48 protein-coding genes and 1 pseudogene (2 of these 49 cut by a window edge) are annotated in these 57,671 nt (G+C 36.7%); 29 read left to right on the forward strand and 20 right to left on the reverse strand.

Annotated elements, in window-relative coordinates:
* Positions 1-381: the beginning of a hypothetical protein gene (locus tag IPH52_25540; GenBank protein ID MBK7058350.1), read on the reverse strand. 942 nt of this gene lie to the left of the window's left edge; 381 of the gene's 1,323 nt are visible here — the first part of the coding sequence; its start codon is at positions 379-381; its stop codon lies off the left edge, out of view.
* Between the two features lie 295 nt (positions 382-676).
* Positions 677-2,215, reverse strand: a complete 1,539-nt coding sequence (locus IPH52_25545) for an ATP-binding protein (GenBank protein MBK7058351.1) — start codon at positions 2,213-2,215, stop codon at positions 677-679.
* A gap of 285 nt (positions 2,216-2,500) precedes the next feature.
* Here IPH52_25545 and IPH52_25550 point away from each other — a divergent pair, with 285 nt between their 5' ends.
* The 7 genes and pseudogenes from IPH52_25550 (at position 2,501) to IPH52_25580 (ending at position 10,335) form a co-directional block, all read left to right on the forward strand.
* Positions 2,501-3,637, forward strand: coding sequence for a trypsin-like peptidase domain-containing protein (locus tag IPH52_25550; GenBank protein MBK7058352.1), 1,137 nt, complete (start codon positions 2,501-2,503; stop codon positions 3,635-3,637).
* A gap of 15 nt (positions 3,638-3,652) precedes the next feature.
* On the forward strand, positions 3,653-5,572 hold the full coding sequence (gene ruvB, locus IPH52_25555; GenBank protein ID MBK7058353.1) for a Holliday junction branch migration DNA helicase RuvB: 1,920 nt from the start codon (positions 3,653-3,655) through the stop codon (positions 5,570-5,572).
* Positions 5,573-6,095: 523 nt separating this feature from the next.
* On the forward strand, positions 6,096-6,653 hold the full coding sequence (locus IPH52_25560; GenBank protein ID MBK7058354.1) for a transposase zinc-binding domain-containing protein: 558 nt from the start codon (positions 6,096-6,098) through the stop codon (positions 6,651-6,653).
* Positions 6,654-6,787: 134 nt separating this feature from the next.
* Positions 6,788-7,489 carry a transposase gene (locus IPH52_25565; GenBank protein MBK7058355.1) on the forward strand — a complete coding sequence of 234 codons (702 nt, stop codon included), beginning with the start codon at positions 6,788-6,790 and terminating at the stop codon, positions 7,487-7,489.
* A gap of 279 nt (positions 7,490-7,768) precedes the next feature.
* Positions 7,769-7,978, forward strand: a complete 210-nt coding sequence (locus IPH52_25570) for a diguanylate cyclase (protein MBK7058356.1) — start codon at positions 7,769-7,771, stop codon at positions 7,976-7,978.
* A 214-nt stretch (positions 7,979-8,192) separates the two neighbouring features.
* A pseudogene (locus IPH52_25575) lies at positions 8,193-9,549 on the forward strand (potassium/proton antiporter).
* A gap of 363 nt (positions 9,550-9,912) precedes the next feature.
* Entirely contained in the window at positions 9,913-10,335 is a 423-nt protein-coding gene (locus tag IPH52_25580) for a DUF5618 family protein (protein MBK7058357.1), read from the forward strand.
* 179 nt (positions 10,336-10,514) lie between these two features.
* On the opposite strand, the gene IPH52_25585 is transcribed toward IPH52_25580, so the two are convergent.
* The 3 genes from IPH52_25585 to IPH52_25595 form a co-directional block, all read right to left on the reverse strand.
* Complete coding sequence (locus IPH52_25585) at positions 10,515-10,676, reverse strand: EAL domain-containing protein (protein MBK7058358.1); 162 nt, start codon at positions 10,674-10,676, stop codon at positions 10,515-10,517.
* A 72-nt stretch (positions 10,677-10,748) separates the two neighbouring features.
* On the reverse strand, positions 10,749-12,320 hold the full coding sequence (locus IPH52_25590) for a chemotaxis protein (GenBank protein MBK7058359.1): 1,572 nt from the start codon (positions 12,318-12,320) through the stop codon (positions 10,749-10,751).
* 412 nt (positions 12,321-12,732) lie between these two features.
* Complete coding sequence (locus IPH52_25595) at positions 12,733-12,936, reverse strand: FG-GAP repeat protein (GenBank protein ID MBK7058360.1); 204 nt, start codon at positions 12,934-12,936, stop codon at positions 12,733-12,735.
* Between IPH52_25595 and IPH52_25600 the strand changes: the two genes are divergently transcribed.
* From IPH52_25600 to IPH52_25615, 4 genes are all read left to right on the forward strand, one after another.
* Positions 12,908-13,507, forward strand: coding sequence for a Uma2 family endonuclease (locus tag IPH52_25600; GenBank protein MBK7058361.1), 600 nt, complete (start codon positions 12,908-12,910; stop codon positions 13,505-13,507). The two genes, IPH52_25595 and IPH52_25600, sit on opposite strands and share 29 nt — an antisense overlap.
* A gap of 154 nt (positions 13,508-13,661) precedes the next feature.
* On the forward strand, positions 13,662-14,552 hold the full coding sequence (locus tag IPH52_25605; GenBank protein MBK7058362.1) for a PD-(D/E)XK nuclease family transposase: 891 nt from the start codon (positions 13,662-13,664) through the stop codon (positions 14,550-14,552).
* Positions 14,553-14,825: 273 nt separating this feature from the next.
* Entirely contained in the window at positions 14,826-15,020 is a 195-nt protein-coding gene (locus tag IPH52_25610; GenBank protein ID MBK7058363.1) for a CopG family transcriptional regulator, read from the forward strand.
* Positions 15,007-15,510, forward strand: a complete 504-nt coding sequence (locus IPH52_25615; GenBank protein MBK7058364.1) for a DNA-binding protein — start codon at positions 15,007-15,009, stop codon at positions 15,508-15,510. The genes IPH52_25610 and IPH52_25615 overlap by 14 nt, the downstream gene beginning before the upstream one ends.
* A 362-nt stretch (positions 15,511-15,872) precedes the next feature.
* On the opposite strand, the gene IPH52_25620 is transcribed toward IPH52_25615, so the two are convergent.
* Complete coding sequence (locus IPH52_25620) at positions 15,873-16,730, reverse strand: LamG domain-containing protein (GenBank protein ID MBK7058365.1); 858 nt, start codon at positions 16,728-16,730, stop codon at positions 15,873-15,875.
* Positions 16,727-17,011, reverse strand: a complete 285-nt coding sequence (locus IPH52_25625; protein MBK7058366.1) for a hypothetical protein — start codon at positions 17,009-17,011, stop codon at positions 16,727-16,729. The genes IPH52_25620 and IPH52_25625 overlap by 4 nt, the downstream gene beginning before the upstream one ends.
* Before the next feature lie 286 nt (positions 17,012-17,297).
* On the opposite strand from IPH52_25625, the gene IPH52_25630 reads away from it, so the two are divergent.
* The gene (locus IPH52_25630; protein ID MBK7058367.1) at positions 17,298-19,064 is read left to right on the forward strand and encodes an AAA family ATPase; all 1,767 of its coding nucleotides are present in this window, start codon (positions 17,298-17,300) and stop codon (positions 19,062-19,064) included.
* 23 nt (positions 19,065-19,087) lie between these two features.
* Entirely contained in the window at positions 19,088-21,145 is a 2,058-nt protein-coding gene (locus tag IPH52_25635; GenBank protein ID MBK7058368.1) for a sensor histidine kinase, read from the forward strand.
* Here IPH52_25635 and IPH52_25640 read toward each other — a convergent pair.
* Positions 21,129-21,749 (reverse strand): response regulator transcription factor, encoded by a 621-nt coding sequence (locus tag IPH52_25640; GenBank protein ID MBK7058369.1) that lies wholly within the window; start codon positions 21,747-21,749, stop codon positions 21,129-21,131. The two genes, IPH52_25635 and IPH52_25640, sit on opposite strands and share 17 nt — an antisense overlap.
* Positions 21,750-22,046: 297 nt before the next feature.
* Between IPH52_25640 and IPH52_25645 the strand changes: the two genes are divergently transcribed.
* A complete protein-coding gene (locus IPH52_25645) occupies positions 22,047-24,458 on the forward strand; it encodes a DUF1566 domain-containing protein (protein MBK7058370.1) in 2,412 nt (803 codons plus the stop codon).
* Positions 24,459-24,473: 15 nt separating this feature from the next.
* Here IPH52_25645 and IPH52_25650 read toward each other — a convergent pair whose 3' ends face one another.
* From IPH52_25650 to IPH52_25675, 6 genes are all read right to left on the reverse strand, one after another.
* The gene (locus IPH52_25650; GenBank protein ID MBK7058371.1) at positions 24,474-25,244 is read right to left on the reverse strand and encodes an AMP nucleosidase; all 771 of its coding nucleotides are present in this window, start codon (positions 25,242-25,244) and stop codon (positions 24,474-24,476) included.
* Between the two features lie 352 nt (positions 25,245-25,596).
* A complete protein-coding gene (locus tag IPH52_25655; protein MBK7058372.1) occupies positions 25,597-26,316 on the reverse strand; it encodes a 1-acyl-sn-glycerol-3-phosphate acyltransferase in 720 nt (239 codons plus the stop codon).
* Positions 26,317-26,476: 160 nt separating this feature from the next.
* The gene (locus IPH52_25660; protein ID MBK7058373.1) at positions 26,477-26,872 is read right to left on the reverse strand and encodes an acyl-CoA thioesterase; all 396 of its coding nucleotides are present in this window, start codon (positions 26,870-26,872) and stop codon (positions 26,477-26,479) included.
* Positions 26,869-27,906: a diguanylate cyclase gene (locus IPH52_25665; protein ID MBK7058374.1), complete on the reverse strand. Its 1,038-nt coding sequence runs from the start codon at positions 27,904-27,906 to the stop codon at positions 26,869-26,871. Before IPH52_25665 ends, IPH52_25660 begins: the two co-directional genes overlap by 4 nt.
* Positions 27,907-27,941: 35 nt before the next feature.
* Positions 27,942-28,751 (reverse strand): hypothetical protein, encoded by an 810-nt coding sequence (locus IPH52_25670; protein MBK7058375.1) that lies wholly within the window; start codon positions 28,749-28,751, stop codon positions 27,942-27,944.
* Positions 28,744-29,973, reverse strand: coding sequence for an NAD(P)/FAD-dependent oxidoreductase (locus IPH52_25675; GenBank protein MBK7058376.1), 1,230 nt, complete (start codon positions 29,971-29,973; stop codon positions 28,744-28,746). Before IPH52_25675 ends, IPH52_25670 begins: the two co-directional genes overlap by 8 nt.
* Before the next feature lie 378 nt (positions 29,974-30,351).
* On the opposite strand from IPH52_25675, the gene IPH52_25680 reads away from it, so the two are divergent.
* Positions 30,352-31,443: a hemerythrin family protein gene (locus IPH52_25680; protein MBK7058377.1), complete on the forward strand. Its 1,092-nt coding sequence runs from the start codon at positions 30,352-30,354 to the stop codon at positions 31,441-31,443.
* Between the two features lie 234 nt (positions 31,444-31,677).
* Here IPH52_25680 and IPH52_25685 read toward each other — a convergent pair whose 3' ends face one another.
* A complete protein-coding gene (locus IPH52_25685; protein MBK7058378.1) occupies positions 31,678-32,427 on the reverse strand; it encodes a menaquinone biosynthesis protein in 750 nt (249 codons plus the stop codon).
* Between the two features lie 802 nt (positions 32,428-33,229).
* Here IPH52_25685 and IPH52_25690 point away from each other — a divergent pair.
* The 6 genes from IPH52_25690 to IPH52_25715 all read left to right on the forward strand — a co-directional run bounded on the left by IPH52_25690 (position 33,230) and on the right by IPH52_25715 (position 38,960).
* Positions 33,230-33,478, forward strand: a complete 249-nt coding sequence (locus IPH52_25690; GenBank protein ID MBK7058379.1) for a hypothetical protein — start codon at positions 33,230-33,232, stop codon at positions 33,476-33,478.
* A 126-nt stretch (positions 33,479-33,604) separates the two neighbouring features.
* Positions 33,605-33,814, forward strand: a complete 210-nt coding sequence (locus IPH52_25695) for a 30S ribosomal protein S21 (GenBank protein MBK7058380.1) — start codon at positions 33,605-33,607, stop codon at positions 33,812-33,814.
* 87 nt (positions 33,815-33,901) lie between these two features.
* A complete protein-coding gene (locus tag IPH52_25700) occupies positions 33,902-34,360 on the forward strand; it encodes a GatB/YqeY domain-containing protein (protein MBK7058381.1) in 459 nt (152 codons plus the stop codon).
* 8 nt (positions 34,361-34,368) lie between these two features.
* Positions 34,369-36,189, forward strand: a complete 1,821-nt coding sequence (locus IPH52_25705) for a DNA primase (protein MBK7058382.1) — start codon at positions 34,369-34,371, stop codon at positions 36,187-36,189.
* Positions 36,190-36,192: 3 nt separating this feature from the next.
* Positions 36,193-37,944 (forward strand): RNA polymerase sigma factor RpoD, encoded by a 1,752-nt coding sequence (gene rpoD, locus IPH52_25710; protein ID MBK7058383.1) that lies wholly within the window; start codon positions 36,193-36,195, stop codon positions 37,942-37,944.
* Between the two features lie 350 nt (positions 37,945-38,294).
* Positions 38,295-38,960: a hypothetical protein gene (locus tag IPH52_25715; protein MBK7058384.1), complete on the forward strand. Its 666-nt coding sequence runs from the start codon at positions 38,295-38,297 to the stop codon at positions 38,958-38,960.
* Positions 38,961-39,238: 278 nt separating this feature from the next.
* Here IPH52_25715 and IPH52_25720 read toward each other — a convergent pair whose 3' ends face one another.
* Positions 39,239-39,442: a hypothetical protein gene (locus IPH52_25720; GenBank protein MBK7058385.1), complete on the reverse strand. Its 204-nt coding sequence runs from the start codon at positions 39,440-39,442 to the stop codon at positions 39,239-39,241.
* 221 nt (positions 39,443-39,663) lie between these two features.
* Here IPH52_25720 and IPH52_25725 point away from each other — a divergent pair, with 221 nt between their 5' ends.
* The 6 genes from IPH52_25725 to IPH52_25750 all read left to right on the forward strand — a co-directional run bounded on the left by IPH52_25725 (position 39,664) and on the right by IPH52_25750 (position 51,199).
* Positions 39,664-41,157, forward strand: coding sequence for a succinate CoA transferase (locus IPH52_25725; GenBank protein ID MBK7058386.1), 1,494 nt, complete (start codon positions 39,664-39,666; stop codon positions 41,155-41,157).
* Positions 41,158-41,419: 262 nt separating this feature from the next.
* Positions 41,420-43,975 carry an Ig-like domain-containing protein gene (locus tag IPH52_25730; protein ID MBK7058387.1) on the forward strand — a complete coding sequence of 852 codons (2,556 nt, stop codon included), beginning with the start codon at positions 41,420-41,422 and terminating at the stop codon, positions 43,973-43,975.
* A gap of 160 nt (positions 43,976-44,135) precedes the next feature.
* Positions 44,136-44,705 (forward strand): LemA family protein, encoded by a 570-nt coding sequence (locus tag IPH52_25735; protein ID MBK7058388.1) that lies wholly within the window; start codon positions 44,136-44,138, stop codon positions 44,703-44,705.
* Positions 44,706-45,018: 313 nt separating this feature from the next.
* Positions 45,019-47,145, forward strand: coding sequence for an adenylate/guanylate cyclase domain-containing protein (locus IPH52_25740; protein MBK7058389.1), 2,127 nt, complete (start codon positions 45,019-45,021; stop codon positions 47,143-47,145).
* Positions 47,146-47,411: 266 nt separating this feature from the next.
* Positions 47,412-49,694 carry a glycosyltransferase family 4 protein gene (locus IPH52_25745; GenBank protein ID MBK7058390.1) on the forward strand — a complete coding sequence of 761 codons (2,283 nt, stop codon included), beginning with the start codon at positions 47,412-47,414 and terminating at the stop codon, positions 49,692-49,694.
* A gap of 2 nt (positions 49,695-49,696) precedes the next feature.
* Positions 49,697-51,199, forward strand: coding sequence for a glycoside hydrolase family 130 protein (locus IPH52_25750; GenBank protein MBK7058391.1), 1,503 nt, complete (start codon positions 49,697-49,699; stop codon positions 51,197-51,199).
* On the opposite strand, the gene IPH52_25755 is transcribed toward IPH52_25750, so the two are convergent.
* The 4 genes from IPH52_25755 to IPH52_25770 form a co-directional block, all read right to left on the reverse strand.
* The gene (locus IPH52_25755) at positions 51,200-51,427 is read right to left on the reverse strand and encodes a hypothetical protein (GenBank protein ID MBK7058392.1); all 228 of its coding nucleotides are present in this window, start codon (positions 51,425-51,427) and stop codon (positions 51,200-51,202) included.
* A gap of 32 nt (positions 51,428-51,459) precedes the next feature.
* Positions 51,460-52,362, reverse strand: coding sequence for a J domain-containing protein (locus IPH52_25760; GenBank protein ID MBK7058393.1), 903 nt, complete (start codon positions 52,360-52,362; stop codon positions 51,460-51,462).
* Between the two features lie 109 nt (positions 52,363-52,471).
* Complete coding sequence (locus IPH52_25765) at positions 52,472-55,324, reverse strand: TonB-dependent receptor (protein MBK7058394.1); 2,853 nt, start codon at positions 55,322-55,324, stop codon at positions 52,472-52,474.
* A 150-nt stretch (positions 55,325-55,474) separates the two neighbouring features.
* A complete protein-coding gene (locus IPH52_25770) occupies positions 55,475-56,638 on the reverse strand; it encodes an alpha/beta hydrolase (GenBank protein MBK7058395.1) in 1,164 nt (387 codons plus the stop codon).
* 50 nt (positions 56,639-56,688) lie between these two features.
* On the opposite strand from IPH52_25770, the gene IPH52_25775 reads away from it, so the two are divergent.
* Positions 56,689-57,132 carry a DUF3805 domain-containing protein gene (locus IPH52_25775; protein ID MBK7058396.1) on the forward strand — a complete coding sequence of 148 codons (444 nt, stop codon included), beginning with the start codon at positions 56,689-56,691 and terminating at the stop codon, positions 57,130-57,132.
* Positions 57,133-57,270: 138 nt separating this feature from the next.
* Positions 57,271-57,671, forward strand: partial view of a response regulator transcription factor gene (locus IPH52_25780; GenBank protein ID MBK7058397.1) — the 5' portion only. 244 nt of this gene lie beyond the right edge of the window; 401 of the gene's 645 nt are visible here — the first part of the coding sequence; the start codon lies at positions 57,271-57,273; its stop codon lies beyond the right edge, outside the window.

Below are 57,671 nucleotides of genomic sequence, written 5' to 3' on the forward strand. Positions count from 1 at the left end.
TAATTCGGAAAGTAGAATTGCAATCGAGTAGGGCTCTTCTCCCGTAGAGCAGCCTGCACTCCAGATACGAATTCTTTTCGAAGCTCTCTTTTGTTCTATGATATGAGGGAGAATGTTCTTTTCTAAAATTTCAATCTGACCGGCGTCGCGCAAAAAGTAAGTCTCGGAAATATTGAGAGACTTGATTAGTATCTTCCATTCTTCATTCGAACTAACAGAGTTTTCTCGTAAAATATCTAAATACATTTCCTCTGATAATTTTTTAAAGAGAGATGATTTTTTTTTGAGAGTATCCAGGTAGAAGTCTACTTTGTCTTCTCCAATATGAATTCCTAGCTTTGCTAAGATCGCTTTAGAAATTTCAAGAGAGAAATGATTCATATATGCTTGTAATCAATGCAATTTTCGGGCTAACCTCTTTCGAAAATTTATAACTACTCCTAGTGGATTAACGTTACTCATAAAAATTATCAACTGATTGCCACCGATGAAAAAACGATAAAAAAAATGAATGCAACGTTACAGCGGATGTTTAAAAGCCTTCGTATCTTTTATCGGTGCCCTCGGTGGTAATCTTTTATAATTACATGTGGCTGGCTAGATGTATATAGATGAATCCATTTTTTGACAATGATTTTGCACATTTTGACTAAAAAAAGAACAAGTATGGATCTACTTACAAAATTTCATATTCGTAATTTACTATATTACGACTGTCTCTTGAGAACTCTATTCCTATTAGGTAAATATCTTTGGAATCAACCGCTAAAAACTTTTCGTAGTATTTTTTTTCTTTGATCTGTGCAAGGGCGGAGCCAGTTTCGGTGAGTTCAATTACTTTGAATTCTAATACATATACTTTTTTTTCGAAGAACACGGTCATATCTACTTGACCATGGTTCGTTACATCCTCTGTGCGAACATCTAAACCAAGGGCTGCAAAATAACAGTAGAAGATAGATGCATAATAACCTTCATAATTCGCAATAGTATTTTTCCGATACCAGTCATGTGGAATAGAGGCAAAGAACGAATAGAAGATATCTTTTATTTTATTTAGGTTGGAATCTTTTAGAAGTAAGTATAACTCTGATGTGTTTTTATTGACTCTATTATTTTTGGATAGAGAGGAAAGAATAACGCTTGTTAGACTCATCTTAACTTCTTGATTTGGGTATTTTAAAATATAATAGATCTTTGCTCCGAAATTTATTTTTTCCGAAATAGTCAAATATCCCGTTTGGAACAATAACACTTCTAGTTCAATACTATCCACATCAAACGCTCCCATCTCTTCGTGGGTAACTTGGATATGCTCTATGTTTATTGTGTTGTAGTTGTTCTCGTGAATTAAATCTAATAGAAAAGAGGGATTTCCCGTTTCAAACCAGAAATTTTTAAATTCTTTGCAATCCAGATAAAGCAGAATATCGAACGGATTATATACTTTATCCCCTAAGAAATTATATCCATTGTACCAAAGTTTTAAATCTTCCCGATTCACATTTACAAGTTTGTCTTCGAAAACAGATAAATCATTTTCGGTATAACCGCAGATTGTCGCATAACGTTCGTCAATTGTAATATCTTGTAAATTATTCAGTCCGCTAAAAAGATTGATCTTAGAAAATTTGGATACGCCTGTAATAAAAACAAACTTTATATGCGCATCAGCACTCTTCATTACAGAATAAAGATTTCGTAAACCATCCCGCATCTCTCTTGCAATGTCTTTGTTTGTGATATTATCTAAAATGGGTTTGTCGTATTCATCTATTAGGATCACAACTTTTTCGGAATACTTTTGATTTAACGCTTGAATGAGTTCCTCAAAAATCCCTGAAATGGAAAGATTTTCCCCTTTGTCAATACTATGTTTTTTGTAATTTGCATAGATAAGTTCCCGAATTTTCTGTTCTAACTCCTGTGAGTTTTTTAAGACTCCACCCCCAAAGTCAATTCGTATCACTGGATGTTTTTTTTCCCAAATCCAGTTATTTTCAAGGTAGAGTCCTTTGAAGAGTTTTTCATTTCCTTCAAATGCTTCTTTTAATGTATCTAGAAATAGGCTCTTTCCAAAACGCCTAGGGCGGGAAAGAAAATAGTATTTTCCATTGTCTACCAATTCATGTAATACTTTCGTCTTATCAACATAGTAGTAGTTATTCGAAATAATCTCTGAAAAAGTCTGAATGCCAATGGGAAGTTTCTTCACAACTCAAGATTCTCCTTAAATAGGTCGTATGTCAAGTTAGAAAAACTTCTTAGGGATCGTCTCAGAAAGAAGCATCGCTTTTGCTCGCATTTAAAGAGTCAATCCGCTTGAAGTGATTTCCTAAAGTTACACCTTTAGCAATGATTAAACCTCTAATTCTCTTGACATGCCTTCCACTCTCTAAAGAATAAATCCTTGAGGCTCTGAGAGCCTATTTTATTTTAGAAATACTATTTATTTTAAGGAGAAACAATAGTGCAAAGCAAAACTAAACTCTACGTATTGATGGCAGTCTGTATCTTAATTGGCACTGTTATATCACCTATCGTTTTTTTTGGTAAAAAAGATACGGGTCCAATGTTTTTAGAAGCCGAAACTGGAACGCCAGTGAAGGATACTCCTGCGAAGGCGCAGGCGATTGCATTGGAAAATGCGTTTCAAGATGTATTCGATACAGTATCGCAGAGTGTCGTTTCCATTTCGACAGAAAAGACAGTAAAAATAAAAAATCATCCGCAGGCAAACGATCCATTCTTCGATCATTTCTTTGGGGGCAATGCTCCAAGACAAGGCGGACAAGAACTCAAACAAAAACAGAGAGGACTTGGCTCTGGAATTATCCTCAATGAAGAAGGATACATTCTTACAAATGAACATGTTGTAGGCGACATGGACAGACTGACTGTTAAACTCAAAAATAAAAAAACCTACGAAGCCAAACTTATTGGCTCTGACAAAACTATCGACTTAGCACTTCTAAAAATCAAAGCATCACCTGGAGATTTAAAACCGGTTGCGCTTGGCGATTCTTCTAAAGTGAGAGTAGGCAATTGGGCAATTGCGATTGGTGCTCCTCATGGACTAGAGCATTCTTTTACAGTTGGTGTGGTGAGTGCGATTGCGAGAGGTGGAATTGATGCTTCCGGTCTTGGTTATATTCAAACAGATGCGGCAATCAATCATGGAAATAGTGGGGGACCTCTTCTTAATATTCATGGTGAGGTAATTGGGATTAACCGCATGATTGTTTCTCCGAGTGGTGGCTCTATTGGAATTGGATTAACGATTCCTATCAATGATGCAAAGCGAGTCTTCGAAGAATTAAAGACAAACGGAAAAGTAAAACATGCCTGGTTAGGAGTTGGTCTTGAAACTCTTTCAGAAGAAGATATAAAAGAATTAAAACTAACTGAATCGAAAGGAGCAATCGTTCGTGAGGTTAAGAAGGATTCACCGGCAGACCAAGCAGGGATTAAGATCCAAGATGTAATTGTTCGCGTCGGAGAAAAAGATGTAGAAACAAGAGAAGATGTAATTGAAGCAGTGCTTGGAACTAGAGTTGGTAGAAAAGTAGATGTGAAGTTGATTCGAAAAGGATCTCCTTTGAAGCTAACTATCACAACTGCAGAGAGACCTTTCTAATAGAGCGGCTAATTCTTGGTAAACGATAGAATACTCAATCCAGAAGATAAAAGCAGTGATGATTTATCTTTACGTCCTGATAATCTAACAGATTTCATTGGTCAAAAGGATATTCTCGAAAACTTGCGCGTATTCATCGAAGCCGCCAAGAAAAGAGAAGCTTCTTTAGATCATGTATTGTTATCGGGACCTCCCGGACTCGGCAAAACAACATTAGCCGGTATCGTAGCAAAAGAAATTGGCTCTAATCTAACTGTAACATCAGCGCAAGTCATTTCCAAAGGAGCTGACCTAGCTCGGTTTCTTACAATGCTAAACGAAAAAGACATTCTATTCATTGATGAAATTCACAGTCTCAATCGAAATCTAGAAGAAATTCTTTATCCTGCAATGGAAGACTACAAAATTGATCTAGTAGTAGGAGAAGGAATTACAGCGCAAACTGTGCAGATACCTCTAAAAAAATTTACACTTGTAGGAGCGACTACAAGAAGTGGAATGATTAGTGAGCCACTCAAGAATCGTTTTGGAATTCAATTTCGTTTAGAGTATTATTCGGATGAAGAGATGGCGCGTATCGTTTCTCGCTCAGCCAAGATTTTAAATATCCAGATTGATTCAAATGCTGCACTTGAGATTGGTAAGCGCAGTAGGAAAACTCCTCGGATTGCAAATCATTTACTCAAAAGAATTCGTGATTTCGCAGAAGTGCAGAATAACGGGCGTATTACGCTAGAAGTCTGTAAAAGCTCTCTACAAAAATTAGGAATTGATCATCTAGGTCTGGACAATATGGATAGACAAATTCTAACTTGTATGATAGAAAGATACAAAGGCGGACCTGTTGGATTAAAAGCGATAGCCGTCATAGTAGGAGAAGAAGAAAGAACGATTGAAGATTCCTATGAATCTTATCTCGTTCGTATTGGGCTAATACTGCGAACCCCCGCAGGTAGAATGGCAAGTGAGTTAGCCTATCAACATATGGGCTTGGAAGGAAAGAAAAAGATGAACAAAGAAATCTTTTCTTTTGATTTAAACTCACTCGATGAGGATGAACGGCGTTTGCTGCTATCAGCAAGCCTTGTATTTTTCATGCTCTCTTTTTCTATTGCCCATTTATTTACAAAGAATATGCTCTGGCGTCTTCTCGGAACAGATAGTAATATTGTGGATATGAAGAAAGGCGGAGAGAATCAAAAAGTCTACGAAGTTCTACTCGAACAAGAATTTACAAACAAAACTAAAAAAGATGAAATCAAAGCTCTCTCGAATGAAGACTCCGCTGGATCAGGTGGGCTTACCGAAAAAGAAGGATTTCACACAAACTCTCCATTCTACGAATTTATCTATGGAGGAATGCCTAGCTCATCTCCTCAAATGACGCAAAAGGATTCTGAATCTAAAAAGACAGAAGACGAAATCTATGAAGTGGGAATCTTTCAAAACGATCCGATGATGAAAGTAACTCCACAAAAAACATCTGTATCCAATCCGAACACAGGACAGGAAACCAAAATCCCTTTCAACTATCGTTTCCAAAAAGACTTTGAGTTTAGATGGGACGGTTCGAGTCAACTCTCTATTCCCCGCAAGAAAATGGCTGGTTATGAATACTTCAAGCATATGATAAAACAAATAGAAGAAGGATTTGCAGCACCGGGCGGAGGCAATATCGCCTATCGTGACCAGGCTGGATTTTTTATTCGAGAAGGAATTAGTCCGGGGGAAACAAAGGTTAGCTTCATGCTAAATGATGCAGGACAAGTAATCGATGTAAAGCAAGTCACTTCGCAGGGACAAGAAATTGTAGACCGCGCTTGCATGGATTCCCTCCGCGGACAAAACTTCGGTCCTGTTCCAGCAGAGGTAAAAGAACAGGGAATGATCTTTGGGATTAACTTCGTTTTCCCCGGTCATATCAGATACCGGTAAACACCTATTTTGCGCTACAATATATAGTTTGATTTAAAGATTATCACCGATGATCACGGATGGAAGAATGTCCGGTCACTGAGTGCGTGTTTACTACGAAGATTAAGTTCGCAATAAAGTCGCGTATCGAACGTGACTTTTTACTAAAAAGCTATTACCCCTGCCACCCTGATCTTTTAGTTACTTATCCCCTTTGTTTTACCACGCTTATCCCCTCGTTGCAGTTCATGTTGCGGTTCAAGTTGCAGTTTATCTTTAGTCATGGAATTTTGAGAGTATAGTTGAACTGATACATGAACTGCAAGATGGACTGCAACATGGTGTTACCTAACCCCAGATTCTGCTGTTCTTGTGGAATATTCAGAAGTATCCCCTTCCCTAATTCGCTTCGCAGGGCAGGGGGCTTTTTATATGCATGGGTTGAACTGACGCCCATGTGAAGAGTATTGCGCCCCGTTGGGGCTTCGTTAATTTGCACATCTTTTTAGTTTTCTGACCTATATAGAGTAGGAGCCAAACTACTTTGTATATTTGTTCAACCAATAAAAGTAAACCCGCTTATATTCCAGCCTTCGAAAGATGGAGTCTATACAAATCTATTTGGATGAATCACTGGGAAGAGTTTCGGAGAATTTATAACACAAGATTCTTGTCGAAGTATGGAGAACTTTCGGACGGGAAAATAGAAGAGGTGGAAAAGCTTTTAGGTTGCGGGAATTTTCAGAATGGGTTTCAGAGATATTCTTGTGAAGAATGCGATGTAAACTTAATCGTTCCATTTAGTTGTAAATCAAGACTTTGTTTGTCTTGCTATCGCAAGAAACTTTTTGGTTGGTCGGTTAATCTTTCTCATATACTAAACGTAGACTTGCGGCATATTCATGTTACCTTTACAATTCCTGGAACTGTATCTAATATTCTTCTTCAAAGAAGAGGCGAAGTCGAAGATATGATTTCCGTAGCAGCAGAAGTTTACAAGAAAGAATTAATCAAATTCGCAAAACTGAAATTTAAGAAGGAAGAATTTACGATTAGCGACAAAGATTGGTTACCCCTGTCACCTCGAACGGCTTCATCGTGAGAGGTCTATCTTGCTTAATACAACCGTTCTTTTGTCAGATAGATTTCTCACGCTCGAAGTTCCACCCGCTGTCGCCGCTACCGCCAAGCGAGGTTCGAAATGACAGTTTAAATTTTAATCCTCATGTTCATCTCGTGGGGACTACGGCAATTATCCACAAAGAAACGAAAGAAGTTTTGCATCTCTCGTTTTTAAGATACAAGAAATTTGCGTTCTCATGGATGAAAGCTTTTTGTAAACATTACGAAAAAGAAAAAGTCCTTACGAAAGCGGAATGTCTTGTTATCCAAAACAAATACAAAAATGGTTTTCATGTATATTTTCAGCCGATTGCAGGCGATGAGAAAGAACCATTATTTAGAACAGCGGAGTATATTGCATCAGGATTTTTTCACAATTCGCAAATTCAAAAAGTAGATGATGGTTCGGCAAGCTTGCCGAGGCAACCAACCGGATTAGCAACTGTTACCTTTCGATACAAGAGTTGGGTAGAGAAAGATACAAGAGAGAAAAGTTTTCAAGAACAAACAATTGATGTTTATGAATTCATGGCGCGGATGTTATTTTTTCTACCTGAACCAAACCGAAAAATGATTCGTTATTATGGAATCTATGCAAACCGAATAAAAGAAAAGCTTGAGTTCATCGAACAACGAACTTGGGCTAAGGCTATTGAGAATAGTTTTGACGCAAAACCGCAAAACTGCCCAGACTGTTTTAAAAAGATGCAGCTAACCGTTGTTTATTCATATTCAGCTAGAAAAACGATTGAAGGATTAAAAAAGACGCATACTTATTTGAACGGTTACTTTCGACCAAAGGCGCGAGCACCATGATTAATGAGGAACTTTGAATACTAAATTTTGAATGAGATTGACATTTTTTACAGCCAAGTTTTTCTTGGATACCAGAGGTATATCTTCACAATAGTCGGGCTTTTAAATTGAGGCAAAATTTTACCCCGTTTAGTTCATAACACCTTATTATGAATGAAACACAATCCACTTTTGCTTTAAGCTTTTAACTTTGTAGGATAGAAGGAGATAGAATCATGGGAGAAGTTGGATGCAGATTACTAGAAAGAGATAATAGTTTTTCCTGATATCTCTGAGTCAATGTTGAGAGAAAGAGCAGAAATTGTAAGAAAGTCTATTGAAACTTTATCACTAACACATCAAGGAGAATCACTAGGAAAAATAACATTATCCGCAGGAGTTGCGATGTTTCCGATACATGGAGTAGACAATAATTCTATTATAGCCGCGGCAGATACAGCTTTATATAAAGCCAAACAAAATGGAAGAAATAGAGTCGAATTTGTATAGAATATCTTTATGTTAGGTACACTCAAAGTGAAAGAGATTACAGTAAGAAAAAATATAACAAACAAAAAAGAGGAGTTTAAATTTGCAGTTTATTGTAGATAATTTTGAATTAGTTACCTTTACTCTTTCTATCCTGGTAATTATTAGTATATTTGCCAGTAAGTTTTCAATTCGCTTTGGTCTCCCTTCCTTACTTATTTTTTTAGTAATTGGAATGCTAGCTGGTTCTGATGGAATTGGAAGAATTTTTTTTGAAGATCATAAAATTTCTCAGATCATAGGAATTATCGCACTAGTGTATATATTATTTGCTGGAGGTCTCGAAACTAATTTACAAGAAACTACTCCTATAATTAAAGATGGGCTAATACTTGCCAACCTTGGAGTTTTGTTAACTGCACTTCTAATGGCTTTTCTGGCGTATTATTATTTACATTTTAGTTTTTTAGAAGCATTTCTTTTAGGTTCGATTGTTTCTTCTACCGATGCGGCTTCTGTATTTGGTTTGCTTCGGACAACAGGGATAGGACTCAAGGGAAAATTAAAACCACTTTTAGAATTTGAATCTGGAAGTAATGATACAGCCGCAGTAATTCTCACAACTACTTCCATTCAATTACTTTTGAATCCACAAATTAATTATTGGGGAGTTGCTCTTTCTGTAGTTTTACAAATTTCTATTGGAAGTCTCATGGGTTATTTCAGTGGGAGGCTAATCGCTATTTTACTCAATAGAATTGGACTAGAGCATGAAGGATTGTATACAGTTCTTACGATCGCGTATATATACGCAGTTTATTCAGTCACAAATTTTTTACAGGGAAATGGGTTTCTTGCAGTGTATGTTTGCGGAATCATATTAGGAAATTCTAAATTTATCCACAAAAGAACTATCATCATGTTTGTAGATGGTCTTTCCTGGCTTATGCAGATTTTAATGTTTTTAACTCTTGGATTATTAGTTTATCCTTCTAGGCTTATTCCGATTATTATTCATGGAATGGTCTTTGCCTTTTTTTTTCTAACTTTTTGTTGCGAGACCCATTGCAGTATTTCTTTGTTCAATAGGTTCCAAGTATACATTCAAAGATAAATTATTTCTTTCTTGGGTAGGACTTAGAGGGGCAACTCCCATTATCCTCGCTACGTTTCCTTTTACTAGTGGAATAGCACAATCTGAAACTATTTTTAACATTATTTTTTTTATTGTTCTTACTTCATTGCTTCTCCAAGGAAGTACGATTGTTAAGTCGGCTAACTTACTAGGACTTGCTTTAAAACAAAAAAAGGGCTCTCTCTATCCTTTTGAATTTGAAAACAGAGAAAATAGTCCAACTAAACTAGTAGAATTTATCGTACCCTATAATTCTGATGTAGCCAATAAACCTCTTGTAGGACTCAAAATTCCAGAAGGTTGTTTGATTACTCTTATTTGCCGAGGCGAGGAGTATATAATTCCCAATGGTAAAGCAATTTTACAAGGAGGAGATGTAATCTTAGTCCTTATGACAAATGATTCCGAGACCGAATTTGGAAAAATTTTATCTTCTCACAATCCGATTCTAGATTAAGATATTACTATTTCTCTGATTGAATCTGGTAACTTTGTAAATTTTACCCCGTTTAGTTCATTACACCTTATTATGAAAGAAACGAAAGTCCGATTTTGCTTTATGCTTTAGTTTTGTGGGATAGAAGGAAATAGAATTATCGAGAAGTTGGATGCAGATTACTAGAAAGAAAGACTCATATAGCCTACACCCAATTAGCCGCTTGGTTAATGGTTAATGAAATTTTATATAGCAAAGATTAATCAATGAGATGCAAATATCGCAAATTTTTCACTGTGCGCAAGTGCGTAATAACAGGAAAAAAATAATTGAGAGCAAATAGAATTTCTTGACATTGCCTGAATTCTAAACCAGAATAATTTTATGAAGAAGAAATATAAACTCAGTGCGATAAATACGAAAGAGGAAGCTATCGAAGAAGCCTATCGTTATTTGGAAAATGCAAAAGAGACACTGTCTAAAATTCCTATCGAAGACGGGATTTATATGGATTCTAAATTTGTGCGCGAAGCATCGGGTATTGCGTATTTGGCGCCACTTCTTGCGATTGATGGCTATCTAATCGGGAAAGGAATTCCTAAAAATAAACTTCCAAAATCCACCGAGCATTACTGGGATGTCATTCCTAAAATTCCTTACAATGCAAAGCTTAGAAATAAATTTACTTCCGTCTATGAGAACCTGCATCTCTTTGGTTATTACCGTGGTGGTGTAAATGTTGAAATGATTAAAGATGGAATGAAACACGCAAAAGAAATCGTTGATATGTTTAAAGATGCCGCTTGAGTAATCTCTTTGGGTTAAACTAGACCTATAAAATTTTACCCCGTTTCGTTCAAAGCAACTCTTTATGAATAAGGAGCAATCCGATTTTGCGTTAAGCTTTTAATTTGTGGGATAGAATTATAGGAGAAGTTGGATGCAAATTGCTAGAACAAGAAGTTTACAGACCATTAGCCGCTTTACTATTTGTAATTTTCAATGAAAATAATTGATTCTGCTGCGATAATTGGTTTCGACCAAAAATAGCCTTGTCCATAATCGCAATTTAATTCTTTAAGTTTTATTCTAATATGTTCTTCTTCTATTCCTTCTGCAACTGTTCGAATTCCCATACTAGATGCCATTTGAATGATTGCATTTACCAATGATTTCGTCTAGGCGCTGTCCCTCAAGAGTGAAGAATATAGAAATACAAATTAGGATTGAGTAAGATTTTGTGAATTTTTCTTCAATACATCTATCTGATCATGGAGAGCGGTAACTGAAAGAGAAAGATTTTCCGTAGAATGATTGATAGTCTCCATGGCTTTGTGAATTTCTTTGTTTCCATTTTTCTGCTCGGAAGCAATTTGACCTATTTGCTCCGAAAGAGTATACAAATGATCGAAAGTTTCTTTCAGTTTAAGATTTACTTTTTTCTCAATGTCCACTTGCTCTTCCAATTCTCTGACATCTTTTTCAATTCGTCCAAGATCTGAATTTTGTTTTTCAACTTTGCTCCTGACTTCAACAGATAATAAATTGCCTTTTTCCATTTGAGCGGAAGATTCTTTTACGATTAAGTCAATTTCTCTGGCATTTGTGGATGATTTTTCTGCCAATTTCCCTACTTCCTGAGCGACCACGGCAAATCCTTTTCCATTTTCACCGGCTCTTGCTGCTTCAATGGAAGCGTTGAGAGAAAGAAGACTGGTCTGGCGAGCAATTTCAGACATCATCTGGTTGATTTTAGTTACTCTCATAAATGATTCTTTTAATTCTACTAGTAATGAATTGAGTCTATCAGTAGAAATTTTTACTTCCATGCTGTATTTAGAACTGGTTTTAACATCTTTCGCAATCTGATCTGTTTTGCTTTTGACTGTGTTACTGATTTCACTCAATTCATCAAAGTCCTGATCTACAATTTTAACTCTTTTGATTTGCTCCTCTACTAATTGAGCAGAGCTTTCAGAAGAGGCGGAGAGTTCTTCTATAGATGCTGAAATTTCTTCTACCGAGGCAGCTTGATTTTGGGATTGATTGCTCAATGTTCCAGACATTGTTTGAAGATTTGATATTGTATGGACAAGCTGATTTGCAGATTCGGACATTCGTTTGGATTGTATTTGAATCATCTGCTGAGCCGAGACGGATAAGTCTAATTCATTTTTCAACTCTCTTTGCATTGAATTCATAAGCGAGACTATAATGCTCAAGCAAAAAAGAATTGCCATTAAGAATAGAACTTTTTGGATTTCATTGGATATAACGATACTATTTGCCCATAGCATACCGGGATAAGAAGCCATTGTTGTCTTCGAGCCAAGAGATATGCTAAAAAAAAGGGAACCAACATATAGGATAATAACACCAAATCCGATGAACAGAAGGGATTTAGGTTTGAACAGGAATGAGGAATATATAATTATAAAAATAAATACAACATAATAGCTACTAGCATTAATTGCAATGCTCGCATCTCTCGAACTATAATTGTATATATCTATATAATAAACAAGACCAAGTAACAACAAATCTATAATCAGAATATTGTTCATCCACGAATCCGATATTTCTTTGCCTTGCTTTCGATATACGGAAGGAATAAATCCATTTAGAAAATAAATCAGAGTTCCCGCTAGATTGAAGAAAAAACTGACAGTTCCCCACTCGATCAAAGAGGAAATAAGCAAAATGATACTCAAACCGTATTTTGTTTTTATCAGTAAAGAAACTCCTCGGTTAAGTTTTTGAGTATCTAAATTAGTCGATTGGTTAGCTTGCATGCAGATTTTCCTCCACCCGGTTTGCCAAATACAGCGATGCGATTCAAACAATTACCCTCTTTAAAAAATTTAAATTCTAATACTTCAAGATAAATTAATAAGAACTATTGTGAGTCATTCATTTTTACAAATGAAAATTTTTACTCCGTTTAGTTTAAAACATCTCTCTTTAGCAACGAAAAAGCCTGTTGGCATCTCTGTCAATTATGAAGGCAGGGAAGAGCCAGGGGAGCAGTTATTCACGAATCCATTTAGGAGTCCCGCGGTCAGTAACGTCTGCCATTTCTCATTTCCATCATTAGGATGTTGCCAACCAACTATTTTGCAATTGCAAAGGGCGGCAATGAGTAAAATACCTTTCAAAAACCAAGTCATCGCTATCTTCTTCGAAATTCTCATCTAAATTATACATCTACACCACAAAAAAACTGCGAGGTGTTATATCCCCAATGGCACCGACTGTGATGGTATCAGAGGAAATAGATACAGATGTTCCAAAATTATCATTTGCCTTTGCTTTGGCTCGTGTAAAAACAAAAAAAGTATTTCCTCTTGACAAAGAGCCAATTTCAAACAAAGTAAGGAGCATGGACAACTTAGCGCGTAAACTTTTCACCGAAGAAGAATACTTAGAAATAGAAAGACAGGCAACCGATAAAAGTGAATATTACAAGGGAGAAATCTTCGCTATGGCAGGAGCGAAGCGAAAGCACAATCTCTTAGTCACAAATCTATGCAGGGAGATCAGTTCCATCCTCAAGAACAATCCCTGCGAAGTCTATCCTTCTAATATGAGAGTAAAAAACAAGACAGATAGATTTTATACCTATCCCGATGTAACCATCGTTTGTGGAAAGCCGGAATTCTTGGATGACGACGAAGATGTCCTTACAAATCCAACTGTTATTATAGAAGTTTTATCTACTTCTACCGAGAAATACGACAGGGGAGGAAAATTTGCTCTCTATCGAAATATACCTTCCGTTCAAGAATACATTTTGGTAGGCTCCGAAGAAAAGAAAATAGAGTCCTTCTTTCGCAAAGGAGATGAATGGATTTTTCGGGAATCTAAAAACGAATCTTCATATCACTTCCGCTTACAATCTTTGGATATAGAACTTTCCTTAGATGACATTTATGAAAAAGTAGAACTACCTCCCAAAAGATTGCGAGAGAATTTTTTATAGTCAGGAACGCACATTGAAGAAGCTATCCTTTGCTCTCCGCCAATTTCGCGCATAATTCAAATACCCCACAAAAAAACTACGAAGCTTTTTAAGCTGTCTCTACCCTCTTTTTTCTCTTTACAATTTAGAATAAGTGGAATGAGATAGAGAAACGATGATTGCGAACTTAGACAACGAAGTATTTTTCAAGAAAGCATTTACGGATACGTTTGTATTGAAGCATTTTGTAAAAGATGTTTTGGAAATGGACTTGGACTTTGACAAAGTAGAAACCGAAAAATCTTTCGATCCAAGGATTGGGAATATTGATTTTAAATATGATATTTTTGCAGAGTCTACGGACAAGCGGGTAATCATCGAAATCCAGAAAGTGGATTACGATTACAACTTCGATCGGTTTCTGCATTATTTTTTAATGGCAATCGCTGAGCTTCAACGCAGTTCCAAAGACTATGGCATTGAAAAAACTGTATACGCAGTTATATTTATCACAGCTCCCTACAAGATAAATCAAAAGACTGGAATCCCCATCAAAGATGAACTTTTGATTTCTAACTTGAATCCGAAGAACATCAAGGGCGATGAATTAAATATCTATGGTCATAGTCTGTTATTTTTAAATCCGAATTACAAAAATGCTGAAATCCCAGCGCGTATCCGAGATTGGTTGGATTTAGTTTACGAGTCCATGCACAATCCCGAAAAACCGAGCATCAACCAAAACAACGACGGAATCAAACGAGCTTCTGAAATTCTAGACTTTGAACATATATCTCCTTCTGAATGGGAACAAAGCAAAATCCGTGAAGGCAGAAAGAAAGTGCAGCTAATAGCAAAAGAAGAAGGCGTTGAAGAAGGGAAAATTATCGGTAGAGAAGAAGGAATTAACATTGGTGTTGAGAAAGAAAGAGAGCGTTCTGAAAAAGAAAAAGAGGATGCAATCAGAAAAGCAATTTCTAAACAAAAGCTTTCCTTAGAAGAAATAGCAGAGGTCTTTGGCGTATCAGTGGAATTTGTGCAGCATTTGCCCAAGGGCGTGGATTAACCCACGCCCTTGGGCAAATACGAATAATTGGGCACGCCTAACACCAATACACCACAAAAAAACTGCGAGGTGTGATACTCGCAGTTTAGAAAGTGATTGGTTATAGTGTGAAAGTTTATTGAATCTTTCGGATTTTGAGGTTGCAGTTATCAGAGAAATAGAGGCGCTGATGCCTTGCAAGTAAAGCGAACAAAGTGACAGTTGAAATTTTTAGAGACAAAAATCAGTTGATCTTTTCTAGATAGTCAATATTATACTTTGATAGGAGAATGTATGACAGAAATTACAGTCAAAGTTCCGAATAACTTATTGAGCATTGCACAGAAACTTGTTGCAGACGGCTGGTTCTTGGATGAAAATGAAATTTTTCTATTGGCATTTAGAAATTATTTAAGGACTCATTCAGATGAAATTATCACATCTTTCATTAAGGAGGATATTGAATGGGGTCTGAATGGTAAAGAATGAATGGATTGTCGTTTGTGATGCAGGTCCAATTATTCATTTAGATGAATTAAACTGTTTAGATATACTGGATTTCCAAAAGATCTTGGTTCCTATAACTGTTTGGGAAGAAATATTACAATACAGGCGCATTCCTTTGGAAAAAATCAAAGGGCTTGAAATCATCGAAAGAACTGATTTTACTACAGAGTTTTTAGAAATATGTAAATTATATGACCTGCATAAAGGAGAGGCTGCCGCTATTTTCTTATCGCTAGAATTGAAGAACTCTATATTGTTTACGGATGATGGGGCTGCGCGGTTATATGCCAAAAGTAAAAATATTGCTGTTCACGGAACAATCGGGATTCTGCTTCGAGCAGTCAGAAAAAATATCCGAAGCCCAGACAATATTATAGAAATTCTAAAAAATATAAAAACAAATTCTACACTTCATATTTCAGGAACGCTCATTGAAGAAGCTATCCTTGCTATCCGACAAATTCGCGCATAACACCATTACCCCACGCCCTTGGGAAAATCAGAATAAGTGGGCACGCCTAACATCAATACATACAGATTGACTTTTAATAGATAATTCCTTTAGCGAATGAAATCTAGGACAGGAGATTCCCCCCTATAAAACTCTACAAGCACACAAACAGCCCTCCCCCATTTTGGGATAATCTACAAAACCTATCAATATAGGACAAATATGAATTTGTTGTTTACGAATTTTAGTAGGATGAATTTCTTCTGAAGCACTGGAATGTGTTCACGGGAATAAGAGTTTTTGTCGTAGGTGAGATTATAAAATCTTTATCCATAAAAACGACCTATTTTTATGGATAAAGATTGTAAGGTGTATAGAATTTCTTAGTTTGAATTGGCTCCAGAAGAAATCCAATTGGCATCAGTCATGTTTTGAAGTGTGCCATTGAAACTACCTTTTTCATCAATTAGGGTTGTTCCACTAGTTGAATCAAATTTATAATAAGCAATTAAATTTGATTCTCCGGTTGGATTGCTTAAAGGAGTGTTTCTATTATTTTGGATTTCTGCTTGTGTTCTTGCCACTTTCCAGATGCGTAGATCATCCATTTTTCCTTTATAGAAAAAACCGGAAGAGGTTGGTGGATTACTACCAGGTTGTGCACCTAAAGTAACAGGACCTAAAGTGGCACTAGTTGTAGTGTCTACAGTACCAGTAATCGCACCTGCAATAAGAGTTCCATTTTTATATACTTTGAGTCTATCTGCAGCGGCTAGCGTACCATCAAAAACTACAGCTATATGCGTCCACGTGGAAAGTGTAATACTAGCTGCTCCAGTACCCCTGTAACCAGGCTGTGTATTATTTTGAAAAACGTTCAGCCCCGTACCCGAAAGTTCAATGTCGATTTTTGGAATGTCGCTAGTTACTTTGGTACCCAAAATAGTTACTCCAGACTCAATCAATACCCACATTTCAATTGTATAAGCAGATGCACCTCTAAGATCTGGAATCGTTCCAATAGTAACATGTTGTTTTAAAGCAACAGCACCAAACTCAAGGGCATTTCCAAACCCAAGTGTTACACATGCAATAGATATGTTAGTCACATTCGCAGTTGCCGTCCCTGTTCCACTTGAAACCGTGCAGGTTAATCCAGTTGGTTGCGTTTTCACTGTCACAGCATAAGCCGCTGTTTTCGTTGCAAACGTGAACGTTGTCGCACCACTGGCTACAGTCAAATCGTCTCCTGCATTGTTCTGAAGCACAAGCCCAGTTGCAGTAAGTCCTGTGATTGTTCCACCGATTGCATAAGTTGCTGCCGCTCCAGTTCCAGTTCTGTAGCTGTAGCCGTCGCCACTGTTCCACTTCCTCTAGAAGCGAGTGCCGCCGCTGCGAATAGAGGTGTTTTATCATCCTCTTTTTTATTACAATTTATAAACGTCAAAGTAGTTGCTAGGGCAATTACTGTGAGGCATTCTATCCATAGACTAAGTTCTTTTTTATTGGTTTTATTTTCCATTTAGTTCTCCTAAATTTGTTTGAATCTTCTTAGTTTTCAGCCTACTCGCGACTCAGTCTCTAAAGGCAACCGGTTTGAACTTGGAAATTTGGTAGAAGAGCAGTTTTTTTGTTAAAAATCTGTAGAAATTTAGGACTAGTCCTAAATTTTAGCATATTGCAATGTTTGATATTTTGGAAATAAATTTCATTTTTGTGAAAAAGGAAGATTTTGCCACCAATTAAGCCGATGAACACCGATTTTCTTTTAGCTTTACAAAAGGATAAAATCTTTCAAATCTGTAATTATGCTCAAAATAGCTTACGGAGAAGCCAGCTTCGATAATTTAAAAAGTCAGGGTGCTACTTACATAGATAAAACTATGTTTATTCCCTTGATGGAAATCCATACAAAGTTCTTTTTCATCCGCCCTCGTAGGTTTGGAAAAAGTCTTTGGATAAGCGTATTACAAGCATACTACGATGTTGCAAAATCGGATAAATTCGATACTCTGTTTGATGGTTTGTATATTAAGGACAATCCTACAGATTATAAAAATTCTTATCTCATTCTTAAATTTGATTTTTCTGGTATTAATACAGAGAATGAAGAGAGTTTGAAAAGCGATTTTACTTTTCGAATCAGAAGACAGGTGATTAGCTTTTTTAAATATTATAAAAGTTTTTTTAATGATGTATTTTTGGGAAGTATAGAAGAAAATTTTAAGAATCTTTCCTCGAGCCAATTGATAGCAAGAATAAAGGATGAAGTAAAATTAATAGATAAAAAACTCTATGTTCTAATTGACGAATACGATCACTTTGCCAACAAACTCGCCTCTGAGGGAAGAGAATCTTTTATTAAAAATATAATGTCCAGTGCAGGTTTTGTCAGAGAGTTTTATGAGCAGTTGAAAATTGCAAGCGGCGAAGGTGTGATAGAGCGATTTTTTATCACAGGTGTTTCGCCAATCATGTTGGATGAGTTATCGAGTGGATTTAATATTACAAGCGATATGACAACCGATATTGATTTTAACGAAATGCTGGGATTTACTAGTGATGAGGTCAAGGGCTTACTCAATAAAGTTGGTGATGAAAGATATTTAGATAAATCCAAAGACGAAGTTTTTCAAGATATGGTTCATTATTATAATGGATATCGTTTTTGTGATGAAGCAGAAAAAACTCTATTTAATTCGGATATGGTTTTGTATTTTTTAGAATATTTTAATCGGAGAGGTTATCCAAAAGAATTACTCGATGAAAATGTGAAAACCGATTACAATAAACTTCGCGGACTCATCATCGGCACTAGCGGCAAAGAAAAATTACAATCTATCATCGAAGAAATAAATTTGAACAGTTCTCTGAGTCTAACACTCGTTAAACGCTTCAACTTCTCCCAAAGGTTCAGCGATAACGAACTTAAATCATTACTTTTTTATCTTGGGCTTCTTACTTTTTCCAATAAACCAAATCAATTTGCAATTCCCAATTACGTAATTCGCACACTCTATTGGGAATATTTACGGAAATTTCTGGAAGAAAGTCTCACAATTGAGTTTGATATGCGATTGTTGAATAATGCAATTTACGGTATGGCTGAGACCGGAGACCCTTCTGGATTAAAAGAACTCGCTGTAGATTTCTTTCAGAAGAAACTATCTAGTTATGACTACACCAATTTTTCAGAGAAGCATGTTAAATTTCTTTTTGTCTGCTATTTTACTTTGAGTAAGTTATATAACATTATCTCCGAGCGAGAAATCTCCGAAAGGAAGCGAATTGATTTATTATTCGAAGCTCATCCGGCTTATTATGAGTATGTGCAGTTTAACTTTATCCTCGAGTTCAAATACATTCGTAAAGAAGATAGTGAGTCAGTCGCCTTAAAAAAGAAAGAAGATGCAATCAAACAAGCTGCTGAATACTACGAAATCTACAAACGAGATTTTAAACAATTTGGTCGCGGACTTCGCTCTGTGGCAATGCTTGTTAGTCACACTAGAGACGTGGAAGTAATTGAAGTCGGTGGATTTGGGGAGAATTTTTACAAAGAATCATTTTTCTAATAAATGGAATCCCAAGTATTAAAATGAAACAAATCAAAAATAAAGAATATCGTAAAAAAAAGAATGTTATGGAAATCACGATTAGCCGCATTCTACAAACGGCAACGCTACTATTCTTTATTCTAGCCAGTATTGTATTTCAAGCCTGCACTAGCGAAAAAAAGATTTTTCCAAAAGCAGAGAAAGGTATTCTTGATTTGCGATCTGCATCCATTGATTCCGAAATAAGTTTAGATGGAGAATGGGAATTTTATCTCTTTACGTTTATTGATCCAACAAATCCAAACTTAAACCCAGAAAAACAATTCATCCAAGTCCCTGGAATTTGGAATCAGGCAATGAAACAGGGAAAGGGTTATGCAAGTTATAGACTCCAAGTCTTGTTACCCGATACAAATTCTATTCCTCTCGCTTTTAAGGTTATGGAGAACGGGACTGCCTATAAAATGTTTGTCAACGGAATAGAAGTAGCGGCTAACGGGCAAATAGGAAAGACAAAGGAAGAAAATATCGCAGAGCATTTGCCACTTGTTGTCCCACTAAAAAACTATTCCCCAAAAATAGAAATTGTATTTCATGTGTCAAATTTTCATTATACGGATGGAGGACTTTGGTATTCAATTCAGTTGGGAGAGGATTCCAAAATCAGAAAAGCAAAAGAAAACAAAATGCTTCTCACATTGTTTTTATGTGGAAGCATTTCAATCATGGCAATTTATCATATTGCCGTTTATCTTTTTAGAAGAAAGGATAAGTCTGCTTTAGCTTTTAGTCTTTTTTGTATCGCGATAGATTTTAGGCTTCTTGGATTCAATGAAAAGTTTTTGAATCAAATTTTTGTGGGAGATTATTTTCTAATTCTAAATCGGATTGAATACCTGGCTTATTATTTGGCGATTCCGTTCTTTGCTAGCTTTCAGCAAATTATTTTTCCAAATGAATTTAGAAAAATATTCTTACATTTTTTTTTGATTATCTCTTCTTTATTTTCTTTAGTGGTTCTTTTGTTTGATAGTTTTATTTATACACATACAGCCTTTTACTATCATATCTATGTTCTTTTTTTTATGGGCTATTCAACGTTTGTAATGATAAAAGCAGTAACCAATAATAGAGATGGATCTAAAATTTTTACCTTTGGAATGTTTCTTCTTTTTGCTGTAACAATAAATGATATTCTTCATTCTAAGACAATTATTCAAACAGAATTTATGGCTCCCTATGGAATGTTTGGATTTATTTTTATTCAATCCATAATGCTTTCGATGAGATTCTCAAAGGGATTTAACATGGCAGAAAAATTAAGTCACGAACTTATACTACTCAATGCAAGTCTTGAAGATAAAATTTTAGAGCGAACAAAAGAATTAACCAAAAAAAAAGAAATAGCAGAAGAAGCAAGTCTCATCAAAGATAAATTTGTTTCGATTGTATCGCATGACTTGCGATCTCCGCTCTTAGGTGTATCGAATATACTTGAAATCATTGACAAAAAAGAAATCGTTACAACCGAAGAAGAAAGAAAACAATTTTTAGAAATGTCTCGCGAGAGTATTAAATTTTCTTTGAAAATGATAAATGAATTATTAAACTTAAGTCGTATTGAAACCGGCAAAATCAAAGTTAAAAAACAGAATATTTCCGTGCAAGAAATGACTAAATTATTTCTAAAAGAATTGGAACCGCAAGCTAAATTAAAAAATATTACAATCAAAACCGAAATTCCATCTCTCCTTTCTATCTATATTGATTTGGAGTTATTTCCTCAAGTCTTAAAAAATTTGATTACCAATGCAATTAAGTTTACTGAGCCGGAAGGAAATATTTTGATCCGAGGAATCGCGAGCGAAAAAGAATCAATCATTGAAATTCATGATAACGGCGTTGGGATGAGCGCCGATGAACTCAATCAAATCTTTGAGCCCGGTGCCAAAAAGACAAGGCTTGGAACTTCTGGTGAAATTGGAAGTGGAATGGGATTATTTATTTGTAAATACATTGTAGATGCACACGGTGGAAAAATCCAATTCATAAGCGAAGAAGGGGTTGGAACAATTTGTAAAATTATTTTACCGATATAGAGATTTCTTCTTTTAATTTGTGTAGCAGCTCCGTGTTGTTATTCGCATTGTATTTTTTACGAAGCTTGTAGATATAGTATTCAACTGTCTTTTCTGACTTACAAATCTTTTTTGCAATTTCGGAATATTCTAATCCTATTGCTAAGAATCCTAAAATTTCAAACTCAAGTGGTTTTAATTTTTGTTCTCTTTTCTTTTGAGTTAGATAAATTTTCAATTCATCAGAACAATAAAAAACTCCTTTCATGGCCTGCATAATAATTGTAGGCAAATAGGTAATAGGCTCTGATTTTAAAACATAGGAATCGGCTCCAAGTCTTCCTGCTTGAAAAAAACTTTGAATTCCATTGTGCATTGTAAAAATTATTATTTTTAAATTGGGATAGTTCTCTTTTAGAATTCTGAGTAGTTCAAAATTTTGTGCTCCTGGCATGTCCAAATCCAGAATAGCTAGGTCTATCTCGTTGTTTTGCAAAAACTCTAGGACAGAATTTCCATCCTGAAAAATACCGCAGACTTCTAGCCTGATATCCGATTTTAAAACAGCTTTCACTCCTGCCGTTACAACGGAATGATCGTCTGCTATAATGACCCTAATTTTCATGTAAATCTAAAATAAGAAACACGACTAATTTAGAAAGTCCGAAAATTTTCAAGGGAATAGAAAAACTAGGACTAGTCCTAAACTTTTAAACAAATTGTGCGAAAAAATTTAATTCTTGTTAAGGATAGGTAAGGCATTTATAGTTATGAGCTTTTCGGCTTTCGGATTGAAATTAGCAAAACTGAAATAAAAGCTAGGAATAGCGTAGATAGAAAAAGAATTACTTGAAATTATTGGGATAGCTTTTATTATTTCCGGCATTCATGAAAAGGTAGCTTGAGCGCGAGGAGCAAAAAAATGAAACGGGAAACCTTAGATAAAAAAATACCGACCTTATTTATCGTAATCTTTTTTACATTTTGCAATCTAGGGAACCATAATACAAAAGAAGAAAATGAATCCTTGTTCACAAATTTGGGATTACTGTTTAGCAGAGCCAATCGACTTACTGTATCAGGCTCTGCAGTAAAAGGAATTGTTAAAAATGGAAAAGTGTCAATTAGCACCGTAGAAAAAGATGGAAGTTGTAATTCCTCTCAGAGTCTTGCCACTGGAACTACAGACATAACTGGACTCTATTCTATTTATTATAACAAAGTAGGGGGAATGATTTGTATTACTATTTCCGGCGATCAAAATACTACCATGTATGATGAGAAATCTGGAAAAGACTTACCGGTTCCATCTACTTCTGATTTTAAACTGGTTTCTATTCTTCCTGAAAGTAAATTTTCTAGTAATTCAAAAAAGAACGCTCTCATCTCTCCCTTTTCAAAATTATTATCCAAAAGAATGGAAACCTTAATTAAGCAGGCAGGAGAAGGGGCAGATGTATCGGCACTTTACAAAAAGGCAAGCAAAGAAGTAGTCATCCGATTCGGTTTAAGTTCTGGTCTTTCAAGTGCTTCGCAAAAAAACAAACGACTTCTAGAAATCAGACCCAGTATTTTAGATTCAGATTATCCAGAATTGGATGATCTTGTAATAGAACTAGACAACCCGAATAGCCCTATCTCTGCTAAATATCTTTCTGTGCTGGCAGGTTTTTCACAACTGGCAAATTCTTACAAAAAAGAAACGGAAGTTAAAGTAACAGATGTAGATTCAGTAATAAACGCATTTGCTTCTGATTTTGAGGATGGAGTTTTTGACGGAAAAAATGGTTCGGGCAGTACAGTTACATTGGGGGCTGGTCAAAGGCAACTAACGTTTTCTTCCAATCCTCTTACTACTATTTTGCTACCCGCGATTTCCACTTATCTGCAAGAAGGAGGAAATTTGAGCGTAGGTGTGCCAGGAACAGCAACATCTACAATCACGATAACTCAATTCACAAATCAAACTCAGTTTAATGACAATAGCCCAATCATATCTACTACAACAACTACTACACCTACCACCACGCCAACCCCTACGCCTGTGGTAACTCCGATAACTCTCAGCATAACAGCATTTAGTTTTACGGATACTGTAAACGGTTTAAGCAAAACCTATAACGGCATAATAACTGGAAGCAATATTACAATCGATATACCCTATGGAAAGCTTACGTCCGCGATTCCTTCTATTACTACAAATGCTACTACCATCATGGCTCCTTCTGCTGTAACAAGCGGAGTAACTTTGTTAGACTTTACAAACCCTGTCACACTTACTCTAAGTGCTGCCAATGCGGCTAATGTAGTGTATACCGTTACAGCGTATCCGATAACGCCTGTAGCAGATACAGGTCAGACGATTTGTTTTAACAATGCAACCCCTCAAGGATCTTGCGCTACTACAACGGCCACCTTCCCAAATCAGGATGGAGAACTTTTAAATTTTCCAAATGCAAAAGGAACACAAGCTATTTCGACTAACCCCGGTTACCCAAATGATCAAATCAATCAAGATACTTTAAAAGGTATCGTTTGGAAAACATGCCACGAAGGTCAAACAGGACCAACTTGTGCTGGAGGAACAGCTTCTACCAATAATCATGCATCAGCTACTACGCTATGTGGTAATTTGAATTCAGCAAATTCTGGAGCAGGCTATGCTGGATTAAAAAATTGGAGATTGCCGAATGTTTATGAATTGAACCAATTATTGGAACTTAACGGTAGCACGACGAATAACAACTATTGGAATGCAACTTTTTTCCCAAATGCACCAGCAGGAGGTTTAAGCAGATGGACTTCTTCATTAATATTGCCAGCGGCTACTAGTGCTATGACCCAAACTACTGAATACATTCAAAACCAGGCTACTTCCACTCCCAATTATGTTCAATGCGTGAGTGGACCCGCTTCTCCCGCTTTTGATATGGTTGATAATGGAGATGGAACAATTTTTGATAAAAGAACTAAATTGATTTGGCAAAGATGTGCTTTTGGACAAACTAATGATGCTACCTGTTCAGGTGCTCTCGCAACTAAAACCTGGACTAATTCATTGTTAGATTGTAAGAATTTAACTTTAGCAGGAAAGTCTTGGAGACTTCCCAATGCGAATGAATTTTTGACTCTAGTGGATTTGTCTATTACCACTGTTCCAAAAGTGAATCCTACTCTTTTTCCTAATTTTGGTGTTGCAAATTATGAGACTAGTTCAACCAATCAAAATAATCTTGCCTATTCCCATATTTTTGATACCAATGCTACTGGCTTTTATGGATGGTCAGGGAAAGGAAGTGTTTACAATTCCCGTTGCGTGGCTGGTCCTGAATAATGACTATAAGACAAATTAATACAACAGATGCTTCACAGTAGTTCCTTTGTTGATGAGTTGTTTAAGGGAATCAATGCCAATCTTTATCTGTAAGTCCACATAATCCTTAGTAACCTCATTGTCGCTTTGTTCGGTTTTAATTCCGTCGGGTTCCATTGGTTGATCGGATACGAGTAGTAGTGCGCCGGCTGGTATTTCGTTGTAGAAGGCAGTTGAGAAGATGGTTGCTGTTTCCATATCAATTGCCATGGCGCGAATTTTTTTAAGGTAGTTTTTAAATTCAGAATCCCATTCCCATACTCTTCTATTTGTTGTGTAGACCGTTCCTGTCCAATAGTCCTGGTTGTAGTCTCGAATTGTTGTAGATATCGCTTTTTGTAAGGCGAATGCGGGAAGGGAAGGGACTTCGGGGGGATAATAGTCATTTGACGTTCCTTCTCCTCTTATTGCCGCAATAGGAAGAATGAAATCACCTAGATCGTTTTTCTTCTTTAAACCTCCGCATTTTCCTAAGAATAAACAGGCTTGTGGTTTGATGGCACTGAGACAATCCATGATCGTTGCGGCATTGGGACTACCCATTCCGAAGTTAATAATCGTTATCCCCTCAGAAGTAGCACTTCGCATCGGTCTATTCAAGCCATCTACTTTTACATTATGCCAGTCTGCAAATTTCTGAACATAATTATCAAAGTTCGTCAGTAGTATATAACTTCCAAAGGCATCGAGTGTAACACCCGTATACCGCGGAAGCCAGCTTTCAACGATTTCTTTCTTTGTCTTCATAGTAAGTTCCTTTTGCCACAGAGGGGCAGAGGGGCGGGGGGCCAAAAATAATTATTTTTTTTTATTATTAATAAAAGGAGGGTGGATGATATTAAAAAACCCCCCCTCTCTTTCTTTTTTTTTTTAATAAAACCAAAAAAAAAAAAACAAAAAAAAAAAACCCCCTGCCACAGGGGCCCAGGGGCAAAGGGGCCCAGAGTAAAATTTTTTTTTCCCATTTTTTAATAAAGGCGGGGTGGAAATTAAAAAAAAAACCTTTTCTTCCCTTTTTATTTAATTAATAAACTAAAAAAAAAAACAAAAAAAAAAAAATCAAAATATCCTCTCGGTGCGCCTCTGTGGCGGTCCCTGTTTACTGCGAAGTTTTAACGTAAGGTGCGATGAGTGATTGGACATGTCCAGCTAATGTCTTGCTATCCATTGTTTTGATTGTATCTACTGTGACAGGAGGAAGGATTGTAATTGTGACATCGGCTGGTTTCATGATTCCGTTATTCTTTTCCAGTATATCTGCTGTTCCATCGATTGCGATTGGAACGATAGGCACCATAGCATCCATTGCCAGTCTCACACTTCCTGGTTTAAAGCTTTGAACCGGTCCACCTTTACTTCTTGTGCCTTCGGGGAAGATAACAAGAGAATGCCCCTGCTTGAGAACTTCTACTCCAGTCCCAATTGCCTCTGCTGATTTTGCACGATTTGATCTATCCATAAAAACACAATTCATCACTCGCATCCAAGCGCCTACAATTGGAATTTTTAATACTTCTACTTTTGAAATAAACCCAAATGGTTTAGGAACAAATCCAATGAGCACAGGAATATCAAAACTTCCCTGGTGATTGGCTACTATTACGACTGCTCCTTTCGGAAGGTTCTCAGCGCCAACTACTGTTATCCGCCCACCTACAATATTAACTAAACCTTTAGCCCATTTGCGGGGAGTTTTATTTTTCTCCCAATCTGTTTCTTCTACTGTCGCTAAATTTACTCTGCTTGCAATCCATCTCTCTATGAAACTCGCAAACCCTCGTATAAAAAAATACAAATAAAATCCAATTGTTCTAAACATGAAAACTCCTTTAGGAATTTTGCCACAGAGACACTGAGGCACAGAGATATTTATTTTCATCTCTGCTTTGGGAACGATATTTATTATAACTCATTTGTAAACATAATTTCCGAACATTTACTTTCTTCTCTGCGACTCTGTGTCTCCGTGGCAATCTTACTCAACTCATCTCTTGCTCTAATATCTTTCTGAATTCACTAGGAATAGAAAGCTTTGTATCAAGCCGATAGTCGTAATAGACTTGCACAGTCTTTGCTTTTGCATAGATAATTTTTGTTTTTGGGTTAATAATATTTGCCGCAAAGTCCCAGGAAGTAGTTCCAACTCTTGAAACCCATGTGTGCACATCTGCTTCTTCCCCCGGCCGTAGTGAATTTAAAATATCTAGCTCTACTCTGACTAGAACAAAAGGAATATCCTGTAAAGTCTTGATAGAAATATATTTTTTGCAAAAGTCTAATCTTCCAAGTTCTAAGTAAGAACTGTATACAGAGTTATTGACTCTCTGCATTGGATCCATATCACTAAATCGAATTTGTATTGGTGTAATTATCATACGAAGTAAATTCTGTTCCGTCCATTTTCTTTGGCTTTGTATAAGAGTTCATCGGAGCGTTTGAGCATAGTATCAGGTGAGTCTTGATCGGATAATGACGTGAAGCCTCCAGAAGTAGTTACTTGCCAGGGAACTCCACTGAAACTATGCGCCTCAATTACTAAATCATTTGCCCGAACGGTTGATTGTATAATCTTTGCAATTTCTTTAAGCACATCATCTCCAGTCAAATGCCCTAGAGTGTCATTTATTTTTTTGAAATAATCTACATCCATGATTCCCTGACAGAATGGTTGTGATTTTTTTCTTGCGAGTAAAATATGGTGCACGAGTAAATCCATCATATAACGACGATTAAACACACCTGTCAATGGGTCTTTGACTGAGATGCTTTCTAAGATTGTGTTTTTTCTTCTGAGTTCTTCTTCTAAGTGAAATGTCTTTCGCCTTGCGTATTCGATTGTCAGAGTAGTCATAAATCCAACAAAGGAATACAAAAATATTTTTGTAATTGTAAGTCCATTTATTTTATCCATATGAAGTGTTGCCAAACACAGAGTAAACCCAATAACAATAAATAAATAAATGATTGCATAAAAAAGAATGCGAGTTCTAAGGATAAGAGGAATCGACATAGCTACAAAGGCAAACAACGATAAGTCCTCTCCATGAAATAGATTTAGAATATTGATTGATAAAGCGCCAATGATAAAAATCGTAAAATACAATAAATAGATAAAGTGAACTTTCTTATGTTTTACATTTAGAAAATAAAATAGAATGGAAAATAATACAGTGGTTACAAGCAAACAACCATATACCGCTACATAGATTGAATAAGAAAAAGATTGTCTATCCACACTCGGATAAAAAATATGCTGCAATAAGAAGCTTAAGGATGCAATAAATACAACACCGGCAAATCGAGGAAAACGATTCCAATTTTTCATCGCATTGAACACGATGTATTTATCTCTCTGGATTCCTCCCAACTGAGACATTCTTCGCCTGTATGTATTTAGTAAGTATTTCATAATAAGACTTTTGCGCTGGCATTATGCGATAAGACTTAAAGTATAACTGCGTTTTTTGCAGTCATTAATTTTTTTTGAATTACGATTCCTGGATTGCCGAGTGCTTTTTTAAATTGCTTCTCTGAAAAGTTCGCAACGATTTCATAGCATTGCTTATAGAAGGCTTCCTGGTCGTCTAGATATCCTTTCCATACCTCGCGAGTGAATTCATGAGTGAGAAATTGTTTTCGCTTACGAGAGGAGCTTTGTCCTTCTGGACTTAAGAAACTCAACTGGTCGGAAATTTCCATTGGTGTAAATTTTAATTGAAGCAAAGCTTCTTCCATGAGTGCCATCTCTACATAGGAAATATAATCCGACAACTGATCCCAGAATTCGAATCCTGCACTTCCATAATTACTCAGGCAGTGAAAACTTGTGCATACGGAGCTACGTGATTTCCAGATTCCACAATTATTTCTTTTGCGATCGTAATAAGGACAAAGCCAATCTTCTCTATTTCCAAACTCATTGTCTTTTCGTTTTGCAAATTTAATCTGGTGGGGCATGGGTGCGACAATTCCAATCGGTAATGCGTATTCTCTATTCTTAATCTTTGCTTTTATTCGCTCTAATACTTCTTTCGGTGTAGTAGGGGTTAATAGGATTTGTCCGATGAGATAGTTTGTTTGAAAAGGATGAAAGGTGCAACATTTTAAATGAGCTTGGTATTTTCTATGGTCTGGACTTTTTCCGTTACTGAGTGCACAGTTATCGCAAGTGGCTTTTGTTTCTTTTATCGCAAAATCAAGAATAGCCTCTGGAAATAGTTTATGATAGATAGAAGGAAGTATATTTCTAATCACTAGCCATTGCCTCAGCTGCAATCCAAGAAGTTGTCCATGCATTTTGGAAATTAAATCCGCCTGTGATCCCATCTATATCAATCACTTCACCGGCAAAATACATACCGGAAATAATTCTGCTTTCCATTGTTCTAAAATCGATTTCTTTTCTATTGACTCCACCGCAAGTAACGAACTCTTCTTTGAAAATGGATTTACCGTCTACTTCGTATATACTGCTACATATTTCTTCTCTCAGTCGATTTAATTCTGCATTGGAAATTTCAGACCATCTTTTCTCAAGAGAGATATTTGCATTTCTTAAAAAAGATTCCCAGAGCCTAGATGCCAATCCAAATTGGGAATTCGCTGAAATCTTTTTAGCGGGGGATTCCTGTTTAATGGCTGTTATCCGTGAAATGAATTCTTCTCCTGTCACTTGCCCTAACCAATTTACTTTTACTTTTGCTTTGTAATCACAGTCTGCAAAGCTTTTCGCTTCCCAGGCAGAGAGTCGTAAGACAGCAGGACCACTGAGTCCCCAGTGGGTAATTAGGATTGGTCCCTGTTGTGGTTTTCCTTTTGGTAGTAGGCGAATTTCTCCATTGGGAACAGAGAGCCCCGGTAGATCTTTGATTCTTGAATCAGGAATATGCAAAGTGAATAAGGAAGGGACTGGTTTTTCGATTGTATGACCGAGGGAATCGAGCCATCCCCATACTTTTCTGTTTGAGCCTGTGGCTACTAGCAATTTGTCGAAGGTTTGGTTTTGTTCCTTTGAATCGACGAGGCAAAATTTCTTTTCTTTCTTTGTGTTATCAACGTAGATTGCAGTGATTGGATTCTCTAGACGAATTTCTACTCCTGCCTCGATTGCCTCTCTTGTGAGACAGTCAATGATTGTAGAAGAAGTATTGGTAACAGGAAACATTCTTCCGTCTGCTTCTGCTTTTAATTTAACACCATGAGTTTCAAACCATTGGACTGTATCTCTTGGTTGAAATCGTTCAAAGGCTGCTCTTAGTTCTTTAGAGCCTCGCGGATACTTCTCGGAAAGTGCAACAGGGTCGTATAAGTTGTGGGTAACATTGCATCTACCACCACCGGAAATTTTTACCTTTGCAAGTGGCTCATTTCCTTTCTCTAATAAAACAATATTGGCCTTTCCCTTCATTTGCTTAGCTATTTGGATTGCACCAAAATATCCAGCAGCCCCACCCCCTAGGATTCCAATTTGTTTCATCTATTCCATGAACGGTCTTGTTATTCCTATGTCAAGTTAAGAGAGGTATTATTGCAATGCTGTCAACTTAAGAATTGTTTCTGTCATTTCGAACATCGCTTGGCGGTAGGATTTGCGGCTAAGCAAATGGGTGGATGTGAGAAATCTATATGGCAATACAACGATAGTATTAAGCTAGATAGACCTCTCACGATGAAGCAGTTCGAGGTGACAGGAGAAAAGCACTTTCCTTAAGTTGACAGCATTGTCCATCTGTGGCAATCCGTTATCATTTTGGTTAGATGAGCGAGAGTTAGAATCAAATACTGAGAAATATCATGTTTTTTTTAAATTATATTTTCTGGTAAAAAAGGGGGGTTTTATATTTAAGCTAATAGTATGATAGTAATGACGAAAAATTCAATTGATAAAATGACGAGTCTTCGTAATTTTTGGCAAGAAAATCGTTTCCAACTAGGGATACCCCTGATCGATATTCAGCATCTGTGGTTACTCTATATTATAACAACTTTAGAAGCATCTCTTTCTAATGCTGAGAGTTTAAGCGAGACCCTAAAAGATTCAATTGTAGGAATCATTGATTATATAACAGAGCATTTTAGCTTAGAAGAAGAAATCCTAAAAGAGTTTAAGTATCCCGGATTTGAAGAGCATGTAAAGCATCATAGACAGTTCGTGGATACGCTCCAAGATAAGCATGACTTAGCGAATACGAATGAGTTAGCCGCTCTAGGTCTTTTGAACATGTTACAGAAATGGTTGTTTCAGCATATTTTGAAAGACGATAGGATGTATGTAGATTTTTTCAAAAGAAATTCAATTGATGTAAAACCGTTCTGTCAAGAAATTCTAATTAAGAAAAAATACAATATCACCAAGAAGCAAGGAGATGTGTATAAAGAAATTTGTAACTTTAGACAAACGGAAATTGAAGAAGTCATCAGTGAGAATATGGTGGAAGACATTCTGCATATTTGGAAATCTCACAATCTATCTCTTAATCTCCCTCTAATCGACTTACAACATATTTGGCTTCTTAAGATGGTAATCCAATTAGATAAAGCTGTTAAGACTATGGGGACGACCAAAAAAGGCGAGGTGTTTAACCAAGTTATCGAAGAAGCAGTTGAATATACCGTTAAGCATTTTACTCTCGAAGAGCGAATCATGAAAGAGTTTCGCTATCCAGAAATTCTAAATCATTTTCATCAACATGAATCTTTTGTTGGTTTCATCAAGCAAAGAAGAAAAGAAAATGAATCAGGCGATAGCATGGCAGCATTTCACCTAACGCAAGATCTAAAGACATGGCTTCTATCGCATATCGCACACGAAGATAAGAAACTAGCATTATTTCTAAAAGATAAAATGAAAGAAGTAAATGAATTTACCCGACATCTTCAACACAAAGGGGAGGTTGCAATTGACCCCGGACAAAGGAACTTCTACAAAAAAATCACAAGAGAATAATGGCTGCTTCGTAGACTTGTTTGCCACAGAGTCACGGAGGCACAGAGGGGTTTTAGGAGAGCCTAATTCATATTATCCTAATTATTTTCGTGATTCGGGTTTGTGTCTATGATACTTAGATGAAAATCATTTAATTCAAAGCTTTCATAAGCTCTCTTTAAATTGATGCATACGAATTTAAAAATAACCAAACAAAAAACTCCGTGTCTCTGTGCCTCTGTGGCAAATAATCTTTTATAGTATATTCCACTCAGTGCAGTATTTTCTGAATAGGTCAAAGCCGGAGAGGTCAATAGGCGTTATCCGGTAATGCAATTCTTTTTTTAAATAAGAATTTAACATATCAACAGTAAATCTTTTTTCGCTAGAAATAATTTCTTCTAGATGCTCTATTCCATAATCTAGCGAATCCAAAAAGAACGAATCAGAAAAACTCGCTCCTTTAGGAAATGCCCAGAAAGCAAATACAAAAGAAAGATTTGTTTCTTTGTGCCACCACTCTGCTAAATCAAAAACTTCATAGGTAGAAGAATCCCAGGTAGCAAGGAGTGCATTGTCTCCAAAGAGCAAATGGGAATTATGCGCGTTTTGTATATTTTCTAGAATTAGACTTGGATCTGTGGGGATTACTTCGATTAGTCTTCCAGTCTCTTTTTTGAGTAGGGTCTGTAATAGTGCTACACTACTACGAGAACCTGCATCTGTATAAATTCTATCCGGCGGAAAGGACTCCTTTTTATTTTTGAAAAACAAAATAGATCGAACCTTCTCTTTCGCGCATACTCCGCAGGCAGTTGAATAGGATAATACTGATTCGTTTCGAATGCACTCTACAGAAGAAATAAGTGCCGTGTCAAGCTCGCCCTTTAGTAACATATCTTTTAGCACAGAAGGATTTTCAAATACAAGCTCATGCGATCCCGTCTTCTCAAATCCGTAAGTAAGCGGTCTCGCGTTTAGATGCTTTACAATTCCTATTTTCATCTTATCGCAATGATTATGGGGCGAGGGTTTTGGGGAATTAAAATTTTTTGGGAGGAGTTATGGGCTTTCTGGTTCTATTAGACAATGGAGTTCGATTATTCTGTGATTTCTTATCTTCTGAATAGGTTAATGCAATTTGGAGAACTGGCAATTGTATCATACCACCCTTTATCCAGCCTTCGGTCTGCCTTCGATCAGCGTTCGATTAGCCTTCGATCAGACAATGATAAAAAACGAAAGCAAACCGCACGGTTTAGGAGTGTAAGTCAATCTTTTGAATACGGTAATCCTATCCTATTACAACGAATCCATAACCTTTTGATGCAGGAAGTATAGGGGTTGTGTAAAGGCATGATTTTCTCACACTTCATGATCAGTATAAATGCGCCGCACACAGAAAAGAGTCAATAGCCCTATCGAGATCAATCCTCTTTGTGAACTCTGTGCACTCTGTGAGAAATATGAATAGGAATAAAGTTGGCACAGACTCATAAACAACCTCAGTGCCTCGGTGGCAAATTTCCTTAAAGGTACTTAAAACCCGTATAGCCTAATGGCTGTAAACCTCAGAATTTGGAGTACAAGCGGCTAATTGCTGTATGTACTAATCAAGCGTTATGCGTAATTGATGTTTAGTACAAGTAATGAAAATAAGGTTAAAATAAGATTTTTTTAGTTATAAAATAAAAAAATCCTTTAGCATTTCCCAAAACGTACCGTTTACTTTAATGAAATCAATCCGACATAAATAAAAGCAGGCACAAACTTGGAAAAAAAGCAACCTAACACACAACCTCTCAATGTGGTTCCATCGCAAAAGACGAATGATCCGCAAGCAGTAAATCCTTCTCCTAATTTTAAAAAAATCCTTTCTAGGTATGTAAACTATCGCGGGATCGACATCGTTCTTTATTTAAAAGATGGGACTGTTATTGAACTAGATAAGAATCGTAAGCTAGATGGGGATGTCGTGATTAAAAATGGCAAAGAAGGAATCGTTGCGAGAATTGAACTTTCTGATATCAGAAAGGCAGATTTCTTTGCTGCTTAAAAAAGCAATTCTAGACTCAAGAATCAAAAATATTTCTTGCCCTCTTATTAATTTTTAAAATCGTAGTTATATTAGTATTTCCCTGCCTTCTCGGTTTAGGGAAATAAACGTTTAAAAGGAGATTAGATGGTAGGAATCATTATTAAAGAGGGAGAATCCATAGAGGGAGCACTCAGAAGATTCAAAAGAGATTGTGCAAATGCAGGTATTTTAAGCGAAATCAAGAAAAGAGAACACTTCGAAAAGCCTAGCGTTATTAAGAAAAAAGCCATAGACACAGCTAGAAGAAAGCGTGACAAAAAGAAACGCATTTTCGCTAAAAAAGAAAAGATTTAATTAATCCCCAATAGGACTGTGTAAGAAAATTTATTTTTACACACCCCCTAAGGTATCCCTTTATATTTCGAATCCATCGGTATAGCTATGTCTTTACAAACTCAAATAAATGAAGATTTGAAGTCTGCCCTCAAGTCTAAGGAAGAGCCAAAACTCTCTACCCTTCGCTTGTTAAAATCAGATATTCAATACGAATTGACTAAGACCGGTGTGTCTACATTAAACGACGATCAGGTCATTGCTTTGATTAGAGCGAACTCCAAGAAGCGTCGAGAGAGCGCAAGTGAATACAGAAAGGCAAATAGGGAAGACTTAGCAGTCAAGGAAGAAACGGAAGATGCAATTCTTGCTTCTTATCTCCCTGCTAATATGCCAGAAGCCGAACTGAGAGAAGTGATTCTTCGCGTCATAAAGGAATTAGCCCCTAAGAGTCCTGCTGAAGCTGGCAAAGTAATTGGCAAAGTCATGCAAGAAGTAAAAGGAAAAAACGCAGACGGCTCTCTTGTATCTAGCTTGGTTAAATCCTTGATGTCAGAGGCATCTTAACAGTCTCTGTGCAAATTAGCACCGATTTCGTTCCACGTGTAAAAAGAGAAGTCGGGCTAGAAGCTTATATTTCTCGCTTTGTAAAACTCAAAAAGAATGGAAGGCGGCTACTTGGTCTTTGCCCCTTCCACAATGAAAAATCCCCTTCGTTTACCGTATCCCCCGACCTGGGAGTCTATCACTGCTTTGGTTGTGGAAAATCAGGTGATTTATTTCGATTCGTCATGGATTTTGAGCGAGTTGACTTTAATCGGGCAAAAGAAATTCTATCTGAATATTCTGGGATTCCGATTAAGGATGGACATGGGGGTAATAATGAGTTTGCTGAAAAGAATGCTCTTTATGCTCTCAACCAAAAATTTCTAGATTACTTCGTTAAGAATCTCAACTCCGAGGAAGGAAAGACGGCAAGGCAGTATCTAAAGACACGTGAGATATTAGAGCCGGAAATTTTACATTTTAAACTTGGCTTTAGTCTTCCCGGTTTTGACAATTGGAAGAAAATGTCTCTCTCCGAGGAAGAAGTTCGAAATGCAGTTAAACTAGGTCTACTAAAAGCAAGCGCTACGAACCGAAGTCATCTCTACGATTTCTATCGAGAAAGAATCATGTTTCCAATCTTTGAGCCAGGCGGTAAAGTCGCGGGCTTTGGTGGTAGAACGATTCAGACAAGCGAAGAAGCAAAATACATCAACAGTCCTGCTTCTCTTATATATGACAAAGGGAAGATGTTCTATAATCTTTTTAATGCGCAAAATTCCATTCGTAAAACCAAGACTGCTTTTCTTGTGGAAGGCTATTTAGATGTAATTGGACTTTTCTCGAAAGAGTTTGATAATGTAATTGCTCCCCTTGGAACTTCTTTGACCGAGAAGCAGGTTCGCACTCTTAAAAATTATGCAGATAAAGTAACCATTCTATTTGATGGGGATGGAGCCGGGCGCAAAGCTGCCTTCCGAGCAACAGAAATTTGCATCAAGGAAAATCTATCTGCGGATATTCTACTTCTGGAAAATGGCATCGATCCATTCGACCTTTCTAGGCAAAAGACCAGAGTGGAAATCCTTGCACTTTTTAGTAAACCAATTCCTTCCTCTGACTTTGTAATCCAGGAGACCATGCAGAATACGACTCCTGCCTCTAAGCCGGAGCAAAAGAAGAAAGCAATTGAAAATCTATTTCAATTTATCAAGACTCTAGAAAAAGAAACAGATAAGCAATCTTATTTAGCCGAAGGTGCCAAGTATTTAGGTCTAAGCTTTGCGGCGATTTTAAATGACTTCAAAAAAGAAGCAGTACCTAATTTTGAGCCTAAGAAAGACGATAATAGAAATAAGCCTGTAGCCAAACCAAATTCTACATCGCCTGCAATTAAATACGAAAGAAAACTGATTTCCATGCTAATTTTAAACGACTCCCTTTTACATCATATTAACGAGGTTTTAGACCAAGAATTCTTTGATTCTGAAAGTTCTATCCTACGTGACTTGATTTACAATCGTTTCTTGGGAAATGAAGAGATTAGCTATGAATCCATTTTAGATTCCGGTATTGATGATTCTACTATTAGCGCGATTACTCCGTTTATTATGGAGGAAGTCGAATTAAAAGAATTACCAGAAGAAGAAAAGGAACTCATTTTTAGAGAAGCATTTTTGCAACAGAGAAAGTTTGTTATTGATTCACAGATTAGTAAACTTTCCCTAAGTCAAAATTATTTAGAGAATTCGCAAACAGATTTAGAAAAGCTAATGGTTCTTAGAAAAGAAAAACAAACAATTCTAGAAACAATTGGATCGCTCAGTTTAGCCAAGAAAGAGGTAAATTAAAAAATGGAAAACTTACAAAGTCTCCCAGAAGTACAAAGAATTATCGCGATTGGTAAAGCCAATAGCGAAGTATCCTACGATGAAATCAATGAGATACTTCCTGATAAAATTTTAAACTCCGAAAAAATCGACGATGTATTTACGCTCTTACATGAATTGGGGATAGAAGTAGTTGAGGAATACAGTAAGAAGTCGGTTGAGGCTCCTGTAATTCCACCCAAAGAGGAAAAGCCTACCAAAAAGAAAAAAGAAACCTCTTCTATTTCTGCTACTTCAGAAGATCCGATTCGTCTTTATCTAAAAGAAATTGGAAAAGTAAGTTTGATTTCGGGGGAAACAGAAGTTTTCCTCGCTAAGAGAATTGAGAAGGGCGAAAAGATCATTGAAGAAACAATTCTTTCTTCTAGCATTCTTCGGGCTAACTTCGCTAAGCTCATGCCTAAGATCAAAAGCAAAAAGATAAAAGTCTACGAATTAGTAAAGGTAGACAAGCTGTATGCGCTAAACCAAAACGAAGCAGACAAACTCGAAAAAGTTTTCTTCTCCAATATGGACATCATTCAAAATGAAGAAAAAGTTTATAACGAGTCCGTAAACCGAATTAAAAAATATTCTGAGAACAGTAAGAAATACAAAGAGCTTAGAGAAAAAATTGAAATCACTTCTTCTAAGATTGATAATGCCACTCGTATGATTGGTGTATCGCAAAGAGAAATTCAAAAGATTTCTCAGAAGATAAAATCAATGGTATTTCGTATCAAAGAAATCGACAGACATTTTCTTAAAATCAAAGCTCGCTATGGTCATGATGTTAAGGAGATAAAGACGTTTAACCGCTTCATCGAGAAAAACGAGAACATCGAAGAAATTGAAAAGATGATGGGTATCGACATCGACGAAGTAAGAGAAGTCATCAAAGACATTCGCAATAACGAACGTAAGCTCCGTCGTATGGAACAAGAAGCCGGTTCCTCCACTATAGAGATTAAAGAGTGGGGCGAAAAAATCATGAAAGGGGAAAGAGAAATTTCCCAGGCTAAGAAAGAATTAGTAAAAGCTAATTTACGTCTAGTAGTTTCTATTGCGAAACGTTATGCGAACCGTGGTATGCATTTCTTTGATTTAATTCAAGAAGGAAATATCGGTCTTATCAAAGCAGTCGATAAATTCGAATACAAAAAAGGTTATAAATTTTCTACCTATGCAACTTGGTGGATTCGTCAAGCGATTACCCGCGCGATATCTGATCAAGCTAGAACGATACGTGTTCCTGTTCATATGATTGAGCAGGTAAACAAAGTTATCCGCGAGGCTCGTCTATTTGTGCAAGAATTTGGTCGTGACCCGACTAATGAAGAAATTGCAGAAAGACTGGGCTGGCCTGTTCAAAAAGTTAAGTCCGTTAAAAACGTAGGACGCGAACCTATCTCTTTAGAAATTCCTGTTGGCTCAGAAGAAGATTCTGAACTAGGAGATTTTATTGAAGATAAAGAAGTAGAGTCACCGCTTAATTCTGCTGCTGGAAGTATTTTAGCAGAGCAGATTCGTCAGGTCTTGCATACTCTTCCTGCTCGTGAGCAAAAGGTTATCCGTATGCGATTTGGGTTAGATGATGGTTATGCGCAAACTCTCGAAGAAGTAGGATATCAGTTTAAGGTGACAAGGGAGCGTATTCGTCAGATTGAAGCTAAAGCCTTAAGAAGACTTCGTCACCCGACTAGATCTAAGAAGTTGAAGGATTATATTCTAGATTAAAAAATAAGGGCTGAGTAAAAAAATGCAGGAGTCTATCTATTCGCGTTAAGCAATCAGATATTTTTTACCAGCCCCAAAATCAGACACACAATTTATCTAGTTAAATTATCGTCTGAGTTCAAAATTTACACTGAAACTTTTTTTATTAAAATTTGATAATATAGGATAAGAATATGTTAAATCTCTCTAGAAATTCTATAATAAGGTTGCCACAGAGTCACAGAGGCACAGAGAAAGGAGAGGATAGAGGATTTAATTTAACGAATAGGTTTTTAAAAAGTTTTTCTAACATTTCGAAAATTCTTAATGTATTTTCCCCCTCCGTGCCTCAGTGTCTCTGTGGCAAATCTATGCTACGCTTTATCGGGCGGGTTTTTGTTTTACTATTCATTCTATCACTGAGTGCGTGCTTTGAGTATGAAGAGACGATTAATTTTAAGAAAGGGTTTGCTGGATTTGTTGAGATTACATATACCGTGCCACTCAATAATAAATCAGACAATACTGTGATTAAGTTTCTTCCTATTTATGAAGATGACATTAACAAAAGAATCAACAAAGGCTTGTTTTCTAAAAATCTAAAGATCAAAGATTACACTCTCAAATACTTAGAGAAGAATGAAAAAGAAATCAATCCTATGTTTCAAAAAAAAGCACGCGTGAATTATAAAATTGAATTTAACGACTTAGCAGTGTTAGACGGAGTTCTACTCGGCTCTCTATTTGTCAAAAAACGATCTAACAATAGTATCAGCGTAAAGCGAGAATTCAAATCAGTTCTTAAACCAATTGACCAAACATCCACTACAGGCGAAAAAAAGATTTTATCTGAATCTACTCGTTTACTCGGAGAAGGATTCATTGCCTTTAGAGTCAACTTTCCGTTAACCTCAGAATGTCGCTCTAGTAAGGGAGATGTGAGTCTAGGCTCAGTCTATTACAAAATCCCTCTTGTGGATACTGTCGATAAGCCGGGACCAAAGTCCTGGGATTATACGATTACGATGTTGTATTAAGATGAATTCAATTCAGGGATTTTTGATTACTGTCACCTCGAATAGCTTCACCATGAGAGGTCTATCTTGCTTACCCTCGCTGCGAAGTTATAAACGCCTTTGTATACTATCCTATCGTTTCATTGCCAGATAGATTTCTCACATCCAGCCATTTGCTTAGTAGCAAATACAACCGCTAAGCGATGTTCGAAATGACTGTGTAATTCCTTACCTTAAGGACAAAGAGCAATCATCTTCTTACCTCGATGACCCTGAAGGCAGAACATTTGTTTTTACCTTCACAAGAACTTTAACATGCTCACCATAAGTCCCGTGTTGACAAGCATGAGACCTGCGACCCAACGAACGGTGGATGATCGAAAAAAAATGCTCGCCAACTCTTTTGCCTTTGCTTCATCGAATTTAGCACTTTTCAGCCGCTCGTATATTTTTAAAGAATCCATTGTATGTTCCATACCATAGTTAGGTAAAAAGAAAAGCATTTTGTGGTTCTTTTATGACAAATATCAGTTTATTTTTATTTACTGTGTTTAAAAAGAAAGTTGCAATTAAAAATAAATATTGTCTTTCTTGGATTTAGTTTATTAGAGAATAGTAAAAAAACGACCGCTGTATAGCAAAGGCAAAACCTAGATTAAAAACAACATAATCGAGGACTGTTCATTTGTATCCACGGTGGTAATCATTTAAAATAAGAGGTAATATGAATCCATTTATTCAATCAAAAGTTATGACAGCAGAAGATGTGGCAAATAGAATGCCATTACAAGGAACAATTGCAACGAGTGGTTTTACTCCTGCCGGTTACCCGAAAGTAATCCCTAAAGCCTATGCTGCAAGAATAGAAAAAGAGAAACTCGCCGGAAAGAATCCTTGGTTTAATCTATACACTGGTGCTTCAACCGGAGATGAGCTTGACGGAGTTCTTGCACGCACTGGATGTATGAAGAAACGTTTACCGTTTCAATCCTCTGCTGATGTTCGTAATCGAATCAATGCAGGAGAAATTGATTTCGTAGATATGCACTTAAGTCATGTGGCACATTATATCCGCGATGGAATTTTAGATCCAATTGATGTTGCAATCGTTGAAGCAGTAGATGTTTCCTCTGACGGTAGAATATGGTTAACCACATCTTCCGGGATGAGTAGAACTTACTTGCATCATGCAAATGAAATTTATATCGAATTAAATTCTCGTCCTCCATTGGAATTGAAAGGCTTCCATGACTTAACCGCTCCAGAGCAACCTCCTCATGGAAGGTCAGTTCCTATTAGCCGCGTTGATGATCGAATTGGTAGACCTTATGTTGTAGTCGATCCTGACCGCATAAAGGGAATTGTTCTCACTGATTTGGATGATTCTACTGGCGAATTTAAAGCTCCCGATCAAAACAGTGTATTAATTGCACAGCATATACTAGAATTTATTTTATTTGAGATTAAGAAAGATAGAATTCCAAAAGAATATCTTCCGTTTCAATCAGGTGTTGGAAATGTGGCTAATGCTGTATTATCCTGTATTGCAAAGGATAAAAGATTTCATGAAATTGAAATGTGGACAGAAGTATTACAGGACTCCATCTTTGATGTTCTAGAAGTTGGTAAACTTCGTTGTGCTTCTACATCGGCACTTACCTTTTCGAAAGCAGGTCATGAAAAGTTCTTACATGATATTAATGAGTTACGGTATAAGTTCATTATCCGCCCACAAGAAATTTCCAATCATCCAGCCCTTGTGAGAAGTCTTGGTATCATTGCGATGAATACAGCGCTTGAAGCAGATATTTATGGAAACGTAAACTCTACTCACGTAGCGGGAACAGGAATGATGAATGGTATTGGGGGTAGTGGGGATTTTGCGCGAAATGCTTACGTGTCTATCTTCATGGCACCGTCAGTTGCTAAAGGTGGAGCTATTTCTGCATTTGTTCCAATGGTTTCGCATGTGGATCATACAGAACATGACACACAGATCATCGTATCCGAGCAAGGACTTGCGGATATTCGTGGTTTGGCGCCAAGGAAGAGAGCTGAGGTTATCATCGAAAAATGTGTTCATCCTTCTTACCGAGATGCAATGCGTGAATACACAAAGGAATCCTATGCTACTGCTAAAACAAAGCACACTCCTCACAATCTAAAGAAAGCTTTTGATTGGCATATCAAACTTCTTGAAACGGGAAGTATGAAGTAACCGATTTCTTTCCATTTTAACTAGGTGCTCTGAGTGAGTGCCTGGTTAAATGCCGGACAATTCGCAGTATTCGCCTATAGGTATATCTCCATGGAGAGTTACGCCGGACAAGAATTTGAATACTTTTCCAATTTTAGAATCTTAAGGAGGTCGATAGCCTGAATTTAAACTACTAAAAAAAGAATTTGCTTGAAATTATTAGGATAACATTTACAATTCTCCGCATTAATGAAAATGAGTTTAGAGAGCAGGGAATAAAAAAATGAAATGGAAATCCTTAGATAAAAACTTACTACTACTATTAATCATATCTTTGCTACCACTTTGTAAACAAGGAACCGCGAATACTAAAGAAGACAAAGAATCCTTATTCACAAATTTTGGCTTACTCTTTAATAGATCCAATCGACTTACTGTTTCAGGCTCTGCAGTCAAAGGAATTATTAAAAACGGAAAAGTGTCAATCAACACTTTAGGAAAGGATGGGACATGTAATTCTTCTCGGAATATTGTAACTGGAACTACAGATATAACCGGATTCTACTCAATTACTTATGACAAAACAGGTGGAATGATTTGTGTTACCGTATCGGGGGAACAAAATACAACAATGTATGATGAGAAAACAGCAAAAGATTTATCTATTCCCTCTACTTCTAATTTTAAGTTAGTATCCATTCTGCCTGAAAGTAAATTTTCTAGTAACACAAAAAAAAATACTCTCCTATCTCCCTTTTCAAAATTATTATCCAAAAGAATGGAATCCTTAATTAAACAGTCAGGAGAAGGAGGAGATGTATCCGCACTTTACAGAAAGGCAAGTAAAGAAGTAGTCATTCGATTTGGTTTAAGTTCTGGTCTTTCAACTGCTTCTCAAAAAAGCAAATCGACTTTAGAAATAAATCCAAGCATCTCTGATTCAGACTATCCAGAATTGGATGATTTGGCAATTGAGCTAGACAACCCAAATAGCCCTATCTCTGCCAAAGCTTTTTCTGTGCTAGCTGGTTTTTCCCAACTTGCAAATTCTTACAAAAAAGGAACAGATGTTGATATATCCGATATAGATGCAATGATAGAAGCCTTTGCTTCTGATTTTGAAGATGGAGTTTTTGACGGGAAAAATAGTTCGGGAAACACAATTACAGTGGGGTCTGGCCAAAGGCAACTAACGTTCTCTTCCACTCCGCTCACTACCATTTTACTACCTGCCATTTCCACTTATCTACAAGAGGGAGGAAAATTAAATGTAGGTGTACCAGGAACGCCAACGTCTACCATCACGGTAACTCAATTTACAAATCAAACCCAATTTAATGATAATACTCCAATCCTATCTACGACAACTACTCCAACCAATACAACTCCTGTAACGACCACACCGACGCAAAATACCATTCCACCAAAAGTCCTTTCGCTAACGCCTACAAATAATTCTACAAATGTTTTAATTGGAACTCCTATTACCATTGTCTTTGATAAGCCAATGGACATTACAACACTTACGATGATTTCTATGGATGGCACTTGCGCGGGCAATATCCAATTATCCACAAATAATTTTACAACTTGCATGGGTGGAACGGTTTCTCTCTCTGCTGATCAACTAACAGTGAGTATAACTCCTAAAACTTCCCCCTGTGTTGAATCTACTTATACTTTGCAGTTTAAAGTATCAACTGGTGTTAAGGATACTACGGGTAATCCGCTTACCTCTGAGTTTTTAAATACAACTACATTTCAAACGCAACAGGCATTTGTTAGAGTAGGCATATCCGGCGGTTCAAATATTGTAAATGCATTGGCCGTATCTTGTAATACTTTGTTTGTAGGTGGAAATTTTACAACGGTTGGTAGTTCTACGCGAAATAATATTGCTGCTATTAATTTAGCAACAGGTCTTGAGACTCCAATTAATATGGGGACGAATAACACTGTTAATGCATTGCTCGTAAACGCAGGAATTGTTTATTTGGGTGGAATATTTACAAATGCAGGTGGTCAAGGTCGAAACAATGTTGCGGCTATCGATCCACTTACGGGAACGGCTACTCCCTGGAATCCGAATGGGAGTGGTCAAGTAATGTCTTTAGTTTATAACGGAGCAACGGTTTATGCAGGAGGAGCATTTACTACGATAGGGGGACAGGCTCGAAATCGAATTGCTGAATTAGACCTTGCTAACGGTAATGCAACTGCTTGGAATCCTAATGCTAGCCTTGGAACAATCAATGCGATAGCGTATGATGCAACTAACGTTTACCTTGGTGGAAATTTTACATCGGCAAATATTGGCGGGCAAACCTATACTCATCTCGCTGCTGTATCTCGAACTACCGGAGCAGGAGTTGCAGGCTGGTGTCCAACAACGACTACTTTTCCTGTAAGCGCATTGGTATTAACTGGTGGAGTTCTATTTGCAGGGGGAACTTTTGGTGGAAATCTTTGCTCACTCACTATCTATAATTTTGGTGGACTTAATCCAGCAAATGCGGCTAGTAGTGGTTATCCGTCAGGAGGAGGGACAGGGGCAGGTGCTGGGGTCAATGCACTTGCAGTGAGTGGGAATAATTTATATGTAGGTGGAGCCTTCAATGGGGCTGGTGCCTTTTTTAATCAGGTTAGAAATTATTTGGGATCGACTACTACTGCTGGGGTTCTTAATTCTTGGGATCCGAATGCGAACAATACTGTGAACGCAATCACAACCGTAGGCTCAGCCGTAATTATAGGAGGGACTTTTACTACGATTAATGGAGGCACGGCTGTGAATAGACTTACAATCGTTGATGCAAATACTGGACTCATTAGACCTTAGACAAAATCTAGAAATGCTCTAGAGATTGCTAAAAAACTTTTCTTTTTTAGTTTGAAATTTCTCTATTAGTCAGCAAAGTGTAATCTAATTATCTAAGGAGTCTATCTTGAATCAAAAAAGTTTTTCTAAATTTCTAATACTATTACTCGTGAGTCTTCTCATGAACTGCGGCTACAATCGCATACAGGAACTCGATGAAGAGGTTAATGCAAATATGGCGGAGATATTAAATCAATACAAACGTCGCGCTGATTTAATCCCAGGACTTGTAAAAATTGTAGAAGGCTATGCAAGTCATGAAAAAGAAGTGTTAGTTGAAATCACAAAGGCACGTAGTAGTGTAGGTGGCTTACAAGCGACACCAGAACTAGTAAACAATCCAGAAGCATTTAAGAATTTTCAAAACGCACAGAACTCTCTTGGCTCTGCTTTACAACGTCTTCTTGTGGTAACAGAGCGTTATCCTGATCTCAAAGCTAACGAAGGCTTTCGAGATTTACAAGCGCAATTAGAAGGAACAGAAAACAGAATCGCAGTAGCCAGAGGACGTTATATAAAAGCTGTTCAGGAATACAATGTCACCATTCGTCAATTTCCAACAGTGTTAACTGCTAAAATGTTTGGGTATGGAACTAAGACTTCTTTTACAACTGAGAATGAAGCGGATATTAAGAATTTGCCGTCTGATATTTCTAAACCACCTGAAATGGATTTCGGGAAGAAGAAATAAGATTTGCCACCGAGGTACGGATTCGATAAACTCACCGCAGGCGCCGACACAGAGGGAATTTTAATTCTATTCATGTACATCGTGTGAAAGAGAGTCATAGAAAATATGATTCAAATGAAGTATTGTAACAGAATCACAACTAACCTTAATTACGAAAACAAATAGAGTTTTTTAAAAAGAACTCTATTTCTCTCTCTTTGTCTCTGTGGCAATTAGCTATGTTGTGTAGTTACAATTGTGTAAAAAATTATTCTTGCTAGTATTCAGTCTCTTTGCATCCTGTTTGTCATCCTTTTTAATTTAGTGAGTCAAAATGAAATTAACGTTACGATTATTTCTATTCCTTGTAATTTTACTTGGTTTATTTTGCGAGAAGAAACAAGATAAAGCCGCTTTTAATGAACGAGAATCCAAAGGAAAAATGGATTTAACGAATTGGGATTTTGGGAAGCAAGGCTACAAGAAATTAGATGGTGAGTGGAGGTTTTATTGGAAGGAACTCAGACCACCAGAAGATGCTATGCTTGAAGTAACTTCTGATCATTATTCGACAATTAAAGTCCCAGGCTCTTGGAATGATTTTATGGTAGACGGTAAAAAAGTGGGCGGCTCGGGCTTTGCTACCTATGCGCTTTATCTACATTTGCCTCCATCGTTAAAAGGAAAAATACTTACACTCAAAATTCCGCATATGGGAACGGCTTATAGACTTTTTGTGGATAACGAGCTATTAGCCGAAAATGGAGTAGTTGGAAAATCCTACGAAGATATGAAACCTCAATATCTAAGTTTGACTCGTAGTTTTATTGTTAGCAGTGAATCTGTGTTAATCACCATCCATGTTTCCAATTTTCATCATAGGAAAGGAGGAATTCGTTTTGACTCGCTTTATTTAGGAAAAGAAGAACAACTCCAGGCTTTACAGGCAAGCAATACAATTTATATTTTTTTCTTAATGGGAAGCTTGGTCATAATGGCGATTTACCATTTTGGTTTATTTTTCTTACGAAAAGAAGATATTGCCGCCCTTGTGTTTGGAATCTTTTGCTTTCTAGTTTCTATTCGTTTATTCTTTATTGGCGATGTGTGGATAACGTCTATTTATCCCACTTTAGATTGGTATTGGATGTATCGGTTTGAATATCTTTCTTTGTATTTTTCTGCGCCCACATTTACCTTATTCACTTTCTATGTATTTCGAAGTGAGTTCAATAAAAAGGTTTTGTATTTGACGCTTCCAATTTATATTTCGTTATCTGCTTTAGTTTTATTTTCAAAGCCCAGTGTTTTTTCTCTAAGTCTTAATTTCTTTCAAGGAATTGCAGTTTTAAATTCTCTGTATATTCTTTTTGTTATTATTCTTGCCATTATTCGGGCAAAGGAAGGTGCGATTGCTGCACTTATAGGTTTTGTTTTATTTGTATTTACAATTATAAATGATTTGCTTTATAATAATGAAATCATTCTAACGGGTTACGGTAATTTGCTTCCACTTGGAGTATTTCTCTTTATATTTTCTCAATCTTTTATTCTATCTCAAATCTTTTCTAATGCGTTTAAATCAATTAAAACTCTTTCGAAGAACCTAAGCCAAACAAATGAGGCATATGGTCGTTTTGTGCCAGTTGAATTTTTGAAGTATCTTAATAAAAAAAGCATTGTGGATATTCAACTAGGCGATCAGATGCAAAAAGAAATGGCGATTCTATTTTCAGATATTCGTTCCTTTACAGATTTAAGTGAGAAACTTACTCCACGAGAAAATTTCAACTTTTTAAATTCTTATTTGAAGCGGATGAGTCCTATTATCCAGAAAAACAATGGCTTCATTGATAAATACATTGGAGATGCGATCATGGCTTTGTTTCCAGGAGAAGTAGAAGAGTCCATTCAAGCTGCGATTGAAATGCAAAAGGAAGTTCGTGTTTACAATCAACATAGACTAAAGGAAGGATATGATCCAATTAAAATTGGTTGTGGAATTCACACTGGAAATTTGATGCTTGGAATTATTGGAGCAGATGCTAGAATGGAAGGAACGGTGATTGCTGATTCGGTAAATGTTGCTTCTAGAATTGAAGGACTTACAAAAGTGTATGACGCATCTATTTTGATTAGCGATGTGATTCTTAAAAAGCTAAAAGACCCTTCCATTTTTCATTACAGATACATTGACAAAGTAAAAGTTAAAGGCAAAACAGAATATACCGTTATCTATGAAATCTATGATGGGCAGCCTAATTTTATGATTGAGTTGAAAACCCAAACTAAAGAATTCTTTGAAGAGGGAATTACATTATACTATGAAAAGAATTTTAAAGATGCCATTCCTGCTTTCTTACGGGTAATGGATATTAACCCAAATGATGTAGCTTGTGCCATTTATTTAAAGCGAGCAAAGTATTATCTGGAAAATGGAATTGTAGAATTCTTGGAGTGATTTTTTAAGATTACCACCGATGGACACCGATAAAAGAACGATAAAAAAAAGATATGGATTCAAATTAAATTTTCATTATTAAAGACCAATTGTATTCTTTAAAGGTGTTTATTCGCGGTAAAACCATTTTATGTCGCAGTATATGTCTTGACATCAACAATTAATTTCACATACTTGGAATATACTCCTTCAACTCTTAAGATCAAATTACCTGATCAGATAGCAAAGAATTCAATGTGAGGATAACTCACAGGGAAAAGCATTTCATGCAAAAATCAAACGATATCCGCAAGGTAGCATTCCTTGGGGATTATCTCCCGCGTAAATGCGGTATAGCCACATTTACCAACGACCTTCGCACTGCCGTTTCACAAGAGTTTAAATCCATGCAATGCTTAGTCGTTCCAGTGAACGATATAGAGAGTAATTATGATTATCCGACAGAAGTTCGTTTTGAAATTGCAGAGCAAGATATACCTTCCTATCTTCGTGCAGCCGATTTCTTAAATATAACAAATGTAGATGTATTATGCGTGCAACATGAGTTTGGGATATACGGTGGTTTGGCGGGAAGTCATGTGCTTGCACTTCTACATGAACTACGAATGCCGATAGTTACAACACTTCATACAATACTTAGAGAACCTAATGTAGAGCAAAGACGCGTTATGCGCGAATTGATTCGGTTATCCACTCGACTAGTAGTCATGACAGAAAAAGGGAAAGAATTTCTCTTAGATATTTATCAAGTGCCTGAAAAGAAAATAGACTTAATACCACACGGAATTCCTGACATGCCTTTCGCAGATCCGAACTATTTCAAGGATGAATTCGGCGTTGCTGGCAAACAGGTATTACTCACATTCGGACTTTTATCTCCCAATAAAGGAATTGAGTTTGCATTAAGGGCACTTCCTCGAATTGTAAAAGATTTTCCGAACATTGTATTCATTGTAGTGGGACAGACGCACCCCAATTTACTTCGTAATGAAGGAGAACTATACCGGTTAAGTCTTGAGAGGCTTGCAAAAGATTTGGGAGTGCAAAAGCATGTAGTCTTCTTCAATCGGTTTGTAGAACAAGGCGAACTCATGCGATTTATTGGTGCTGCAGATATATATTTAACTCCGTATCTTACTGAAACGCAAATCACATCCGGGACTCTGGCTTATGCATTCGGAGCGGGTAATGCTGTTATATCTACACCTTACTGGCATGCAAAGGAATTATTAGCCAACAACCGAGGAAAACTTATTCCATTTCAAGATGCTGGATCAATTGCAGATGCAGTGATTGATTTGTTGCATGATGAATCATTTCGTCATTCTCTTCGTAAGAATGCATTTCAAATAGGAAGAGAAATGACTTGGAGTAATGTGGCAATAAACTATGTAAAATCTTTTTATCAGGCAGGTCAAGATCATAGTTTTGTTGGACGAAAGTCTTCTCCGATTAAAACGCTAGATGAACAACCGGACCAATTACCTGCTTTGAAATTTGATCATCTATTGCGACTTACTGATTCAACTGGAATTTTTCAACATGCTAGTTTTACCGTTCCAAATTTTACAGAAGGATATTGCACGGATGATAATGCAAGGGCGTTGCTACTTACATTAATGCTTAGAAAATCAGGCAATAGTATTTATCGGATAAATGAATTAGCCGCTACTTATTCTGCTTTTTTAAATTATGCCTTTAATCGACAGAATCATCGGTTCCGAAATTTTATGAGCTTTGATAGACGTTGGTTAGAAGAGGTAGGCTCGGAGGACTGTCATGGTCATGCTCTTTGGGCATTAGGTTATTGTGTTGGCAGTGCGGATAATGGAAGTTTATCTATGCTTGCTGCTGAACTATTTGAGAAGGCACTTCCTGTTGCTGCTGATTTTTCTTCACCACGTGCTTGGGCATTGACATTAATTGGAGTTGATCATTATTTACAGAGGCTAAGCGGAGATAGACGTGCAAGCCATATCCAAGAATCTTTAGTTGCTAAATTATTGCAGCGTTATGCAGATGCATCAAGTGAAGATTGGCAATGGTTTGAAAATGGACTTTCTTACGCCAATGCAAAGCTTTCTCATGCATTAATCTTGAGCGGCAAACGAACGAATAACCACACAGCACTCGCTATTGGTCTTAAAACATTGCGCTGGCTTGTAAAATTACAAACATCAGAAGCGGGATCCTTTAGACCTGTAGGATCGAATGGATTTTTTCAGAAGGGAGGGGAAAGAGCAATCTTTGATCAGCAACCAATTGAAGCACAAGCTATGGTATCCGCTTGTATTGAGGCTTACTATGCGACAGGCGACATGTCTTGGGCGGTGGAAGCACGGAGAGCATTCGAATGGTTCTTAGGAAGAAACGATTTAGGATTGGCAATGTATGATTCAAACAGTGGTGGTTGCAGAGATGGACTTCATATAGATCGCGTAAGTCAAAATGAAGGATGTGAGTCTACTCTGGCATTTCTCTTGGCACTTTCAGAAATGCAAACATTGCAAAGCACTCTCATTAGTTTTAAAGATCCGGCAGGAGAATAAATATGGAAAAAGAAAAACAATCAAAAGAAATCGATATTTCGGCAAAGAAAATAAAGGCAGTTCATGCAAAGAGAATTGGACCTACTCTTACACCGGATCGTTCCAGAGTGCTCATGCGTCCTTTTTTTCCCGTGAAAAAAGAAATCGCGAGACGAATAGTGTCTCAAGTAATGACTCTATCTGATTTTGAAGTAGCGGATTTACTGAAGCAGGTATTGGGTGAATTTGAAAATAGGCATGAGAATGTAGAGCTAATCTTTAAAAACCGCTACTTACAAGTTCATAAATTCATCGGTGATCTAGAAGATACTTCTATTGAGCGGCAAACACTAATTGGCTCTTACTTCTCACATGAATATTCTCCTGAGTCTGCTGCTTTGTTCAATCCTTCCATCGTGCTTCATCCCGATCAGACGGAACTTCCTTCTGGCTCTATCCGCTTTATATTAAGTCTTCGGGCTACAGGAGAAGGACATATTTCTTCCATTACGTTTCGAACAGGGAATGTGAACGCAAAACATAGAGTTACCCTCACACCATCTGTTCCATTTGTAGTAGAGCCAAAACCAATTAATAACTTAGTTTATGAGAAGGGGCTATTTACTCGTAAACTCCAAGAAGCAGGACTGCATAATTCATTTTGTAAACAAGTATTAGAGCAATTGCAGAATGAGTTTGTTCTACATGATTTAAGAAGAGTTCTCGAAGCGGAGAGGGGCAAGATGGGATCCTTTGATGTAATTACTGATCGTGCAGCTCATGGTATATTGCTATTAGCCGAATCAAACTTTGAAGTAGAATTTAATGTAAATAGTCAGACTTCCCAGAGAGTATTATTTCCATCTGTTCCCAGTCAAAGCAATGGAATTGAAGATGCGAGATTTGTTCGTTTCGAAGAAGATGATCACAGTTTTACATACTATGCAACCTATACAGCGTATGACGGCAAAATAACATTACCCCAAATGCTAGAGACTAAAGACTTTGTGCATTTTAAATTTCTAACACTTAACGGTCCTGCCGTGCAAAATAAGGGAATGGCTTTATTTCCTAAAAAGATAAGTGGAGCTTACGCAATGTTATCCCGCCAGGATGATGAAAATATATTACTGATGTATTCAGACAATATTCACTTCTGGCAAACACCTACTTTACTTTTAAAGCCAAAAGAGCCCTGGGAATTTGTAAAAATTGGAACTTGTGGTTCTCCCATTGAAACGGATGCTGGTTGGTTAGTATTAAGTCATGGAGTAGGACCTATGCGTAGATATTGTCTTGGTGCATTTCTCTTGGACTTAAAAGATCCTTCGCGGGTAATTGGTCGTTTGCGTGAGCCACTCCTTGTGCCGAATGAAGCAGAGAGAGAAGGCTATGTTCCAAACGTTGTATATACTTGCGGAGCACTATTGCATGAACATGAACTGATAATTCCCTACGCGATGAGTGATTATGGAACTAGCTTTGCCTCAGTAGGTCTCGATGAGTTATTAGAGTCGATGGAATAGTCAGGATTGATTTAATAGATCAATATAATGTTTTATTTGTGTTTGTGTCCAGCGGAGTTGATCAATTAAGTGGAGGATAATAGGGATTGACTCATCGTTCGCTCCGAATTCTTGTTTTAAATCTTGTATCAGTAATATTCTATCGAGGTCTTCTTTGTCTAAAGTTTTTTTCAGTATCAATTGGGATAATCCAATCCCTTTCGATACAATCATGAATAAAGAATTCATTTATTCCATACAATTCAATAATTTCGGTGATTTCATATACCATGATCTTCGCTCCGCGCTCTAGGATTATAGGGATTTTTTTTAGTCCACGTTTTTATAAATTCTTTGAATTCAGAATCCATATGTTCCGGAAGGGTTATCTTAATAATTACAATTTGGTCTCCACGCGTTTTGCCTTTTATCGGCATTCCTTTTTCCTTTATGCGAAGTTTTGTTCCAGTGTTAACGTTAGGCGGAATTGTCATCATAATTGTTCCATCTATCGTTGGAATTTTGATTGTCGCTCCATTGACTGCTTCGTCTAGACTAATTGGAATTTCAACTTCTAAATTGCTTTCATTTATTTTAAAAATAGAAGAAGGTCTTATATTTATTTCAATGTAGGCATCACCGGGTTGACCTTTTCCTATTCCCTGACCACCCTGATTTTTAATTCGTAATTTTTCTTTATTTTCAATGCCCGCTGGGATTTTTATTTTTAATCTCTTTCCAGCACCAAGAGTAACTTCTTTTTCTATACCATGTATCGCATCTTTTAGGTCAATCTCAAGGCTAAATAGATGATCTTTTCCTGGTAAATCTGCATTACCCGCACCTCTACCAGAAAAGAAAGTCTTGAAGAGGTCATCTGCATCTCCATCAAAATGATAGGCATACCGTCCACCATCTTCTTGATAATCATTGGAATAGGTTCTAGCTTTCTTCGATGATTCTGTAAATTGTTCATCGTGAATGCCTTTCTCAAATTTTTCACGGGCTTCTTTATTTTCAATTTGCTTGAAAGCTACGCTGATTTCTTTGAATTTTGGCTCCATGTCCTTGTTATTTGGATTTAAGTCAGGATGGAATTTTTTGGCTAGTGCTCTATAGGCTTTTTTGATTTCTTCATCTGTTGCGTTTTTCTTTACACCAAGGATTTCGTATGGATCTTTCATAATCAATTGCCATTTATGAATGTAAAGAATTTTGGATAGAGTGATTTAATAGTCATTAAATACATACGACTAGTAAATCAAAAAAGGTTTTCTTTGCCTATTACTTTTTTTAAAAACTCGCTTGAAAGTCAACCATCACTCTTCTACCTTCTCGGATATAATCGAAGGGATAATCTGCTCTACGCGCTAACGTTTGGTGTGAATTGAATAAGTTGGTTACGTAAAGACCTAGCTGCATACTTTCTGCGAATTTGTAGGATACTCGAAAGTTGACGCTAATCCATGCTGGGACATTCTTCGGACGGTATTGGGGAAAAGAGTAAGGATTGCTATTTGTATTACTTGTGTTGTATCCTGTGAGCGGATCTATTGGACCTTGGTCATTGGTTCGTCTGTATACTGCACCCTGTCTCTGGAGGCTAATAGAGCCTATCCACTTTTCCCATGTTGAGGATATACCAGCATTAGCCGTATATCCAGGTGAGTTTTTAATTTCGTTTGGATGTTTTGAAATTGTAGCATCTAAATTATTATCCAAAAACCGATAGAATCTAGAATAATTAACGAAGGTTGAAAAATATTTAAATGAAGTTAGAAGCTCTGTTTCAATTCCTCTTGTCCCAAGTGTATAAGCATTCACGATTGAATTACTCGTTCCGCTGTAATCAATTGCGTTTTCAAACCTTGTATTAAATCCATTGATGCGCAAATTGAAATTGGAATTAATCGTCCAATCCATTGCAATCTCACTAGTCTTAATTACCTCTGGGCTAATTTTTCTAGGATTATTCGAACCTCCCACATAAGTATTGACACCGAATAATTCCCCAGCCGATGGCTCTCTGAATGCTCTTCCTATCATCGCTTTAAATGTAAGTCTATCCGAAAAAAAATAAACAATCCCACCGCGTGGACTTGTTCTGCGGTAAGTCTTATGCTCGTTAGGCACAAACGGTGCACTTAAGTATTGGCTGGGAATATTATAAGTGGTTGATTCTTGTGTGTTGGGGTCAGTTACTGTTATCCCCGGAATGCCAATCCAATTTTTATATGGCTCATCTATCCCTCGAAATTTAATAGATGTTTCATCATAACGGATACCGGCTGTAAACTCCACTTTATTGTTAAAGAGTTTACCACTCGTTAGCTGCGCAAAAGGAGCTATTTTTAGAATAGGACGATTTTGTATCCACTCCATGGAAGGGTTTAGAGGAAGAAATGCTCCGCTTGGGTTTGTGTTCTGGTCTCCTAGGATATTCATATTTATATTGCTATTATGGCTAATGTCTCCGTTATAAGAAAGTCGATTTCCTTCTACTCCTGCAACAAATGTTCCTCCGTTGGAAAGTAAATAGGTCAATTGTGCGCGCAAGAATAGATTCTCTATTTTTGATTTTAGATTTTCGGTTACACCGGACGGATAATCAGGACTATTCGGTAGTGCCCTGTAGTTATAATCCCAGTATCCGTTATTGTAGCGCATAACGTATTCTTGGCTTAATTTATCTGAAATATTCTTGGAATACTTTGCAGTGAATACATCTCTATATTCAGTTTGTCTGTCTTTTATATCAGGGACATTCTGCAACCAACCATCGAATGCTTGGTAATTCCATTTCTGTCTATGGTATTGAAAAGATAATCCTTTTAAATCACCTTCCCCTTCCAACTTTGTGAACAGGTAATAACTATTACGCTCATCTCGGTGTTGAAATTTTTGCAAAAACCCAAATGCATCTTTTCTTCCTGAGCCGTCATAGTTTGTATAATTATTTCCATCTGTTTCATAGGAATTATAACTAACCACATGAGAAAACATTTTTCCTTTATTGCCAGTAATTAAATCATAAATTCGAGTTCCATAGTCTCCCATTCTGGCTCTAAGTTTTAAAGCTCCGTTTAAATCAGAGCCGGAAAATGTATTCAGAGATATAACGCCGTTAGTCGCATTGGAACCATAAAGTGCAGATCCAGGTCCCCGAATAACTTCTAGAGATTTAATCATATTTAGAGGAGTAATTTCCCAGGTAAGAGCTGTCCCATAAAATAAATCGTTATGTTGAACTCCATCAACAAGCATAAGCAAATGATTGTTATTCCAACCTTCATACATACCCCTTGATGAAACAGTTCTACGATCGTTTACTTGAGAAGGGGCAAAGCCCGGTAGCTGGAAGAGAATATCATTAATAGAAACCCTTCCATAATCTCTGATCTCTTTATCAGAAATTACAGATACAATATTGGGTGCTTCATTTGTTTTCTTTGCAATCTTAGTAGCGGATACTGTTACTTGTCCCTGTAATAAATCGAATACTTCTGTGGCTGCTTGCTCTGCGGCTTTTTCATTTGTCTGCAAGTATGGTTTTAGTTTTTCGGATAAGCGAGAAGAGGATGCGTATTGTTCTAAATTGCTGGGATTTTTTTTCTTATTTGGATTGGACCTGAGGATAAGAGATGTTTTGTTTGCTAATTTCTCTACGATAGACTGATCGCTTTCTTTTAATTCCTCTTTATCTAATTGTAATCCTTCTGATTGATAAATTTCATCGGTGATACTGTAAGCATCTATCATTTGTCCGCTCTCGGGGTCATATACTTGGATGTATAAATTTAAGTTTGAGTCAGAGTTTTTTTTATTGTAAAATCCTTCGAGGAGAAAACGCGCATTAGCCTGCTTTGCCTCCGTTAGTCTTTCTGATGTAGTAGATTTAGTTGAATCAACTGGATTCAAACCTGACCCTTGAATTTTTTTGTTTAGTGTAGATTGAATTTCTTTCTCTATATTTGAGTTTCGATCTGATTCATGAGGTTGAAAATTTCCAATATACACTGTCTTTGATGGAGTAACCTGCTGGGCATGAAGAACTATCGAGTTAAAAAAAATAAGCCCGAGCAAATACAGAGCTAATCTTAATTTACCAATAGAATAGTGAACTGATGAGGAATATACAGTTTTCAAGGTTTTCTCCCATTGCAGGTTTGCGAATTGCAACTCTACTTCTAAAAGAATTCTTGTAAAGGAAAAACTATTTTTTTATTATGAATATTGAGGTTATTCTGAATACAACTACATTCCAATATCTTTACATTCAAAATTTCTAATTTAAAATTACTTCGCTTTCCCATACTTAGCTAAAAACTTTTCTATGAGAGGGAAAATTTCTCTCTTCGCATTCTTTCCCATGACGAGGCAAGCATGACCGTAATTTCCACTGAAGCCTTCGCTCTCAGAAATGGTGTGGAATTCTTTGTATTTAGAATTTACTTTGTTATATACTGACTTGAGACTGCTTGGAGTGGCTACGTTATCGTATCCGCCGGCGATGAATAGAATCGGACAGGTAATTTCAGTTTGCAATTCTGTGTAATTGTATTTTTCGTCAAGAGAAACTATATCGCCACCCTTTGCAACCCAATTGAGCATTTGTGTCATGAGTCCATCTGGAATATTTTCAATACCAACTAGCATTTTCTTAACTGTGTTCTTAGGAGTGACTTGGGGATTATAAAAAAATTCTTTAAGTGGAGAATTAAATAAACTAACGAACGGCAAAATGAACTTAGCCAGTAGTTTTATATCTACTCTCTTAGAAAAAGAAATATACTTCAGAGCAATCTTTCCAAGCACTGGACTAGAGTGTGCAAGGTTACCCGGACCTCCTAGAGAGACGAAACTTTTAATCTTGTCTTTTTGTTTTTTCTGAGAAATTCCAAGATAAGAATATAAAATCATAGCACCCATTGAATGCGCTACCCAATTGATTTTTGGTTTACCGGAAATATTACATACTTCATTTATAATTGCTGGAACATCTTTCTCTACTATATCATCGAAAGAAAAGTTTTCATTTTCTGATTCTGTATAGGATTCACCACAGCCTCTAAGAGATACGGCATACACATCGTAGCCGATAGTCTTTAAATGATAGGCAAGGGAATGGTCTGTGTCTAAATCCATGAAGTATTTATTGGTTATAATTCCATGAACGAGGATAATAGGCATTGCACCCATTAGAGGCTTATGCGGTTTATGCCTGTGAATAGCAAGATTCCAACTGTTATTTGTGATAGCAAAGAAAACTTCATCCGCAATATCAGACACTGGATATTTTTTTAAAAAATATCTTTTATACAAAGGGTAGGTTAAAAATGATACAAGCAGAATGATTGATAGAATCAGCAGAAAGAAGCCACCTAGAATGCTGATGCAAATTAATAAAAGGATTGTGCTCGGAAAGGAAAATTTCTTTGTTTTAGTTTTTTTTTGACTCACATATTTTAAAAAAATTTATTTCACTCCATTGTCAAGTAAAGGAATATTGTATGAACGATTTAAATTATCAACCCTATCGCTCGCCAAATGGCTGGTATATGCTTGCTTTTCCCGAACACTGGGAGGTCGAGGTGATTGAAGAGATTCCTGCATTTTATGATCCAGATGGTGCAGGCGCATTGCAAGTATCTGCCTTTGAAAATAAACTAGGCACCTATGATTTGGCAGAAGAGTTAGCAAGATTCTTGGCTTTTCATAAAATCGAATACGATGAAAACTGCATCGCTAGTTTTACCAATAACCTGGGCAGCAAAATCAAAGCCTGCGAATTTATCTCAGAAGAAAGATTCTGGTTGGTCTATATGATTTCCTTTCGCTCTAAATTAATCGTCTGCACTTACAATAGCGATGAGAAGCCCGACAAAGAGTTATCCATCATGCTCACAAATATCATTAGCTCAATCCGATTCTTACAAGCGGAAAATCTGAATTAGCCATTGCAAGGCATAGAATTACACACTAAAAAGAACTGATAAGGATTTTTATTCGCGGTATCATATTCATAACTTGTCTGCAAAAATACGCAGTTTAGCGTATTGCCATTTTTTATTCAGAGTGATAGAGTTATCCCTATGAAAATACCAATGAAAGAAAAAAAGTTAGTGTATGGTGTCCTAATAGGGGATGAGAGTTTTCAGGCTGCCATCATAGGTCTTTTAAAAATAAGACCGGAAGTTGGCAGTATCATTGAATTCTCTTCACCGGAAGTTGCTTTAAAATTAGATTCTCTTTCTCAAGTTGATTTTTTAATCATTGATTGCCGTTTAGATGGAATTGCATTTTTAGGACAGTCTCGAGTAAGAAGTTTGCAAATTCCTAAATTGATTCTAGCGGATTATAATATTGAGTCAAAAGTATTTGATGCTCTGAAATATGGAGCAACAGGTTATATGTTAAAGGAAGAAATTTATTCGTTTAATAAAATTTTGGAAATTCTAATCGGTAATGGAGTCTATATTTCTCCAACAGCACT

This window comes from Leptospiraceae bacterium (genome assembly GCA_016708435.1).
In the GTDB taxonomy this organism is placed as follows: Bacteria; Spirochaetota; Leptospiria; order Leptospirales; family Leptospiraceae; genus UBA2033.

Coding starts and splice junctions, on each gene's coding strand:
- IPH52_25725 (MBK7058386.1), top strand. CDS start 39,664: ATGAATCCATTTATTCAATCAAAAGTTATGACAGCAGAAGATGTGGCA.
- IPH52_25645 (MBK7058370.1), top strand. CDS start 22,047: ATGAAACGGGAAACCTTAGATAAAAAAATACCGACCTTATTTATCGTA.
- IPH52_25720 (MBK7058385.1), bottom strand. CDS start 39,442: ATGCTTTTCTTTTTACCTAACTATGGTATGGAACATACAATGGATTCT.
- IPH52_25680 (MBK7058377.1), top strand. CDS start 30,352: ATGATAGTAATGACGAAAAATTCAATTGATAAAATGACGAGTCTTCGT.
- IPH52_25665 (MBK7058374.1), bottom strand. CDS start 27,906: ATGAAATACTTACTAAATACATACAGGCGAAGAATGTCTCAGTTGGGA.
- IPH52_25700 (MBK7058381.1), top strand. CDS start 33,902: ATGTCTTTACAAACTCAAATAAATGAAGATTTGAAGTCTGCCCTCAAG.
- IPH52_25550 (MBK7058352.1), top strand. CDS start 2,501: ATGGCAGTCTGTATCTTAATTGGCACTGTTATATCACCTATCGTTTTT.
- IPH52_25630 (MBK7058367.1), top strand. CDS start 17,298: ATGCTCAAAATAGCTTACGGAGAAGCCAGCTTCGATAATTTAAAAAGT.
- IPH52_25625 (MBK7058366.1), bottom strand. CDS start 17,011: ATGGAAAATAAAACCAATAAAAAAGAACTTAGTCTATGGATAGAATGC.
- IPH52_25650 (MBK7058371.1), bottom strand. CDS start 25,244: ATGAAGACAAAGAAAGAAATCGTTGAAAGCTGGCTTCCGCGGTATACG.
- IPH52_25750 (MBK7058391.1), top strand. CDS start 49,697: ATGGAAAAAGAAAAACAATCAAAAGAAATCGATATTTCGGCAAAGAAA.
- IPH52_25685 (MBK7058378.1), bottom strand. CDS start 32,427: ATGAAAATAGGAATTGTAAAGCATCTAAACGCGAGACCGCTTACTTAC.
- IPH52_25615 (MBK7058364.1), top strand. CDS start 15,007: ATGGTAAAGAATGAATGGATTGTCGTTTGTGATGCAGGTCCAATTATT.
- IPH52_25580 (MBK7058357.1), top strand. CDS start 9,913: ATGAAGAAGAAATATAAACTCAGTGCGATAAATACGAAAGAGGAAGCT.
- IPH52_25760 (MBK7058393.1), bottom strand. CDS start 52,362: ATGAAAGATCCATACGAAATCCTTGGTGTAAAGAAAAACGCAACAGAT.
- IPH52_25610 (MBK7058363.1), top strand. CDS start 14,826: ATGACAGAAATTACAGTCAAAGTTCCGAATAACTTATTGAGCATTGCA.
- IPH52_25635 (MBK7058368.1), top strand. CDS start 19,088: ATGAAACAAATCAAAAATAAAGAATATCGTAAAAAAAAGAATGTTATG.
- IPH52_25640 (MBK7058369.1), bottom strand. CDS start 21,749: ATGAAAATTAGGGTCATTATAGCAGACGATCATTCCGTTGTAACGGCA.
- IPH52_25695 (MBK7058380.1), top strand. CDS start 33,605: ATGGTAGGAATCATTATTAAAGAGGGAGAATCCATAGAGGGAGCACTC.
- rpoD (MBK7058383.1), top strand. CDS start 36,193: ATGGAAAACTTACAAAGTCTCCCAGAAGTACAAAGAATTATCGCGATT.
- IPH52_25570 (MBK7058356.1), top strand. CDS start 7,769: ATGTTGAGAGAAAGAGCAGAAATTGTAAGAAAGTCTATTGAAACTTTA.
- IPH52_25730 (MBK7058387.1), top strand. CDS start 41,420: ATGAAATGGAAATCCTTAGATAAAAACTTACTACTACTATTAATCATA.
- IPH52_25755 (MBK7058392.1), bottom strand. CDS start 51,427: ATGAATTCTTTATTCATGATTGTATCGAAAGGGATTGGATTATCCCAA.
- IPH52_25775 (MBK7058396.1), top strand. CDS start 56,689: ATGAACGATTTAAATTATCAACCCTATCGCTCGCCAAATGGCTGGTAT.
- IPH52_25715 (MBK7058384.1), top strand. CDS start 38,295: ATGCTACGCTTTATCGGGCGGGTTTTTGTTTTACTATTCATTCTATCA.
- IPH52_25600 (MBK7058361.1), top strand. CDS start 12,908: ATGGACAACTTAGCGCGTAAACTTTTCACCGAAGAAGAATACTTAGAA.
- IPH52_25585 (MBK7058358.1), bottom strand. CDS start 10,676: ATGGCATCTAGTATGGGAATTCGAACAGTTGCAGAAGGAATAGAAGAA.
- IPH52_25740 (MBK7058389.1), top strand. CDS start 45,019: ATGAAATTAACGTTACGATTATTTCTATTCCTTGTAATTTTACTTGGT.
- IPH52_25745 (MBK7058390.1), top strand. CDS start 47,412: ATGCAAAAATCAAACGATATCCGCAAGGTAGCATTCCTTGGGGATTAT.
- IPH52_25605 (MBK7058362.1), top strand. CDS start 13,662: ATGATTGCGAACTTAGACAACGAAGTATTTTTCAAGAAAGCATTTACG.
- IPH52_25675 (MBK7058376.1), bottom strand. CDS start 29,973: ATGAAACAAATTGGAATCCTAGGGGGTGGGGCTGCTGGATATTTTGGT.
- IPH52_25655 (MBK7058372.1), bottom strand. CDS start 26,316: ATGTTTAGAACAATTGGATTTTATTTGTATTTTTTTATACGAGGGTTT.
- IPH52_25660 (MBK7058373.1), bottom strand. CDS start 26,872: ATGATAATTACACCAATACAAATTCGATTTAGTGATATGGATCCAATG.
- IPH52_25590 (MBK7058359.1), bottom strand. CDS start 12,320: ATGCAAGCTAACCAATCGACTAATTTAGATACTCAAAAACTTAACCGA.
- IPH52_25735 (MBK7058388.1), top strand. CDS start 44,136: ATGAACTGCGGCTACAATCGCATACAGGAACTCGATGAAGAGGTTAAT.